Annotated in this window: 50 protein-coding genes and 2 tRNA genes (2 of these 52 only partly in view); 30 read left to right on the forward strand and 22 right to left on the reverse strand. The window is 72.2% G+C overall.

Going from position 1 to position 57482, the window contains the following annotated elements; all coding sequences use genetic code 11:
* Positions 1–171, reverse strand: the 5' end (the start) of a protein-coding gene (locus ACULK4_RS01105) for a DJ-1/PfpI family protein (RefSeq protein WP_445964082.1). The gene continues 423 nt to the left of window position 1, outside the view; 171 of the gene's 594 nt are visible here — the first part of the coding sequence; its start codon is at positions 169–171; its stop codon lies beyond the left edge, outside the window.
* A gap of 218 nt (positions 172–389) precedes the next feature.
* Here ACULK4_RS01105 and ACULK4_RS01110 point away from each other — a divergent pair, with 218 nt between their 5' ends.
* Positions 390–1166: an IclR family transcriptional regulator gene (locus ACULK4_RS01110; RefSeq protein ID WP_445964083.1), complete on the forward strand. Its 777-nt coding sequence runs from the start codon at positions 390–392 to the stop codon at positions 1164–1166.
* Between the two features lie 18 nt (positions 1167–1184).
* On the opposite strand, the gene ACULK4_RS01115 is transcribed toward ACULK4_RS01110, so the two are convergent.
* Positions 1185–2153, reverse strand: coding sequence for a serine hydrolase domain-containing protein (locus ACULK4_RS01115; RefSeq protein ID WP_445964084.1), 969 nt, complete (start codon positions 2151–2153; stop codon positions 1185–1187).
* A gap of 30 nt (positions 2154–2183) precedes the next feature.
* Positions 2184–3137: a 2-hydroxyacid dehydrogenase gene (locus ACULK4_RS01120; RefSeq protein ID WP_445964085.1), complete on the reverse strand. Its 954-nt coding sequence runs from the start codon at positions 3135–3137 to the stop codon at positions 2184–2186.
* Positions 3138–3196: 59 nt separating this feature from the next.
* Between ACULK4_RS01120 and ACULK4_RS01125 the strand changes: the two genes are divergently transcribed.
* Positions 3197–3832: a hypothetical protein gene (locus ACULK4_RS01125; protein WP_445964086.1), complete on the forward strand. Its 636-nt coding sequence runs from the start codon at positions 3197–3199 to the stop codon at positions 3830–3832.
* A gap of 69 nt (positions 3833–3901) precedes the next feature.
* Here ACULK4_RS01125 and ACULK4_RS01130 read toward each other — a convergent pair whose 3' ends face one another.
* The 7 genes from ACULK4_RS01130 to ACULK4_RS01160 form a co-directional block, all read right to left on the reverse strand.
* Complete coding sequence (locus tag ACULK4_RS01130; RefSeq protein ID WP_445964087.1) at positions 3902–5347, reverse strand: rhamnulokinase; 1446 nt, start codon at positions 5345–5347, stop codon at positions 3902–3904.
* Between the two features lie 49 nt (positions 5348–5396).
* Positions 5397–7439 (reverse strand): bifunctional aldolase/short-chain dehydrogenase, encoded by a 2043-nt coding sequence (locus ACULK4_RS01135; RefSeq protein ID WP_445964088.1) that lies wholly within the window; start codon positions 7437–7439, stop codon positions 5397–5399.
* On the reverse strand, positions 7436–8452 hold the full coding sequence (locus ACULK4_RS01140) for an alpha/beta hydrolase (RefSeq protein WP_445964089.1): 1017 nt from the start codon (positions 8450–8452) through the stop codon (positions 7436–7438). Before ACULK4_RS01140 ends, ACULK4_RS01135 begins: the two co-directional genes overlap by 4 nt.
* A gap of 5 nt (positions 8453–8457) precedes the next feature.
* Complete coding sequence (gene rhaI, locus ACULK4_RS01145) at positions 8458–9624, reverse strand: L-rhamnose isomerase (protein WP_445964090.1); 1167 nt, start codon at positions 9622–9624, stop codon at positions 8458–8460.
* Positions 9621–10067, reverse strand: coding sequence for an L-rhamnose mutarotase (locus ACULK4_RS01150; RefSeq protein WP_445964091.1), 447 nt, complete (start codon positions 10065–10067; stop codon positions 9621–9623). The genes rhaI and ACULK4_RS01150 overlap by 4 nt, the downstream gene beginning before the upstream one ends.
* Positions 10068–10151: 84 nt before the next feature.
* Positions 10152–12833 (reverse strand): family 78 glycoside hydrolase catalytic domain, encoded by a 2682-nt coding sequence (locus tag ACULK4_RS01155; RefSeq protein ID WP_445964092.1) that lies wholly within the window; start codon positions 12831–12833, stop codon positions 10152–10154.
* A 50-nt stretch (positions 12834–12883) separates the two neighbouring features.
* Positions 12884–13930: a LacI family DNA-binding transcriptional regulator gene (locus ACULK4_RS01160; RefSeq protein ID WP_445964093.1), complete on the reverse strand. Its 1047-nt coding sequence runs from the start codon at positions 13928–13930 to the stop codon at positions 12884–12886.
* A gap of 252 nt (positions 13931–14182) precedes the next feature.
* Between ACULK4_RS01160 and ACULK4_RS01165 the strand changes: the two genes are divergently transcribed.
* From ACULK4_RS01165 to ACULK4_RS01185, 5 genes are all read left to right on the forward strand, one after another.
* A complete protein-coding gene (locus ACULK4_RS01165) occupies positions 14183–15505 on the forward strand; it encodes an ABC transporter substrate-binding protein (protein WP_445964094.1) in 1323 nt (440 codons plus the stop codon).
* Positions 15506–15573: 68 nt separating this feature from the next.
* Positions 15574–16509 (forward strand): carbohydrate ABC transporter permease, encoded by a 936-nt coding sequence (locus ACULK4_RS01170; RefSeq protein ID WP_445964095.1) that lies wholly within the window; start codon positions 15574–15576, stop codon positions 16507–16509.
* Positions 16506–17336, forward strand: a complete 831-nt coding sequence (locus tag ACULK4_RS01175) for a carbohydrate ABC transporter permease (RefSeq protein ID WP_445964096.1) — start codon at positions 16506–16508, stop codon at positions 17334–17336. The genes ACULK4_RS01170 and ACULK4_RS01175 overlap by 4 nt, the downstream gene beginning before the upstream one ends.
* A gap of 3 nt (positions 17337–17339) precedes the next feature.
* On the forward strand, positions 17340–19433 hold the full coding sequence (locus tag ACULK4_RS01180) for an alpha-L-rhamnosidase-related protein (protein WP_445964097.1): 2094 nt from the start codon (positions 17340–17342) through the stop codon (positions 19431–19433).
* A 110-nt stretch (positions 19434–19543) separates the two neighbouring features.
* Positions 19544–20554, forward strand: coding sequence for a LacI family DNA-binding transcriptional regulator (locus ACULK4_RS01185; protein ID WP_445964098.1), 1011 nt, complete (start codon positions 19544–19546; stop codon positions 20552–20554).
* On the opposite strand, the gene ACULK4_RS01190 is transcribed toward ACULK4_RS01185, so the two are convergent.
* Together ACULK4_RS01190 and ACULK4_RS01195 are read right to left on the reverse strand one after the other, a co-directional pair.
* Positions 20493–21908, reverse strand: coding sequence for an MFS transporter (locus tag ACULK4_RS01190; protein ID WP_445964099.1), 1416 nt, complete (start codon positions 21906–21908; stop codon positions 20493–20495). The genes ACULK4_RS01185 and ACULK4_RS01190 overlap by 62 nt on opposite strands.
* 5 nt (positions 21909–21913) lie before the next feature.
* Positions 21914–22336 (reverse strand): MarR family winged helix-turn-helix transcriptional regulator, encoded by a 423-nt coding sequence (locus tag ACULK4_RS01195; protein ID WP_445964100.1) that lies wholly within the window; start codon positions 22334–22336, stop codon positions 21914–21916.
* Positions 22337–22440: 104 nt separating this feature from the next.
* On the opposite strand from ACULK4_RS01195, the gene ACULK4_RS01200 reads away from it, so the two are divergent.
* From ACULK4_RS01200 to ACULK4_RS01215, 4 genes are read left to right on the forward strand one after another with little or no spacing between them, the layout of a single operon-like run.
* Positions 22441–24240: a circularly permuted type 2 ATP-grasp protein gene (locus ACULK4_RS01200; RefSeq protein WP_445964101.1), complete on the forward strand. Its 1800-nt coding sequence runs from the start codon at positions 22441–22443 to the stop codon at positions 24238–24240.
* Complete coding sequence (locus tag ACULK4_RS01205) at positions 24240–25169, forward strand: alpha-E domain-containing protein (protein ID WP_445964102.1); 930 nt, start codon at positions 24240–24242, stop codon at positions 25167–25169. The genes ACULK4_RS01200 and ACULK4_RS01205 overlap by 1 nt, the downstream gene beginning before the upstream one ends.
* A complete protein-coding gene (locus tag ACULK4_RS01210; RefSeq protein WP_445964103.1) occupies positions 25166–26011 on the forward strand; it encodes a transglutaminase family protein in 846 nt (281 codons plus the stop codon). Before ACULK4_RS01205 ends, ACULK4_RS01210 begins: the two co-directional genes overlap by 4 nt.
* Before the next feature lie 28 nt (positions 26012–26039).
* Positions 26040–26888, forward strand: a complete 849-nt coding sequence (locus ACULK4_RS01215) for an alpha/beta fold hydrolase (protein ID WP_445964104.1) — start codon at positions 26040–26042, stop codon at positions 26886–26888.
* Between the two features lie 91 nt (positions 26889–26979).
* Here the strand turns inward: ACULK4_RS01215 and ACULK4_RS01220 are convergent, their stop codons facing one another.
* Positions 26980–27600 (reverse strand): histidine phosphatase family protein, encoded by a 621-nt coding sequence (locus ACULK4_RS01220; RefSeq protein ID WP_445964105.1) that lies wholly within the window; start codon positions 27598–27600, stop codon positions 26980–26982.
* 228 nt (positions 27601–27828) lie between these two features.
* On the opposite strand from ACULK4_RS01220, the gene lplAB reads away from it, so the two are divergent.
* A complete protein-coding gene (lplAB, locus tag ACULK4_RS01225; RefSeq protein WP_445964106.1) occupies positions 27829–28878 on the forward strand; it encodes a lipoate-protein ligase LplAB in 1050 nt (349 codons plus the stop codon).
* Between the two features lie 207 nt (positions 28879–29085).
* Entirely contained in the window at positions 29086–29406 is a 321-nt protein-coding gene (locus ACULK4_RS01230; RefSeq protein ID WP_445964107.1) for a hypothetical protein, read from the forward strand.
* Between the two features lie 22 nt (positions 29407–29428).
* Here the strand turns inward: ACULK4_RS01230 and ACULK4_RS01235 are convergent, their stop codons facing one another.
* Positions 29429–29932 (reverse strand): flavodoxin family protein, encoded by a 504-nt coding sequence (locus ACULK4_RS01235; protein WP_445964108.1) that lies wholly within the window; start codon positions 29930–29932, stop codon positions 29429–29431.
* Between the two features lie 112 nt (positions 29933–30044).
* Here ACULK4_RS01235 and ACULK4_RS01240 point away from each other — a divergent pair, with 112 nt between their 5' ends.
* Positions 30045–30917 carry a DNA-methyltransferase gene (locus tag ACULK4_RS01240; protein WP_445964109.1) on the forward strand — a complete coding sequence of 291 codons (873 nt, stop codon included), beginning with the start codon at positions 30045–30047 and terminating at the stop codon, positions 30915–30917.
* A 15-nt stretch (positions 30918–30932) separates the two neighbouring features.
* Here ACULK4_RS01240 and ACULK4_RS01245 read toward each other — a convergent pair whose 3' ends face one another.
* The 5 genes from ACULK4_RS01245 to ACULK4_RS01265 form a co-directional block, all read right to left on the reverse strand.
* Positions 30933–31958, reverse strand: a complete 1026-nt coding sequence (locus ACULK4_RS01245; protein WP_445964110.1) for a LacI family DNA-binding transcriptional regulator — start codon at positions 31956–31958, stop codon at positions 30933–30935.
* Positions 31959–32018: 60 nt separating this feature from the next.
* Entirely contained in the window at positions 32019–33548 is a 1530-nt protein-coding gene (locus tag ACULK4_RS01250) for a GH1 family beta-glucosidase (protein WP_445964111.1), read from the reverse strand.
* Positions 33545–34480 carry a carbohydrate ABC transporter permease gene (locus ACULK4_RS01255; protein ID WP_445964112.1) on the reverse strand — a complete coding sequence of 312 codons (936 nt, stop codon included), beginning with the start codon at positions 34478–34480 and terminating at the stop codon, positions 33545–33547. Before ACULK4_RS01255 ends, ACULK4_RS01250 begins: the two co-directional genes overlap by 4 nt.
* Entirely contained in the window at positions 34477–35589 is a 1113-nt protein-coding gene (locus ACULK4_RS01260; protein ID WP_445964113.1) for a carbohydrate ABC transporter permease, read from the reverse strand. Before ACULK4_RS01260 ends, ACULK4_RS01255 begins: the two co-directional genes overlap by 4 nt.
* Before the next feature lie 89 nt (positions 35590–35678).
* Positions 35679–36947, reverse strand: a complete 1269-nt coding sequence (locus tag ACULK4_RS01265) for an ABC transporter substrate-binding protein (protein WP_445964155.1) — start codon at positions 36945–36947, stop codon at positions 35679–35681.
* Positions 36948–37178: 231 nt separating this feature from the next.
* On the opposite strand from ACULK4_RS01265, the gene ACULK4_RS01270 reads away from it, so the two are divergent.
* The 6 genes from ACULK4_RS01270 to ACULK4_RS01295 all read left to right on the forward strand — a co-directional run bounded on the left by ACULK4_RS01270 (position 37179) and on the right by ACULK4_RS01295 (position 44313).
* Complete coding sequence (locus tag ACULK4_RS01270; protein ID WP_445964114.1) at positions 37179–38555, forward strand: MFS transporter; 1377 nt, start codon at positions 37179–37181, stop codon at positions 38553–38555.
* 90 nt (positions 38556–38645) lie between these two features.
* Entirely contained in the window at positions 38646–39314 is a 669-nt protein-coding gene (locus tag ACULK4_RS01275) for an amidase domain-containing protein (RefSeq protein WP_445964115.1), read from the forward strand.
* Positions 39314–40138 carry a M15 family metallopeptidase gene (locus ACULK4_RS01280; protein WP_445964116.1) on the forward strand — a complete coding sequence of 275 codons (825 nt, stop codon included), beginning with the start codon at positions 39314–39316 and terminating at the stop codon, positions 40136–40138. Before ACULK4_RS01275 ends, ACULK4_RS01280 begins: the two co-directional genes overlap by 1 nt.
* A 101-nt stretch (positions 40139–40239) precedes the next feature.
* Positions 40240–40656, forward strand: coding sequence for a hypothetical protein (locus ACULK4_RS01285; protein WP_445964117.1), 417 nt, complete (start codon positions 40240–40242; stop codon positions 40654–40656).
* Positions 40657–40837: 181 nt separating this feature from the next.
* Positions 40838–43003 (forward strand): glycosyltransferase, encoded by a 2166-nt coding sequence (locus tag ACULK4_RS01290; protein WP_445964118.1) that lies wholly within the window; start codon positions 40838–40840, stop codon positions 43001–43003.
* Positions 43000–44313 carry a nucleotide disphospho-sugar-binding domain-containing protein gene (locus ACULK4_RS01295; protein ID WP_445964119.1) on the forward strand — a complete coding sequence of 438 codons (1314 nt, stop codon included), beginning with the start codon at positions 43000–43002 and terminating at the stop codon, positions 44311–44313. Before ACULK4_RS01290 ends, ACULK4_RS01295 begins: the two co-directional genes overlap by 4 nt.
* Before the next feature lie 231 nt (positions 44314–44544).
* On the opposite strand, the gene pgm is transcribed toward ACULK4_RS01295, so the two are convergent.
* Both pgm and ACULK4_RS01305 read right to left on the reverse strand, forming a co-directional pair.
* On the reverse strand, positions 44545–46179 hold the full coding sequence (pgm, locus tag ACULK4_RS01300; protein ID WP_445964120.1) for a phosphoglucomutase (alpha-D-glucose-1,6-bisphosphate-dependent): 1635 nt from the start codon (positions 46177–46179) through the stop codon (positions 44545–44547).
* Positions 46180–46324: 145 nt separating this feature from the next.
* The gene (locus ACULK4_RS01305) at positions 46325–47614 is read right to left on the reverse strand and encodes a DUF445 domain-containing protein (RefSeq protein WP_445964121.1); all 1290 of its coding nucleotides are present in this window, start codon (positions 47612–47614) and stop codon (positions 46325–46327) included.
* 217 nt (positions 47615–47831) lie between these two features.
* On the opposite strand from ACULK4_RS01305, the gene pheA reads away from it, so the two are divergent.
* Complete coding sequence (gene pheA / locus ACULK4_RS01310; RefSeq protein ID WP_445964122.1) at positions 47832–48791, forward strand: prephenate dehydratase; 960 nt, start codon at positions 47832–47834, stop codon at positions 48789–48791.
* Positions 48792–48797: 6 nt separating this feature from the next.
* Here the strand turns inward: pheA and ACULK4_RS01315 are convergent, their stop codons facing one another.
* Positions 48798–49988, reverse strand: a complete 1191-nt coding sequence (locus ACULK4_RS01315; protein WP_445964123.1) for a diacylglycerol/lipid kinase family protein — start codon at positions 49986–49988, stop codon at positions 48798–48800.
* A gap of 99 nt (positions 49989–50087) precedes the next feature.
* On the opposite strand from ACULK4_RS01315, the gene serS reads away from it, so the two are divergent.
* The 9 genes from serS to ACULK4_RS01360 form a co-directional block, all read left to right on the forward strand.
* Positions 50088–51356: a serine--tRNA ligase gene (gene serS / locus ACULK4_RS01320; protein WP_445964124.1), complete on the forward strand. Its 1269-nt coding sequence runs from the start codon at positions 50088–50090 to the stop codon at positions 51354–51356.
* Positions 51353–52225: an HAD hydrolase family protein gene (locus ACULK4_RS01325; protein ID WP_501043348.1), complete on the forward strand. Its 873-nt coding sequence runs from the start codon at positions 51353–51355 to the stop codon at positions 52223–52225. Before serS ends, ACULK4_RS01325 begins: the two co-directional genes overlap by 4 nt.
* A 102-nt stretch (positions 52226–52327) precedes the next feature.
* Positions 52328–53683, forward strand: coding sequence for an LCP family protein (locus ACULK4_RS01330; RefSeq protein ID WP_445964126.1), 1356 nt, complete (start codon positions 52328–52330; stop codon positions 53681–53683).
* Between the two features lie 141 nt (positions 53684–53824).
* A tRNA-Ser gene (locus ACULK4_RS01335) sits at positions 53825–53909 on the forward strand.
* 55 nt (positions 53910–53964) lie between these two features.
* Positions 53965–55275 carry an LCP family protein gene (locus ACULK4_RS01340; protein ID WP_445964127.1) on the forward strand — a complete coding sequence of 437 codons (1311 nt, stop codon included), beginning with the start codon at positions 53965–53967 and terminating at the stop codon, positions 55273–55275.
* 91 nt (positions 55276–55366) lie between these two features.
* Positions 55367–55455, forward strand: a tRNA-Ser gene (locus tag ACULK4_RS01345).
* Between the two features lie 130 nt (positions 55456–55585).
* Positions 55586–55864 (forward strand): hypothetical protein, encoded by a 279-nt coding sequence (locus ACULK4_RS01350; protein ID WP_445964128.1) that lies wholly within the window; start codon positions 55586–55588, stop codon positions 55862–55864.
* Between the two features lie 35 nt (positions 55865–55899).
* Positions 55900–57096 (forward strand): adenylate/guanylate cyclase domain-containing protein, encoded by a 1197-nt coding sequence (locus tag ACULK4_RS01355; protein ID WP_445964129.1) that lies wholly within the window; start codon positions 55900–55902, stop codon positions 57094–57096.
* 114 nt (positions 57097–57210) lie between these two features.
* On the forward strand, positions 57211–57482 hold the 5' portion of the coding sequence (locus ACULK4_RS01360) for a prolipoprotein diacylglyceryl transferase (protein ID WP_445964130.1). Its footprint extends 166 nt past the window's final position; the window shows 272 of its 438 coding nt (coding positions 1–272); it begins with the start codon at positions 57211–57213; its stop codon lies off the right edge, out of view.

Here is a 57482-nt window from a genome sequence, read left to right on the forward strand (position 1 = left end):
CTCGGTGTAGGTGTCGAACCCGTCGACGAAGTCGTGCACGACGAACTGCAGCCTCCGCGCCTCGGGCGCGCCGAGGTGCACCTCGAAGCCCGCCTCCTGCAGGCGGTGGTAGGGGTAGAACACCTCGAGGGTCTCGGCTGCGTCGCCGGTGAGGATGAGGATCTTGGACATCGGTGCACCTCTCTGTGCGTCGGGCCTGCGCGCGTCTCGTGCCGGCAGGCGGTGGGGCGGGCGAGCGGATGCCGCGGTGCCCGCGGAACCCACGCTGCGCGCCTTCGGGGCGTCGCGTCATCCCCGTTTCGCACTATGTGCGAATCGCGGGCCGGAGTCGACGGCCCGCGTCGGCGCCGGCCGGGGACGCCGCCGGTCGCGCGGCGTAGCATCGGGGCATGAGCGCAGGGGAGCGCCGGGCCGGCGCAGGCATCCAGTCGGCCGAGCGCGCACTGCGCATCCTCGAACTCGTCGGCGCCGCACCCACCGGGCTCACCGCGGCCGAGATCGCCGAGCGGCTCGGGCTCGGTCAGTCGACCGCCTACCGGCTGCTCGCGACGTTGCAGCACGAGGACTACCTCGCCCGCCAGCCGGGCGAGCACCGCTACATCCTCGGGCGCTCGGTCGACGAGCTCGGCCGGGCGCTGCAGGTGCAGCTCGTCGCCACCGACCCGGTGCGGGCCGTGCTGCGCGCCCTGCACGACGCCGTGCATGCGCCCGCCTACCTCACGGTGTTCCGCGGCGACGACATCGCCGTCGCCCACATCGCGGACTCGCCGGAGCATCCGCGCATCGGGCAGCTGCACGTGGGGTTCGCCGAGGCGTCGCACACGACGGCGTTCGGCAAGCTCATGCTCGCGTCGCGCGACGACGCGGCGGTCGCCCGGTTCCTCGAACGGCGCGGCGCCGCCCGGCTCACGGCGTCGAGCGTGACGGATGCCGCGAAGCTCCGCGACCAACTCGACGAGGTGCGCGCCCAGCAGCTCGCCGTCGAGGTCGAGGAGTACCTGCCGAAGCTCGCGTGCATCGCGGCGCCCGTGCGCAGCCCCGCCGGACGCGTCGTCGGCGCGGTGTCGGTGTCGGTCTCGGCGAAGGACCTGCCGTCGCGGGCATGGGATCTCGAGCGCGCCGTGCGTCGCGGGGCGTGGCAGGTGTCGGCACGCGTCGCCGGCTGACCCGCACCGGCCTACGGGTCAGGCCGCGGCCGCCACCGCGTTGTGCAGCTCGTCGGCGTCGAGCCCGAGCCGGGTGATGCCGCCCCCGACGTTGGTGAGCAGCACGAAGCAGACGCCGAGCGAGGGCGTGATCCAGAACTCGGTGCCCGCCCATCCGCCGTGGCCGAACGTGTCGCGGGTGAGCAGCCCGGGCGCCGAGTGGCGGAGGTTCCAGGTGAAGCCCCAGTCCTGGCCGCGCGAGGCGGGGTAGGGCTCGAGCTTCGGCAGGCCCGCGGTGAGCGGGCGGAGCATCGCGTCGCGCGTCGTCGGCGAGACCAGGGACCCGTCGCTCCGCAGCAGCGCGCTGCCGACCGCGAGGAGGTCGGCCGCGCGCCCGAAGAGCCCGGCGCCCGGATGCCGCAGCGACGCCAGCCGCGGCCAGTCGAGGCCCTGCTCGGCCGCCTCCAGGGGCGCGTGCGGCGAGACGTCGTCGAACGTCAGGCCGGCGGCATCCGCTCGCTCGGCGACGGTCGCGACGGCCCGCTCCCACGGCGCGCCCGACGCATCCTCGATGAGCGCCGCGACGCCCTCGAACGCGATCGTGGAGTACCGCGAGACGCTGCCGGCGGCGAAGTCGCGGCCGCCCGCCAGTAGCGACGGGCGCAATCCGCGCGGAGTGTCGAGCGGCGGCTCGACGATGCCCGACGTATGGCTCACGAGGTGCCGCAGACGTACGACGTCGTCGCGTCCGGCGCCGAACGCGGGGATCGCGCGCGTCAGCGGCGTCTCGGGCGTGAGCCGCCCCTGCTCGACGAGCCGAAGCGCCGCGAGCCCGACGATCGGCTTCGTGATCGAGAACAGCGGGTAGTGGTCGTCGACGGATGCCGCGCCGAACGCGTCGAGCGCGACCGCGCCCTCCGCGGTCGCGACGCCGAGCACGGCGGTCGGCAGCCGGTCGTCGTCCACGTGGCGGCGGACCCAGTCGAAGGCGTGGTCGAACTGCGGCATGCGGTGGTGTCCTCTCGGTGGGGCGCATGGTCAGGTGCGGAGCACGACGTTGCGCGGCTCCTCGCCGCGCCGCATCCGCTCGATCTGGTCTCGGAGCAATCGCGCCATCCGCGGCATCATCGCGGTCGTCGCGCCGCCCACGTGGGGCGAGATCAGCACGTTCGGGAGCGCGAACAGCGGGTGGCCGTCGGGCAGCGGCTCGGGGTCGGTGACGTCGAGCGCGAAGCGCAGGCGTCCGGTCGCGGCCTCGGCGTGGACGGCGTCGGTGTCGGCGACCGGCCCGCGCGACACGTTGACCACGAGCGCGCCGTCGGGGAGCGCGGCGAGGAAGCCGGCGTCGACGAGGCGGGTCGTGGCATCCGTCAGCGGCACGACCACCACCACGATCTCGGCCTCCGGCAGCAGCGCCGGCAGCTCGTCGATGCCGTGAACGTGGCCGTGCTCGTCGTCGCGCGCGCGGCTCGCGACGCGGGTCAGCTCGACCTCGAACGGCGCCAGCCGCGCCTCGATCGCGCGACCCACCCCGCCGTAGCCGACGAGCAGCACGCGACGGTCGGCGAGGCTCGCGTGCCGCGCCGGCGCCCAGCGGCCCTCGGCGGCGGCGCGCACGAAGTCGGGGAGGCCCCGCTGCGCGGCGATCGCGAGTCCGACCGCGAGCTCGGCGGTCGAGGTCTCGTGCACGGATGCCGCGTTCGCGAACACGTGCCCGGCGGGCAGCGCGGCGGGAACGTCGTCGTACCCGATCGACTGCGACTGCACGAGCCCGACCTCCACGCCGTCGAGCACGCCGAACCGCGCCGATGCGCCCATGTACGGCGGCACCACGATGTCGATCCGGCGTCCCGATGCCGCGGCCGGAGGCGGCCCCGCAAGATCCCACTCCACCAGCTCGACGCCGTCGGGCACGCCGCCCGGCGTCTGCTCGAGCGCGCGACGCAGCGTCGCACCGGGCACGGTCACGAGGAGGGGCCGGGTTGCGGTCATGCGTCGATCCTCGCAGAGCGGATGTCGCATCGTCGGGCGGCGGTGCTACCGTGACGCCCATGGAGCAGGGGGCGGCCGGGGCTGCTGCGGACGGCGACGCGGCGGCGGGCCGGCCCGATGCGATCGACGTGCACGGCGCAGAGGTGGTCGGGCATCCGGCGCGCCACGGCCGGGCGCACCGCCGGCACCCCGAGCGGCCCCAGCGACCGCGTGAGGAGCTGACCGAGGCGCTCAGGGAGCGTGTCTACGCGAGCTTCACCGGGCTCGCTATCGTGCTCGTGCAGCTCGAGAACGTCGAGCACGTCGGTCCGGTCCGCGCCACGGTCACCCTGCTCATCGGCATCGTCGCCATCACCGCGGCGGGGTTCGTCGCCGGCGTGGTCGCCCACGTCGCCGTCCACAGCGCGTTCCCGGACCGCGCCGAGTTCGGGCGGATGCTCCGCGTCTCCGGGACGGCGATCGCGTCGGCCGCTGCTCCGCTCGTCATCCTGGCGCTCGCCGCGTTCGGCGTGCTCGAGCTCGAGCCCGCCCTGCGCATCGCGTCGATCCTCTACCTCGCGACCCTCGGGCTCATCGGGCTGGTCGCCGTGCGGCGCACGCATGCGCCCTGGTGGAAGCAGCTCGTCGCACTGGGTGCGCTCCTGGCGCTCGGCCTCGCCGTCGTCGTGCTCCAGCAGCTCGCGCACGGGCACTGACCCGCCCTCGCGGCTCGAGCAGCCCGCTCCGCGGCCGAATCGAGACCCCACCCGCCGACCCACGCCCGCTCAGCGCGCCGACGGCTCGTACCGCCTCGGCGCGAACGCCCTCGCGACGAGCGCCCGCAGCGCCTCGAGGTCGCCGCTCGCGAAGCCCTGCGCTCGCGCCTGCACGAGCACGTTGCCGATCGCGGTCGCCTCGACGGGACCGGCGAGCACGGCGAGCCCGGAGCGGTCCGCCGTGCGCTGGCAGAGCAGCCCGTTGAGCGCGCCGCCGCCCACCACGTGGATCGTCTCGACGTCGACGCCCGAGAGGATCGACGCGGTCCGCACGGCCTGTGCGAACGCCTCCGCGAGGCTCTCGACGATCGACCGCGCGAACTCCGCGCGCGACTGCGGAACGGGCTCGTCGTGCTCGCGGCACCACTCGGCGATCCGGCCGGGCAGGTCGCCGGGCGCGAGGAACCGCGGGTCGTTCGCGTCGAACACCGTGACGGCCCCGGTGACGGATGCCGCGGCCGCGAGCAGCTCGGGCAGGTCGATCGCCTCGCCGTCCCGCTCCCACCAGCGCACCGACTCGCTGAGCAGCCAGAGCCCCATCACGTTGTGCAGGAACCGGACCCGCCCATCGACGCCGCCTTCGTTCGTGAAGTTCGCGTCGCGCGCGGCATCCGTCGTCACCGGGTGCTCGACCTCGACGCCCACGAGACCCCAGGTGCCGCACGAGATGTACGCGGCGGACTCGGCGCGCATCGGCACGGCGACGACCGCCGACGCGGTGTCGTGCGAGCCGACCGCGACGACGTCCAGGCCGTCGGGTGCGCCGAGCTCGGACGCGAGGTCCGCACGCAGGCCGCCGAGCGAATCGCCGGGGTCCACGAGCGGTGCGAAGACGGATGCCGGATACCCGAGCGTTTCGATCAGCTCGTCGTCCCACTCGCCGCTCTCGACCGCGACGAGGCCCGTCGTCGACGCGTTGGTGCGTTCTGCGACCGTCGCTCCGGTGAGCTGGAACCCGATGAGGTCGGGGATCAGCAGCAGCGAGTCGGCGAGGTCGAGCCATCCGCTGCCCGCATCGCGTTCGGCGGTGAGCTGGTACACGGTGTTGAACGGCAGGAACTGCAGGCCGTTGTGGCGGTAGAGCTCGGCGAACGGCACGCGGGCATGCACGGACTCGACCGCGGCCTCGTTGCGGGCGTCCCGGTAGTGGAACGGCTCGCCCAGCAGGCGCCCGCCCCTCAGCAGGCCGTAGTCGACCGCCCACGAGTCGACGCCGACGGATGCCACGGCGGGCTCGCGACGGAACGCGTCGGCGAGTCCGTGCGTGAGGTCGCGGTAGAGGCCCGTGAAGTCCCAGTGCAGCCCGGAGGCCATGCGCACCGGGCCGTTCGGGAACCGGGCGACCTGGTCGAGCTCGAGCCGCCCGGCCGCCTGGTCGACGTGCCCGACGATCACGCGCCCGCTCGTCGCCCCGAGGTCGACTGCGGCGACCGCGCCGCCGCCACCCGCGTTCATCGCTCGCCGCCGTCTCGCGAGCAGGGCGGGGCCGTGTCGTCGCGCGCGCTCATCGCAGGAACGCGGCCGCGACGCCCGAGTCGACCGGGATGTGCAGGCCCGTGGTGCGGCTGAGCTCGGGACCGGTGAGCACGTACACCGCGTCGGCGACGTTCTCGGGGACGACCTCGCGCTTGAGGATCGTGCGGTTCGCGTAGAACTGCCCGAGCTCCTCCTCCTTCACGCCGTAGGTCGCGGCGCGGTTGGCGCCCCAGCCGGCGGCGAAGATGCCCGAGCCGCGCACGACGCCGTCGGGGTTGATGCCGTTGACGCGCACGCCGTGCTCGCCGAGCTCGACCGCGAGCAGGCGCACCTGGTGGGCCTGGTCGGCCTTGGTCGCCGAGTACGCGATGTTGTTCGGGCCCGCGAAGACCGAGTTCTTCGACGAGATGTAGATGACGTCGCCGCCCATCCTCTGCTCGACGAGCGCCTTCGCGGCGGCCTTCGCGACGAGGAACGAACCCTTCGCCATGACGTCGTGCTGCAGGTCCCAGTCCTTCTCGGTGGTCTCGAGCAGCGGCTTCGAGAGCGAGAGGCCGGCGTTGTTCACGACGAGGTCGATGCCGCCGAACGCGAGGACGGTCGCGTCGATCGCGGCCTGCACGCCCTCGGCGTCGGCGACGTTCGCGGCGACGCCGATCGCGACATCCGTGCCGCCCAGCTCGGCCGCTGCCGCCTGCGCCTTCTCGAGGTCGAGGTCGGCGACGACCACGCACGCGCCCTCGGCCGCGAGGCGGTTCGCGATGGCCTTGCCGATGCCGGATGCCGCGCCCGTCACGAACGCGATGCGGCCCTGGTGGGTCGCAGGCGCAGGCATCCGCTGGAGCTTCGCCTCCTCGAGGGCCCAGTACTCGATGCGGAACTTCTCGGCGTCGGAGATCGGGGTGTACGTCGAGAGCGACTCGGCGCCGCGCATGACGTTGATCGCGTTGACGTAGAACTCGCCGGCGACCCGCGCGGTCTGCTTGTTCGCGCCGTACGAGAACATGCCGACGCCCGGAACGAGCACGATGAGCGGGTCGGCGCCGCGGATCGCGGGCCACGTGCCGGTCGAGCCCGCGTGCGCGTCGTAGTACGACTGGTAGTCGGCGCGGTACGCCTCGTGCAGCTCCTGCAGGCGCGCCAGTTGCTCCTCGACGCTCGCCGTGGCAGGCAGGTCGAGGAGCATCGGCTTGACCTTGGTGCGCAGGAAGTGGTCGGGGCAACTCGTGCCGAGCTCGGCGAGGGCCGGCGCCTTCTCGGAGGCGAGGAAGTCGAGCACCACGTCGGAGTCGGTGTAGTGGCCGACCATCGGCTTGTCGGTCGAGGCGAGTCCGCGGATGGTCGGCGCGAGCGCCGCAGCCCGCGCGTGCCGCTCGGCCTCGGGCAGCGCCTCGAAGCCGGCGCGCACGCCGCCGAAGGGCTCGGCCCTGCCGTGCTCGGCGATGTACGCCGCCGCGGTGTCGATGATCCACAGCGAGTTGCGCTCGGACTCCTCGGACGTGTCGCCCCACGCCGTGATGCCGTGCCCGCCGAGGATGCAGCCGATCGCCTGCGGGTTCTTCGCCTTGATCTCGGCGATGTCGAGGCCGAGCTGGAAGCCGGGGCGGCGCCACGGCACCCACGCGACCTTGTCGCCGAAGATCTCGGCGGTCAGCTCCTCGCCGTCCGCCGCCGTCGCGATCGCGATGCCCGAATCGGGGTGCAGGTGGTCGACGTGCGCGGCGTCGACGAGGCCGTGCATGGCCGTGTCGATCGACGGCGCGGCCCCGCCCTTGCCGTGCAGGCAGTAGTCGAACGCGGCGACCATCTCGTCCTCGCGCTCGACGCCCGGGTAGACGTCGACGAGCGCGCGCATCCGGTCGAGGCGGAGCACCGCGAGGCCCGACTCCTTCAGCGTGCCGAGGTCGCCGCCCGAGCCCTTCACCCAGAGCAGCTCCACGGGCTCACCCGTGACCGGGTCGGTCTCGGCGCCCTTCGCGGACGTGTTGCCGCCCGCGTAGTTCGTGTTCTTCGGGTCGGCGCCGAGGCGGTTCGACCGCGCGATGAGGTCGGCAGCAGCCTGGTTCGTCATGGGGTGATTCCTTCGGTGGGAGTGGATCTATGGTCAGGTGTGGTGGTCGAGGAGGCCGCTCGCGGCCGTCTCGAGACCCCGGCCTCGAGACCCGCGATCCAGTCGACGACGCGGTCGACGGTGACGGATGCCGCGGGCTCGCCCGGCCGGTTGAGGTGCCCGTGCTCGGTTCCGGGCTCGGTGACGACCTCGACGGGAACGGATGCCGCGGCGAGCGTCGCCGCGAACACCTCGCCCGACACGCGGAGCTCGTCCGCCTCGTCGTTCACCATGAGCACGGGCGGGAAGCCGGCGACGTCGGCCGGCGTCGCGAGTCCGGGCACGGCGGCCAGCGGCGCGTCGTCCGCGGCGCCCCCGAGGTAGTGCTCGTACATGGCACGCACCACGTCGGGACCGAACCGGTCGGCGACGGGGTTCGCGTCGAGCATCGCCCGCAGTGCGGCATCCGGTTCCGGCTGGACGGCGAGGAGCGTCGGATAGGCGAGGAACACGCCCGCCGGCAGGCGCTCTGCAGGTTGCGGAGCCTGCGTCGGCTGTGCGGATCGAGGAGCCGACGGAGGAGGCGTCTCGAGATCCCCCCACGCGGTCTCGAGACGCGCCTCCGGCGCTCCTCGACCCGCAGCGGCGGCGTGCCCGAGCAGGCGCAGCACGGCGCCCGTGACCAGGTTGGCGCCCGCGCTCGCGCCGCCGATGAGGAGACGCGCCGGGTCGACGCCGAGCCGGTCGGCGTTCGCGACCGTCCAGCGCCAGGCGGCGAGCACGTCGTCGGACGGCGCCGGGTAGCGGCATCCGTCGCCCGCGAGCCGGTAGTCGATCGAGACGACCGTGACGCCGCGGGCCGCGAACGCGCGTGCGACCCAGTCGGCCTCGGGCATGTCGAGGTCGCCCCCGGCGAACCCGCCGCCGTGCGCCCAGGCGAGCGCGGCCGTGGGTCGCTCGGCAGCGGCATCCGCCGGGTACACCCGGACGAGGCCGCCCGCGGCCGCGTACGGCTCGGTCGTCTCGATCGACATGGATCCTACGCGCCCCAGCCGGCCTGCACGCCGCCGACGCGGTCGGCCGCGATCCGCTGCAGGTAGCCCGACTCGGCGAACGCCGCCATCGGGTCGGCCGCGAGCCCGCGCGACTCGCGCCACTCGGCGAGGGCGGGGCGCACGTCGGTGTAGAAGGCGTCCATGAAGATGCGGTTCGCCTCGAGCACGTCGCCCGACACCTGTGCGGCGCGCAGCGCGCTGGTGTCGACGAGCAGGGCGCGGGCGGTCATCTCCTGCACGTTGAGCACGGAGCGGATCTGGCCCGGGATCTTGTCCTCGACGTTGTGGCACTGGTCGAGCATGAACGCGACGTCCGGGTGGTTGAGGCCGCCGCCGCGCGCGACCTCGTAGACGATGCGGAACAGCTGGAACGGGTCGGCGGCGCCCACGATGAGGTCGTCGTCGGCGTAGAAGCGCGAGTTGAAGTCGAACGAGCCGAGCTTGCCGAGGCGGAGCAGCTGCATGACGATGAACTCGATGTTGGTGCCGGGCGCGTGGTGGCCGGTGTCGAGGCAGACCATGGCCCTGTCGCCGAGCGCGGCGACCTGGGCGTAGCTCGTACCCCAGTCCGGCACGTCGGTGTGGTAGAACGCGGGCTCGAAGAACTTGTACTCGAGCACGAGGCGCTGCTCGTCGCCGAGGCGCTCGTAGATCGTGGCGAGCGACTCGTGCAGGCGGTCCTGCCGGCCGCGCAGGTCGGCCTGGCCCGGGTAGTTCGAGCCCTCGGCGAGCCAGATCTTGAGGTCGCGGCTGCCGGTCGCGTGCATGATGTCGATGCACTCGAGGTGGTGGTCGATCGCCTTCTGCCGCACCGATGCGTCTTCATGCGTGAGGGCGCCGAACTTGTAGTCGTCGTCCTGGAAGGTGTTCGAGTTGATCGTGCCGAGCGAGACGCCGTGCTCCTCGGCGTGGCGGCGCAGGTCGTCGTACGAGTCGACCTTGTCCCACGGGATGTGCAGCGCCACGGTCGGCGCGAGCTTCGTGTACGCGTGCACCTGCGCGGCATCCGCGATCTTCTCGTACGGGTCGCGCGGCGTGCCGGGCGTGGCGAACACCTTGAAGCGGGTGCCCGAGTTGCCGAAGGCCCAGCTGGGCAGCTCGATGGACTGCAGCTCGAGCTGGTCGAGGACGGTCTGCGGAATGGTGCTCACGAGTCGCTGCTTTCTGTGGTGGTGGTGACGGATGCCGCGGAGCCGGCGTCGGCCGCGGTGGTGACGGATGCCGGGTGGGCGCGGTCGGCGTCGAGCGCCGCGAGCTGGTCTTCGAGGTGGAACACCTCGGGAAGCCGGGGGGCGCCCTGGTCGGGGCGGGCACCGTCGAGTGCGACGAAGAACGGCGCCATCGCGGCCTCCCACGCCGCGGTGCGCGGGTCGTTCGCGAGCGCCGCCTGCGCGGCCCGGTCGTCCTCGACCTCGTAGTAGCCGATGAGGAGGCCGTCGTCGCGGAGGAAGAGCGAGTAGTTGCGCCGGCCCGATTCCTCGATGGCCCGGAGCATCTCGGGCCGGACCGCGGCGTGGCGCTCGCGGTACTCGTCGAGGCGCGCGGGGTCGATCTGCAGCTGGAAGCAGACCCGCCGGGTGGTGCCTGTGCTCATCGTCGAGCTCTCCATTCTGTATGAATCGTTTCAAGCGTAGACGCCGGCGCGCATCCCCGCAAGTGGGAATGCGCTTACCGGCGTCTAGGCGGTCACGAGCGCCGCCGGATCGGCCACCCGCGCGGCCGAGACGACGATGCGATGGACTCCCGGGCCGAGGATCGGCGGAGCGGCGGCATCCGTCGTCGTGCCGTCGATCGCGACGGTGGAGGCGTCGGTCAACGGCAGGTCGAGCACCGCCTCGGCGCCGTACGGCACCCGCAGGTCGATCCCGAGATCGCCGTCGACGAGCCGCCAGTCGATCGACACGGGCCCGAGACGCGACTCGACGCTCGCCCGCGCCCACGGGATGCTCGCGGTCGGCCGAGGCGCGACGACCACGCGGCGGTAGCCCGGCTGCTCGACCGTCGGCGCGATGCCCGCGACGTGCCGGTAGATCCAGTCGACCACCGCGCCGTACGCGTAGTGGTTGAACGAGAGCATGCCCGAGCTGTCTCCGGTCGCCATCTCGCCCGAGTGGATGGTGCCGTCGGGGGCGAGCGCGTCCCAGCGCTCCCAGACCGTGGTGGCCCCCATCTCGACCTGATAGAGCCACGAGGGCGGAGCCTGGCGCAGCAGCATGAGGTACGCCTCGTCGACGTGGCCGCTGTGGACGAGCGCGAAGAGCACGAGCGGGGTGCCGAGGAACCCGGTCGCGATGCGGCCGTGTTCGGCGCGGACGTTGCGGGCCAGCGCCTCGCCGATCCGCTCGCGCTCGGCCGCGGGGGCGATGGCGAACTCGAGCGCGATCGCGGCGCCGGTCTGCGTCGCGACCGCGGCCTCGCCCCACTCGACCCATGTGTCGCGGGCGACCCGATCGGCGAGCGCGTCGGCTCGCTCGGCCCGTCCGGGATCGCCGACCAGTCGCTCGGCATCGGCGAGCAGGCGCGCGCTGCGCGCGAAGAACGCGTTCGCGACGAAGTCCGCCGAGACCTTCGCCTCCCACGGGCGATCACCGGGCGCGTCGGGGTCGAGCCAGTCGCCGAACTGGAACTCCGTCGGCAGCAGGCCGCGCTCGTCCGCGCGACGCTCGAGGCTCGCGACCCAGCGACGCATCGAGTCGAGCTGGCGCTCGAGCACCTCGGTGCTGCCGTACGACTCGTACACGGCCCACGGCACGATCGTCGCGGCGTCCGCCCAGCCGGCCCGGCCCATGATGCTGTGGGCGCCGCCGTCCGCGGGGAACTCGTCGCGAGTGAGGATGTTCGGCACCACCGCCGCAACCGCGCCGTCGGCGTCCTGCTCGAGTTCGACGTCGCGCAGCCAGCTCATCCAGAACGACTCGACGTCGAACAGCGTCGACGCGGTCGGCGCGAACGCCTGGGCGTCGCCGGTCCAGCCGAGCCGTTCGTCGCGCTGCGGGCAGTCGGTCGGCAGCGAGACGAAGTTGTCGCGCTGCGACCAGGCGACGTTGGAGTGCAGGCGCTCGAGGCGCGGGTCGGCGCACGCGAACGTCGAACGAAGCCGGTCGGCGCTCGAGATCGCGACGGCGGTCGCCCCGACGACCTCGGCTCCCTCGACGTCGGCGTACTGGAAGCCGTGGAACGTGAGCAGCGGCTCGAGCACGGTCTCGCCGTCGCGGGCGAGCAGGTACGTGTCGGTCGCGCGCGCCGTGCGGAGCGCCGCGGTGTGCAGCGATCCGTCGGGTTCGAGCACCTCGGCGTGGCGCACCACGACGCGGTCGCCCGCCCGGCCGCGGACGGTCAGGCGGAGCCAGCCGGCGATGTTCTGGCCGAGGTCGAGGAACGTGCGGCCGGCACGAGCCTCCGCGGTCACGTCCCACTCGCCGATGGTGCGCACTCCGCCGTCGATGCGCGGCTCGACCACGGCGGTGTCCACGGAGACCACGCGGGCGGCCGGCCATTCCGCGTCGAAGCCGGGGGAGTCCCACCCCTCGGGCTCGGCCGACAGGTCGACGTCGACCCCGTCGTAGAGACCGGCGAAGCGGATGCCGCCCGTCGAGGTGGTCCACTCCGGCGAGCTGGCGACCCGCACGTGGGTGCCGTCGGCGCACTCGACGTCGAGCTGGACGAGCGCGGCGAGCTCGGAACCGTAGTGCTCCAGCTCGTCCTCCCAGCCCAGCCGGCCGCGGTACCAGCCGTCGCCGAGCACGGCGCCGACCGCGTTCTCGCCGGCCTGCAGCAGGTCGGTGACGTCCCACGTCCCGAGGAGGATCCGCTCTGCGTACGGGGTCCAGCCGGGAGCGAGGTGCTCATCGGTGGCGCGCCGGCCGTTGATCCTCAGGTCGCCGACGCCCCAGAAGGTCGCGCGGAGTCGCGCCCGCACGGGGCGGGCGGGCAGCGTGAGGCTCGTGCGCAGCAGGGTGGCCGGGCCCTCGACCGGCTCCGACCCGCCGATCGGCACGGCCTCGAGCTCGTCGGCCTCCAGCGCGCCCTCGACGACGAGGTCCTCGCTCCACCCGGACCACCCCGCGGCCGTGGCGATGCGCACGGCGTACCGGCGACCCTCGCCCGGGCCGAGGTCGGGGCCCGGTGTCGCCACGCCGATGGACCGGTCGCCCTCGACCGGCTCGGCGACGACGGTTCCGGTCGCGCCGTCGTGCCAGCGCAGCTGGTAGCCGACCTGGGCAGAGGCGGCTTCGGCGCGCCAGGTGAGCCGGAGACCCGACCGCGGAACGCCGAGCAGGCCGTCCGGGTACTGGGATCGGAGCGAGACGACCCGCGCGGTGGCGTCGGTGGTCGTGGTGTCGGGCAGCTGCGTGGGCATCCGCGTCCTTCCGTGGGTGGCGCCCGACGTGGCGGGTGAGGCCGGGTGGATCAGTGGTCAATGGGGCGGCGGATCGGTTCCGCGGCCGCGGGGCCGGTCGACCCGCGGACCTCGAGCGAGGGCACGACGGTGAAGTTGACCGGTTCGGTGCGGCCCGCGATGCGTTCGAGGAGCAGCCGGATGGCGCGCTCGCCGAGTGCCTCGCCCGACTGGTGGACCGTCGTGAGCGAGATGGCCGGGTGGCTGGCGATGTCGACGTCGTCGTATCCGACGAGCGACACGTCCGCCGGCGTTAGCCCGCGCTCGCCGAGTGCGCGCTGCGCGCCGAAGGCGAGTTCGTCGTTTCCCGCGAAGATCGCGGTCGGCACGTCGTCGTCGAGCAGGGCGTGGGTGTCGAGGCGCGCCGATTCCTCCGTGAGTCCCGTGCGCACGACGCGGACGTGCTCGGCCAGCCCGGCCTCGGCCATGAGCGCGAGGTACTGCTCGAGTCGGACGGCGTGCGGCGTACCGGAGCCGGGCACGGTGACCTCCTCGTCGCGTGTGAGATGCACGATGCGACGGTGCCCGAGGTCGAAGAGGTGCTGCATGGCCAGCCGCGTGCCGAGCACGTCGTCGTCGGTGACCGTGTCGTAGACGGCGGGCCGGTCGTGCCGTCCGATCATCACGACGGGCACGCGCGCCGCGAGTCGCTCGAGCCACTCGGGACGGACCTTCGGCGAGATCGCGATGATGCCGTCGACCTGCCGGTCGGCGAGGGCGCCGAGTGCCCGGACGCCCTCCTCGCCGTCCATGTCGGCGGGGGCGATGATGAGCTGGTACGGCGTGCCCTGCAGTGCGCCGGTCGCCCCGGCGATGATCTTCGTGAAGAAGGGGTTGCCGATGCTGGGCAGCTCGATGCCGAGCGTGAAGCTCGAGCCGCGCATCGCGCGGGCGGCGACCCGCGGACGGTAGTCGAGCGCCTCGATGGCGGCGTTCACGCGTTCGCGCATCGCGGGGCTCACGCCGTAGGCGTTGCGGATCACCTTCGAGACCGCGGCGCGCGAGACGCCGGCCTCGCGCGCGACGTCCTCGATGGTCGCGGCTCGCGCTGCGCTCATGCTCGTTCCCCTTTCGCCGTCGATGTCGGGATGCACGATCCCGGTGTCACCATACACACCGGGACGCCTCAGCATAGAACGATCTACGCGACGACGGTATCGCATCGCGGGATGCGTCGTAAATCGTTTCAAACATTTTGTGTAGATCGGTTGACAACATCGTGCGGACGCTCGTAACGTGGGCCGCGCCACAGCACCGAGTCCCTTCGGCGCACCCCGACAGCGCAGTTGCTTTACATGGAGGTAAAGAAGATGGTTCCCCGTTCCCCGCGACGCTCCGTCGTCGCCCTGGGCGCAGGCGGTCTCGCCCTGTCGCTCGCCCTGGCCGGCTGCAGCGCCGGCGACTCCGGCTCCGCCGACGGCGAGGTCGAGCTCACCTTCCTCGTCGACAACGGCGAGTCGACGGTCGCCACCGCAGAGGCACTCGCCGAGGCGTTCACGGCCGAGAACCCCGACATCACCATCGAGGTCGAGACGCGCCCGCAGGGCGCCGACGGCGACAACGTCGTGAAGACCCGTCTCTCCACGGGCGAGATGGCCGACCTCTTCCAGTACAACTCGGGCTCGCTCCTGCAGGCCCTGAACCCCGACCAGACCCTCGTCAACCTCGCCGACCAGGAGTACGTCGACAAGCTCGACGAGAACTTCGTCGAGAGCGTCTCGACCGAGAACGGCGTCTACGGCGTCCCGATGGGCCAGTCGATGGCGGGCGCGGTGCTCTACAACAAGGACATCTACGCCGAGCTCGGCCTCGAGATCCCCACCACGTGGGACGAGTTCATCGCCAACAGCGAGGCGATCAAGGAGGCCGGCGTCGCCGCCCCGATCGTGCAGACCTACGGCGACACCTGGACCTCGCAGCTGTTCGTGCTCGGCGACTTCAACAACGTGCTCGCCGAGGACCCGGACTGGGCCGAGAAGTACACGAACAACGAGGCGAAGTACGTCGACGAGCCGGCGTTCGCCGGGTTCGAGCACCTGCAGGAGGCGTTCGAGAAGGACCTCTTCAACGAGGACTTCGCTTCCGCGCTCTACGCCGACGGCGTCTCGATGGTCGCGACCGGCGAGGGCGCGCACTACCCGATGCTGACGTTCGCCGCCTCGCAGCTCACGACCACGAACCCCGAGGCCGCCGACGTGGTGGGCACCTTCCCGCTGCCGGGCGACGACCCCGAGACGAATGGGCTCACGGTCTGGATGCCGACCTACACGGTGTACGTCCCCCAGTCCACCGAGGGCGAGAAGCTCGAGGCGACCCAGCAGTTCCTCGAGTTCCTCACGACGCCCGAGGCCTGCGACATCCAGTCGGAGACGAACGCGCCGCAGGGACCGTTCGTGGTCGAGGGCTGCGAGCTCCCCGAGGACGTGCCGGCCATGGTCTCCGACCTCCAGCCGTACTTCGACGAGGGCAGGACCAACCTCGCGCTCGAGTTCCTCTCGCCCATCAAGGGACCGGCCCTCGAGCAGATCACGGTCGCCGTCGGCTCCGGGATCACCTCGGCTGCAGAAGGCGCCGCCCAGTACGACGATGATGTCGAGAAGCAGGCCCAGCAGCTCGGCATCGAGGGCTGGTAGGCCGCATCACCTCACCTCGCGGGGCCGGGCCGCCGGCCCGGCCCCGCGATCACATCCGGGAGACCACCATGACCACCGCGACGGCCGCCGGCCGCACCGCCACGGGTCCCGAGGCGACGGCGCCTCCGGCACCCGCGAAGCGGAAGCCCATGAAGAGCCCGTATCCCACCTGGTTCTTCATCCCCGCAGGCGTCTTCTACGTCGTCCTCTTCCTCGTCCCGACCGTCGCGTCGTTCTACTTCGCGCTCACCCGCTGGACCCTGTTCGACGTCGAGTTCATCGGACTCGACAACTTCATCCGGTTCTTCCAGGAACCGCAGCTGGTCACCGGGTTCGTCAACACGTTCATCTACGCGTTCCTGACCTCGGGCGCGAAGGTCGTCCTCGGCCTGCTGCTCGGTGTCTTCCTGAGCTCGCAGATCATCGCGCGGGGCTTCCTGCGCGCGACCATCTTCTTCCCGGTGCTGGTCAGCACGATCGGCGTCGGCATCCTGTTCAAGGTGCTGATGGACCCGTTCGGCGGGCCGATCAACGAGTCGCTCGCGGTGATCGGCATCGAGGGGCCGGCGTGGCTCACCGACCCGTCGCTCGCGCTCATCTCCGTCGCCCTCGTCGACATCTGGAAGGGCGTCGGCCTCGCCACGCTCATCTACATCGCCGGCATGGTCGCCATCCCGCAGGAGTACTACGAGGCCGCGAAGGTCGACGGCGCCGGCGCCTGGCACAACTTCCGGCACATCACGCTGCCGCTGCTGCGTCCGGCGACGGTCACGGTCGTCCTGCTCTCGCTCATCGGCGGGCTTCGCTCGTTCGACCTGATCTGGGCGATGACCGGCGGCGGACCGGGCTTCACGAGCGACGTGCTCGCCTCGGTCATCTACAAGCAGTACCAGGCCGGGTTCTTCGGCCTCTCCACCGCGGGCAACGTCGTGCTCTTCGTCGTCGTCGCCGCGATCGTCTTCCCGCTCTCGTGGTGGCTCAACCGGAAGGAGGACGACCGATGACCAGTCGGCTCTGGCGCATCGGCGGCGGCGTCGCCGCGATCCTCGTCGCCCTCGTGATCTTCATCGTCCCGTTCCTGTTCATCGTCTTCACGGCGGGCAAGACGCAGGCAGAATCCTCGTTCCTCGAGTACAGCTGGCCTACCGAGTGGGTGCTGTTCGAGAACATCGCCACCGTGCTCCAGAACCGCGACTTCCTGCTCGTCCGCGCGTTCGTGAACAGCACCGTCCTCACGCTCGCCGCGGTCACGATCATGGTCGTGCTCGGCGCGATGGTCGGGTACGTGCTGCAGCGGCGCAAGTCGCGCTGGAATCCCGTCGTCAACTCGCTCGTCCTGGCCGGGCTCATCATCCCGCCCGCCGTGGTGCCGACGATCTGGGTGCTGCAGGGCCTCGAGCTCTTCAAGTCGATCCCCGGGCTCATCGCGGTGCACGTCGCCTTCGGCCTGTCGTTCTGCATCCTGCTCTTCCGGGCGTTCGTCGCGACGATCCCGCGCGAGCTCGACGAGGCGGCGATCATCGACGGCGCGGGTCCGGTCAAGCTCTTCTTCCGCGTGATCTTCCCGCTGCTGCGCTCGGTGATCGTGACGGTCATCGTCGTGCAGGCCGTGTCCGTCTTCAACGACTTCACGTTCGCGCTGTACTTCGCGCCGGGCGACGACAACGCGACGGTGCAGCTGACGACGTTCAACTACATCTCGCAGTCGGTCAGCTCGTTCAACCTCCTGTTCGCGAACGTGCTGCTCATCACCATCCCGCCGTTGATCATGTACATCTTCTTCCAGCGCCAGATCGTCGCCGGCATGACGTCCGGCGCCGTGAAGGGCTGACGGATGCCGCAGGAGCCGCCGCGCTCGGCCGACGAGCTGCGGCGGTGGGTGCGGGCGCGCTCGCCTCAGCCGTTCGACGACGCCGCAGTCGTCCCGCGCACGGCCGACCTCGAGTGGCGGTACGGCCCGGGCCAGTACCCCCTCGCCCTGCTGGCGCGCATCGTCGAGGACGGGTTCGCCGCCAACCGGCACGTGCACTACCCGCGGAACCACGGGCGGGTCGCCGAGCGCGTCGCCTTCCGGGCGGTCGCGACCGCCGCCGGCAGCGTGCCGGTGCGGGTGTCGGGGCGAGCGGATGTCGCGGTGCGCGACGGCGTCCGAGTGCGGGCGGTCGACGGCGGCCTCGAGCTCACGCTCACCGGCGCCGGCGCGATCGTCGAGTTCACGGTCACGGGCGGTTCCGGCGCGGTGCCCGCGGTCGGCGTCCCGGTGGGGGCCGCACTCGGCGACTGGGCGGCGGCCATCGACGGCGACCCCTGGATGCCGGTACGGCTGAGGCCCGGCGGCGACCGGCCGCCGCACCTCGATCCGCCCGGCACGGTCGACGTGGTTGCACGTCCTGGGCCGGCCGGCGTGCTCGATGTCGGTGCACCGGTGCTCGGCCGCCCCATCCTCCCGCCCGGGCCCGAGCCCGTCCTGACCAGCGGCGAGAGCGTCGCCGAGGCGCTCGCCGACGAGTCCGCGCTCGAGACCCGGCACGACGTGGTCCGGCTGCCCGACGGCGGGTGGACCACGCGGCATCCGCTCGGGTTCAGGTACCTGCGGGTGCGAACGGATGCCGCGCCGCACCCGGTCACGGTGCGCGCCGAGGTCGCTCCGGCCGCGCGCCCGGGAGCCTTCGCGTGCTCGGACGACCGGCTCACCCGCATCTGGACGGCGGCGCAGTACACGCTGCGGCTCTGCGCGCAGGGGCTCATGCTCGACGGCATCAAGCGCGATCGGATGCCGTGGGCCGGCGACCAGGCGCTGAGCACGCTCGCGAACGCGTTCGCGCTCGGCGATGCGCAGGTCGTGTCCGACGGCCTGGTCGCGCTCGGCCGCCCCGAGCACGGCTACGTCAACGGCATCGCCGACTACTCGGTCTGGTGGCTCGTCAACGCCGACCGGTACGTGCGGTACTTCGGTGACGCTGCGTTCGCCGAGCGCGAGGCGGAGCACGTGCACGCGTTCGTCGCCGAACTCGCGCGGCACGCCGGCGACGACGGGGTCTTCCGGCCGGCCCCGCAACCCGGCGGCTTCGTCGACTCCGGTCCCGGGTCGGTGTTCCTCGACTGGGGTCTCGCGCTCGAGCAGGGGCGCGACCCGGCCGCGCTGCAGATGCTGTGGTGCTGGGCCCTGCGCAGTGCGGAGCGGCTGCTCGACCGCGCGGGCCACCCGGGGGCGACCCGGTGGGCCGCGCTCGCGGACGAGGTCGAGTCGACCCTGCGCATGCGCGCCTGGCTGCCGGGAGCCGGTCGCTGGGCCGACTACCTCGACGCGGATGCCGCCACGGCATCGCCCGCGCCGTACGCCAACTTCCTCGCGGTGCTCGCAGGCCTCCACCCCGACGGCGTGCCGGCGGGCGTCGCCGGGTCGATGCGCACCGGCACGGCGGGGACCCCGTTCATGACCGCGTTCCGCCTGCGGGCGCTGCTCGACGCGGGCGCGCACGACGCGGTGCTCGACGAGGTGCGCCGCATCTGGGGCGCGATGCTCGACGCCGGTCCGGGCACGTTCTGGGAGGAGTCCGCGAGCGGCGGCGACGACCTCACGATGTACGGCCGGCCGTTCGGACGCAGCCTCTGCCACGCGTGGGCCGCGGGTCCGGCCGCGATCCTGCCCGAGGCGGTGCTCGGCGTGTGTCCGCTCGCCGACGGCTGGTCGCGCTTCGAGGTCGAGCCGCGGCTCGGCGACCTGGACTGGGCGGCCGTGGTGGTCCCGGTGCCGTCCGGCGACCTCGTCGTGTGCGCCGAGGGAGCCGGCGTGACCGTGCACGTGCCCGCCGGGACCGCGCTCGTCCGGGCCGGTCGCGTGGACCACGGCCCGGCGGTGGTCGAGTGGTCGACGACCGCCGGACCGGCAGCCGTCGTCGGTGGAGGCGTGCACGGAGCACCATGAGTGCGCAGGCGCGCTCGCCCCCGGTGCTGACGGTGCGGCTCCGGTCTCCGCCGGGTTCGCCTGCGATCATGGAGCATCCCGGTACGGCCCCCGAGGCGAGGAGGAATCGCATGGCAGTCAGCGTGCGCGAGGTCGCGGCCGCGGCATCCGTCTCGGTGGGCACGGTGTCGAACGTGCTGAACCGGCCGGACAAGGTGTCGCCCGAGACCGTCGCCCGGGTGCTCGCGGCGATCGACGCGCTCGGGTTCGTGCGCAACGACGCCGCCCGCCAGCTGCGAGCCGGTCGCAGCCGTTCGATCGGCCTCGTCGTGCTCGACGTGCGCAACCCGTTCTTCACGGATGTCGCCCGCGGGGCGGAGGACCGCGCCGCGGAGGACGGCATGACGATCCTCCTCGGCAACAGCGACGACAACCCCGACCGCGAGCGCTCCTACCTCGACCTGTTCGAGGAGCAGCGCGTGCACGGCGTCCTGATCACGCCGCTCGCCGACGACCTGCCGCGGCTCGAGCGGATGCGTCGACGCGGGGTGCCCGTCGTGCTGGTCGACCGGGAGTCCGAGGACCGCAGCTTCTCGTCCGTGGCGGTCGACGACGTCGTGGGCGGCGCACTCGCCGTGCGCCACCTGGTCGAGTCCGGGCGTCGGCGCATCGCGTTCGTCGGCGGTCCGACGACGATCCGGCAGGTCGCCGACCGACTCGAGGGCGCGCGGCGTGCCGCCGCGGAGACGCCGGGCGTCACGCTCGAGGTCGTCGAGACCGAGTCGACCACCGTGCTCGAGGGTCGCGCAGCGGGGGAGCGGATCCGGGACCGCGCGCCCGAGGACCGCCCCGACGCGATCTTCGCCGCGAACGACCTGCTCGCCGTGGGCGTGCTCCAGGCGCTCGTCATGCTCGGCGGCGACGTCCGCGTGCCGGAGGACATCGCCCTCATCGGCTACGACGACATCGACTTCGCCCAGGCCGCGGTCGTGCCGCTCTCATCCATCCGGCAGCCCGCGTGGCTCATCGGCTACACGGCCGTCGACCTGCTGCTGCGCGAGGCGCGCGAGGGCGCGGACTTCACGCCCGACCAGGTGCAGTACCAGCCCGAGCTGGTGGTGCGGGAGTCGACGCCACGGTGAGCGGCCCCGTGCGCCGGGCCGCGACGTGCGCGCCCGGGGTCGACTCGGGCCGTGCCACCGCGACCGGCCGCGTGATCGGCACCGCGATCGCCGCCGTGGGCGGCTCGGCGTAGTCGAGCCCGAAGCGGGGCATCCACCCGCCGACCGGATGCCGCACCACGCGCAGGCCGCGGGCGACGATGAGCCAGGCCAGGCCGATGAGCGCCGCGAGCCCGGCGGCGACGGCGGCCACGCCGAGCGCCCAACGGGGACCCCACGCGTTCGCGACCGCGCCGACGATGGGTGCGCCGATCGGGGTGCCGCCCGAGAGGATCGCCATGTAGAGCGCCATGACGCGCCCGCGCAGCAGCGGGTCGGTCGTGGTCTGCACGTATCCGTTCGCCGTGGTGAGCATGGTGACGACGGTGAAGCCGATGAAGACGGTCGAGGCCGCGAACAGCCAGTACGTCGGCATGACCGCGGCGACGGTGGCCGCGACGCCGAAGAACGCGACGGCGAGGATGATCACGCGCAGTCGTGCCCGCTCGCGCTTCGCCGCCAGGAGCGCGCCCGTGAGCGAGCCGATCGCGAGGATCGACGACAGCAGTCCGTACTCGCCCGCGCCGCGCTCGAACTCGACCGCCATGGTCGAGGCGAAGATCGGGAAGTTCATGCCGAACGCGCCCACGAGGAAGACGATGACGAACACGACGACGAGGTCGGGCCGGCCGGCGACGTAGCGGAATCCGGCGACGAACTGACCGCGCTCCCGGGAGGCCCGCGGCATCCGTCGCCGTGCCGAGCCCCGCAGCTTCGCGAGTGCCACGAGCACCGCGACGAACGAGATCGCGTTGATCACGAACACCCAGCCGGAGCCGACGAGCACGATGAGCAGGCCCGCGAGCGCGGGGCCGATCATGCGCGCGGCGTTGAACGACGCCGAGTTGAGTGCGACCGCATTCGACATGTTCGACGACGACACGAGGTCGGCGACGAACGTCTGACGGGCGGGCATGTCGACGGCGTTGACGATGCCGAGCAGGCCCGCGAAGACGTAGAGGTGCCACAGCTCGGCGCGCCCGAGGATCAGCAGTGCGCCGAGCGCGAAGCCGAGCGCCATGAGCGCCGACTGCGTGAACATGAGCACCTTGCGCCGCTCGAACCGGTCGGCGATGAGCCCCGTGACGGGCACGAGCAGCAGCTGCGGCGCGAACTGCAGCGCCATCGTGATGCCGACCGCGAACGCGTCGTTGTCGGTGAGCTCGGTGAGCACGACCCAGCTCTGGGCCGTGGCCTGCATCCAGGCGCCGATGTTGGAGATGAGCGCGCCGACGAACCAGATGCGGTAGTCGACCGACGCGAGGGAGCGGAACATGGCTTTCACGTGGTGGCGAGGTCTCCCATCAGTTCGGCGGCTCGGGCGAGGGTGGCGCGGTCCTCCTTCGAGAGGTCCCGAAGGCGCGTGGTGAGCCACGCGTCGCGCTGCTTGAGGGTCGTGGCGACGATGTCGCGGCCGGCATCGGTGAGGCGGATGTTGCTGCGCCGCCGGTCCGCCTCGTCGGCCTCCCGCACGAGGTAGCCCACCTCTTCGAGGCAGTTGACCGTGCGGTTCATCGAGGGGGACGACACGCGCTCGTGCTCGGCGAGCTGGGTGAGGGTCAGCGGGCCGCGCTTGTCGAGCCAGCCCAGGACCGCGAACTGCCCGTCGGACAGGCTCGGGTCGACCCGCTCGGCGCGGAGCCGACGGGCCAGCCGCAGCGTCGACATGCGCAGCGCGGTGCTCTGCTCGGCGATCGTTCCCATGGATTGATTAGCATAACAAATTAGCAATGCTAAGTAAAATGGATGGCACGGGCCGGACCCACGCCGGAAACACCCCCGAAACCCCCGACTGCGACCCTCTGGACATGGGCAGCATCTTCGACGGGTACGCGGCCACGCGGCCGCGCGCGCGAGCCCGGGCCAGGCCGTGGGACGAGATGTTCCCCGCCGACGCGGTGAGCGTCCGCGAGCCCTACCGGGAGCTGTACCCCGCGCTCGCCCGCATGTCGCAGGACGAGCTGCGCGGGCGCACCGAGGCGCTCGCGAGCTCCTACCTCGCCCAGGGCGTCACCTTCGACTTCGCCGGCGAGGAGCGACCGTTCCCCCTCGACGCGGTTCCGCGGGTGATCTCGTCGACCGAGTGGAGCGTCGTCGAGGCCGGCGTCGCACAGCGGGTCCGCGCGCTCGAGCGCTTCCTGAACGACGTGTACGGCCCGCAGGAGGCGGTGCGCGACGGCGTCATCCCGGCGGCGCTCATCAGCTCGTCGACCCACTACCACCGGCAGGCCGCCGGGATCGAGAGCGCCAACGGCGTGCGGATCCACGTCGCGGGGATCGACGTCATCCGCGACGAGGTCGGCGACTGGCGCGTGCTCGAGGACAACGTGCGCGTGCCGAGCGGCGTCTCCTACGTGATCTCGAACCGCCGCGTCATGGCGCAGACCCTGCCGGAGCTGTTCACCTCGATGCGGGTGCGACCGGTGGGCGACTACCCGAACCGCCTGCTGCAGGCGCTGCGCGCGAGCGCGCCCGAGGGCGTCGACGACCCGACCGTCGTCGTGCTCACGCCAGGGGTCCACAACTCCGCGTACTACGAGCACACCCTCCTCGCCCGGCTCATGGGCGTCGAGCTCGTCGAGGGGCGCGACCTGTTCTGCTCGGGCGGCCGGGTCTGGATGCGCACCACGGCCGGGCCGACCCGCGTGGACGTGATCTACCGCCGCGTCGACGACGAGTTCCTCGACCCGCAGCACTTCCGCCCCGACTCCGTGCTCGGCGCGCCCGGCCTGATGCTCGCGGCCCGGCTCGGGCACGTGACCATCGCGAACGCGGTCGGCAACGGCGTCGCCGACGACAAGCTCGTCTACACGTACGTGCCCGACCTCATCCGCTACTACCTCGGCGAGGAGCCCGTCCTCCCGAACGTGCAGACGTGGCGACTGGAGGAACCCGAAGCGCTCGCCGAAGTGCTCGACCGGCTCGGCGAGCTCGTCGTGAAGCCGGTCGACGGCTCGGGCGGCAAGGGCCTCGTCGTGGGGCCGGATGCCTCGAAGTCGACCCTCGCCGAACTCCGGGGACACCTGCGCAAGGACCCGCGCGGCTGGATCGCGCAGCCCGTCGTGCAGCTGTCCACGATCCCGACCCTCGTCGAGGACGGCATGCGCCCCCGGCACGCCGACCTCCGCCCGTTCGCGGTCAACGACGGCGACGACGTGTGGGTGCTGCCCGGGGGGCTCACGCGTGTGGCCCTTCCCGAGGGGCAGCTGATCGTGAACTCGAGCCAGGGCGGGGGTTCGAAGGACACCTGGGTGCTCGACGACGCCTCCACGACCGGGCCGATCACGGGGCTCGTCCCCGGCCCGCGCACGGCCGGCGCCGGCGTCGGCCCGCTCGTCGCCGACCAGGCGGCACCGGCGACCGCGTCCATCCCGGTCGTCGGCACGACCGCGGCATCGAGCCCGCACCACCCGCACCGTCCCGAGTCGTCGCCGCAGGACGAGGACGCGCCCGTCCGTCAGCAGCAGCAACAGCAGCAGCAGCAGCAGGGCTCGTGGGGGTCGAGGAGGTCGCGCCGCGGCCGCGGCGAGACCCGGCCGTTCGATGGATCTCGGGACGCCGACTCCGTCGGCGCCTCGACCCGCACGATCGACAGGGGGGTCAGCTGATGCTCTCCCGCATCGCCGAGTCGCTCTTCTGGATCGGGCGCTACATCGAGCGCAGCGACGGCACCGCGCGCATCCTCGACGTGCACCTGCAACTCCTCCTCGAGGACCCCTGGATCGAGGAGGACTCCGCCTGCCGCGCGCTGCTGTCGGTCATGGGCAGTGAGCCGGACGGCGATGTCGCCTTCGCGCGCCACGACGTCATCGCGCTCCTCGCGGTCGACCCGCTCAATCCGGCCTCGATCGCCCACTCGATCACCGCCGCTCGCGAGAACGCCCGCCGCGCGCGCGAGATCGTCTCGACCGAACTGTGGGAGGCGCTCAACCAGACGAACTCGCGGATGCCGCGGCAGGTGGCATCCGACAAGACGCATGAGTTCTTCAGGTGGGTCCGCGACCGCGCCGCGCTCGCCGTCGGCGTCGTCGACTCGGCCGCGAGCCGCGACGAGGCCTGGCACTTCCTCCACCTCGGACGTTCGATCGAGCGCGCCGACATGACCGCGCGCCTGCTCGCCACCCGGTCCCTCACCGAGGCGAGCGGACCCAGCTGGACGACGATCCTCCGCAGCTGCGGCGGCTACGAGGCCTACCTGCGCAGCTACCGCGGGGTGCCGTCATCGCAGTCGGCGGCCGAGTTCCTGCTCCTCGACCGGTTGTTCCCGCGGTCGATCATCGCCAGCGTCATCCGCGCCGAGGAATCGCTGCGCGAGATCGACCCGCGCGCCGGACGCGTCGGCGTGACCGACCAGGGTCAGCGGCTGCTCGGGCAGATCCGCTCCGAACTCGAGTACCGTCCCATCGCCGACCTCCTCGCCGACCTCGCCGGGTCCATGGAGCACGTGCAGGAGGCCGTCTCATCCGCGAGCGAGGCGATCCGCCAGCGCTACTTCCCGGCGAGCGTCGTGCCCGTCTGGATCGGGGAGGTCTCGTGAGCCGGCTCCGCATCGTCCACCGAACGGGGTTCGACTACGCCGAACCCGCGACCGCGTCGTACAACGAGGCGCGCATGCTGCCCCACTCGGGCGGCGAGCAGTTCGTGCTGCAGGCGTCGCTCGACATCCGCCCCGGCGCCACGCAGCATGCGTACCTCGACTACTGGGGCACGCGAGTGTCGACGTTCGAGGTGCTCACGCCGCACCGCGAGCTGTCGGTGACCGCGACGAGCATCGTCGAGGTGCGGCCGCTGCCGCGGCGCGGCCCCGAGCCGACGTGGGAGGAGCTCGCCGCCATCCGTGCCTCGAGCGTGCCGTTCGTCGAGTTCACCCAGCAGACGGATGCCACGCAGCCGCCCCAGGAGGTGGCGGCCCTCGCCGCCTCGATCGCCGCCGAGGGCATGCCCGTCGGCGAGACGGCGCTCGAGATCGCGCGCGCCGTCGGCGACGCCGTCGAGTACGTGATGGGCGTGACCGGCGTGAACTCGACCGCGCGCGAGGCGTGGGCCGAGCGCAAGGGCGTCTGCCAGGACATCGCGCACCTCGCCGTCGGCGCGCTGCGCTCGGTCGGCATCCCCGCACGGTACGTGTCCGGCTACCTGCACCCCGACCCGTCGGCGCCGATCGGCGTGACGGTCACCGGCGAGTCGCACGCCTGGGTCGAGTGGTACGCCGGGTCGTGGCGCGGGTACGACCCGACGAACCTCGCCGAGGCGGGCGAGTCCCACGTGCTCGTCGGCCGTGGCCGCGACTACGACGACGTGACCCCGCTGCGAGGCGTCTACGCGGGACCGTCGTCGTCCGAGCTCTTCGTCTCGGTCGAGGTCACGCGCGAGTCGTGATCTCCCGGACGGATGGCAGGATGAGCGCATGCCGACCTTCACCGACGCCCACGGCGTGCGCATCCACTACCAGTCGTGGCGGGTCCCCGAGCCGGTCGCGGTCATCCAGCTCGTGCACGGCATCGGCGAGCACATCGGCCGGTACGGCGAACTCGTCGAGGCGCTGAACGCCGCCGGGTACTCGGTGTGGGCCGACGACCACCGCGGCCACGGGCAGACCGGGTTCGAGCAGCACGGCGGCGACCTCGACCGCATGGGCCGGCCCGGCCCGGGCGGCATGGCCGCGGCGATCGCCGGCGTCGAGCGGTTCGGCGAGATCATCCGCGAGACCGAGGGCGACGACGTGCCGTTCGTGATCCTCGGCCACTCGTGGGGGTCGTTCATGACGCAGCACGTCGTCAACCGGCATCCGGAGCGCTACGACGGCGTCGTGCTCACCGGCACCGCCTGGCTGCAACTCGGCTACACGAACATCGGCGACCTCAACAAGCGCTTCGCCCGACCCGGCGGCACCGAGGTGGAGTGGCTGAGCCGCGACCCCGCCGTCGCCGTGGCCTGGGAGGCCGACCCGTACACCACGAACCGCACGCTGCAGCAGCTGTTCGGCTGGCCGCAGTCCTTCACGCTCATGACCCGACCCTCGAAGCGGATCCCGAGCGAGTTGCCGCTGCTCATCATGGTCGGCTCCGACGACCCGGTCGCCGGCGAGCGCAGCGCGAAGGCGCTCCTGAAGGACTACGTGCGTCGTGCGGGCCTCGTCGACGCGACGCTCGTCGTGTACGACGAGGCGCGCCACGAGGTCTTCAACGAGATCAACCGCGAGGAGGTCCGCGCCGACCTCGTCCGCTGGCTCGACGAGCGCTACGCCGTCGACTGACCTGCGGGATCGAGTAGCGCCGCCGAAGGCGACGCGTATCGAGATCGCCCCGTCGTGAGACGCCCGCCGCGCCCGGGAGACGGATGCCGCGTCAGGCGCGGGGCGGGATGTTGAAGCCCAGCAGGCGGGCGCGGCGCCCGCCGCCGAGTTCCTCGAAGCGGAGGATCGTCGGCGCGCAGTTCTCCACGACCGGGAACAGCTCGCGGTACCGGTCCGGGTCGATGCCGAGCAGCTCGCACAGCACGAGCCGCATGAGCGTCGCGTGCGTCACGACGAGCACGCGCCCGTGCGGGAACTCGTCCGCGAGCTCGAGCAGGGCCGGCAGGGCCCGTGCGATGCCCTCGACGCCCGACTCGCCCGCGGGCATGGGCTGGCGGGCCGGATGCCGCTCGAAGGCCGCCCACTCCGCCGGCATGCGATCGTCGAGCTCGGCCGGGGTCAGCCCTTCGCCGGAACCGAAGTCGATCTCGACGAGACGAGGGTCCAGGCGGATCTCGATGCCCGTGGCGTCCGCCGCCGGCTTCGCCGTGACCCGCGCCCGCAGCATCGGCGACGCGACGATCGCCGACAGCCGCGCGCGCGTGGCCCACTCGCCGAGCTCATCGGCCTGCACGCGCCCGTGGTCGGTGAGCTCCACGTCGGACGAGCCGGCGTAGCGGTGCTCGGCGTGCCAGACGGTCTCACCGTGGCGGGCCAGGAAGAGCGTGGTCATCGCGGCATCCGTTCGTCGTCTCGATGTCGTCGTTCGGGCGGGAGCGCCTGCGCCGAGCCTACGCCCGCGCCTCCGCCACCGCCCGCCTCCGCCACCGCCCGCCCCTCGCAACGCCGGTTCACAGGAACAGCGGCGATTCACCGGTCAGATCCGGCACCGACGTGCCGCAGATCGCCGAATCTCCTGTGAACGGCGGGTGGTGCAGGCGGCATCCGTAGGCTGGAGCCCATGCACGGTGAGTACAAGGTGCCCGGCGGCAAGCTCGTCGTGGTCGACTTCGACGTCGTCGACGGCGCGATCCGCAACCCGCGCGTCGCGGGCGACTTCTTCCTCGAGCCCGACGATGCGCTCGGCGACCTGAACGCGGCGCTCGAGGGGCTGCCCGCGGCATCCGACGCCAAGCAGATCGCCGCGGCGATCGCCAAGGGCCTGCGTCCCGACGCGGTCATGCTCGGCTTCTCGCCCGAGGCGGTGGCCGTCGCGGTGCGGCGTGCGATGACGGATGCCGCGACCTGGACCGACTACGAGTGGGAGATCGTGCACGACCCGGCAGTGCCGCCGCGCCTGCACCTCGCGCTCGACGAGGTGCTCGCCACCCGCGTCGGCGAGGGGCGGCGGAAGCCCACGCTGCGGTTCTGGGAGTGGGAGGAGTCGGCGGTCGTGATCGGCTCGTTCCAGTCGGTCCGGAACGAGGTCGATCCGGATGGCGCGGCCCGCTACGGCTTCGACGTCGTGCGCCGCATCTCGGGCGGCGGCGCGATGATGATGGAGAAGGGCAACGTCGTCACCTACTCGCTGTACGTGCCCGCCGAGCTCGTGCAGGGCATGAGCTTCGCCGACTCGTACGCGTTCCTCGACGACTGGGTGCTGCAGGGGCTCCGCTCGCTCGGCATCGAGGCGACCTACCAGCCCCTCAACGACATCGCGAGCCCCGCCGGCAAGATCGGCGGTGCCGCGCAGAAGCGCCTCGGCTCGGGCGGCGTGCTGCATCATGTGACGATGGCGTACGACCTCGACAACGCCAGGATGCTCGAGGTGCTCCGCATCGGGCGCGAGAAGATCAGCGACAAGGGCATCGCCTCGGCCGCCAAGCGCGTCGACCCGCTCCGCTCGCAGACGGGCCTGCCGCGTGCCGAGGTCATCGAGCGGCTCAAGGCGACGTTCGCCGACCTGTACGGCGCGACGCCCGGCGCGGTCACGGCCGACGAGCTCGCCGAGGCCGAGTCGCTCGTCGCGTCGAAGTTCGCGACGGAGGAGTGGCTGCAGCGCGTGCCGTGACCGTGAGCCGGTCTGCGGAATTCAGGAACGGGCAGGGCTCACGGTGCGTCACCGCCGGGGAATCCCGCCCGAACCGGGGTGGCGGCGGCCTGGGTTCCTGAATTCTGCTCGACGGATGCCGCGGCATCCGTCGCCCGTGGTGCAACTCGGCGGACGGGCTGGGGAACAGCTGAACGTGAGCAGTCGTCAGCCCGCTACAATCGCCGGGTGGACTGGTGGATGGGACTGCTCATTACCGGCGCGGTGCTCGCGTTCGGCGCGATCGCGGTGCGCCTGCGCTGGATCGACCTGTCCGACAAGACCAGGCGGGGCAAGCCCAGCGGCTCGGCCGTCATGATGATCGGCGACGAGGTGTTCGCGCCGCGCAAGTACGAGGCGCAGGTCGAGGTCGACCGTCAGGCCCGCCTGCCCGTGCCCGCGCCCGTGCCCGGCGACGGTGACAAGGGCATCTCGTACGCGGCCGCCGACGCCGACGACGACGATCCGGAACGGTTCCGCGGGCGCATCCGCCTCGACGTCGGGCGCTGACGCCGCGGCATCCGTCACGGCGCTACGCGTCGATCAGCGTCGCGCCCCACTCGTGCGCCCGCGTGAGCTCGCCGTCGGCGACCGGGCCCGAGTAGCCGTGCACACCGAACGTGACGGCATGGTCCACCGGGCGGAATCCCTTCGACACCAGCACCTTCAGCGCCTTCTTCGCCGCCGACCCCGGCAGGCGCGGCTTCACGGTGCGCGTGTCGAACGTCGCGACGGCCACCGGCGACGACGGCGCGGCCAGCGCATCGAGCCATTCGCGGATGCCGCGGGCCGGGATGACCGTCGCACCCTGCTGCCTGGCGGATTCGCGCGTCTTCGCCGTGGTCATCGAGAAGGCGTGCGTCGGCCCGCCCACCACGACGAGGTCCACCTCGGGGTCGATGGCGCCCGGCGCGGATGCGGCCTCGACCACGTCGACGGTGTCGACCCCCTCGCTCGACCGCAGCCCGTCGGCGATCGCCCGGGCCAGTTCGCCCGTGTTTCCCCAGATCGTCTCGTACACCACCAGCGCGCGCATCGTGTTCCCTCGTTCCTGCTCGTTCGGGTCCAGACGCGTCAGGTTACGACGACGGATGCCGCGCCGGGAGGGACCTTCGGCCGGTGGGCCCCGCCGCTGGCAGACTTGAGCGGTGCCCGCCGACGAGCCCGACCGCGTCATCCACGCCGACAACCTCGACGTGCTGCCGAGCCTCCCCGACGGGCGCTTCACGCTCGTCTACCTCGATCCGCCCTTCAACACGGGGCGGCCGCAGTCGCGCCGGTCGACCCGGCACGTGCGGCAGGGCGTGGCGGATGACGCGGGAACCGCGCCATCCGGAACCGTCACGGGCTTCTCGGGCAGGCGGTACGAGCGGATCCGCGGCGACCTGATGCGCTACGACGACCGCTTCGACGACTACTGGGGGTTCCTCGAACCGCGCCTCGCGGAGGCGTGGCGCCTGCTCGCCGACGACGGCACGCTCTACCTGCACCTCGACTACCGCGAGGCGCACTACGCGAAGGTGCTGCTCGACGCGCTGTTCGGGCGCGAGTGCTTCCTCAACGAGCTCATCTGGGCATATGACTACGGCGGCAAGTCGAAGCGGCGCTGGCCGACGAAGCACGACACGATCCTCGTGTACGTGAAGGATCCGGAGCGGTACTTCTTCGACTCGGCCGCGGTGGACCGCGAGCCGTACATGGCGCCGGGGCTGGTCACGCCGGAGAAGGCGGCGGCGGGCAAGCTGCCGACCGACGTGTGGTGGCACACGATCGTGTCGCCGACGGGCCGCGAGAAGACCGGGTACCCGACGCAGAAGCCCGAGGGCGTGCTGCGTCGCATCGTGCAGGCGTCGAGCCGACCCGGCGACTGGGTGCTCGACGCGTTCGCGGGCTCGGGCACGACGGGCGCGGTCGCCAGGTCGCTGGGCCGCCGTTTCGTGCTGGTCGACGAGCACGCCGAGGCGATCGAGGTCATCCGGCGCCGGTTCGCGGATGCCGCCGGCATCCGCTTCGAGGCCTGACGACCCGCAGACGCCCTACGCCGAGGCCCGCCGCACCAGGTGCGTCGGCATGATGTTGCGGTGCGGCACGTCCTCGCCGGCGATGAGGCGCAGGAGGAGGTCGGCCATGAGGTAGCCCATCTCCTCCGACGGCTGGTGCACGGTCGTGAGCGGGATCGCCGAGGAGGTCGCGGCGGGGCTGTCGTCGTACCCGACGACGGCGATGTCGCCGGGCACCTGGCGGCCGCGCTCGCGGAGCACCGCGAGCGTGCCCGTGGCCATGAGGTCGCTCGCGACGAAGACCCCGTCGAGGTCGGGCACCCGGTCGAGCAGGCGGCGGGTCGCGTCGACCGCACCCGAGACCGAGAAGTCGGCGGTCTCGACGGCGTCGTCGGGCAGGCCGGCCGTCGCCATCGCGCGACGGAAACCGGCGAGCCGGTCGACGGCCGCGGGCATGTCGAGCGGGCCGGTGATGGTGCCGATGCGGCGACGGCCGATCGCGAGCAGGCGTTCGGTCGCCGTCATGCCGCCCTCGGCGTTGTCGACGTCGACGAAGATGTCGTCGTCGGCGATGTTGGGCGGCCGGCCGCCGAAGACCATCGGCATCTCGTGCGCGGCGTCGCGCAGCGAGTGGTCGCCCTCGTGGTGCGACACGACGAGCGCCCCGTCGACGACGCCCGACCGCAGGTACCGCAGGGTCTTGCGGGTGGGATCGCTGGTCGACAGCAGCAGGTTGAGCAGGTACTCGCTCACGTCGAGGCGACGCGTGATGCCCTGCACGATCGCGGCGAAGTACGGGTCGCCGAAGAAGCGGGTCGTGTCCTCGGGAACGACGAGCGCGATCGCGCCCGACGTGCGGCTCGCGAGCGAGCGCGCGGCGCGGTTGGGCACGTAGTTGAGCTTCGCGATGGCCTCGTTGACGACGCGCACGACCTCGGGGGAGACCTTGGGCGAGCCGTTCACGACACGGCTCACGGTCGCGCGCGAGACGTTCGCCTCGCGGGCGACCATCTCGAGCGTCGGCGCCGACGGACGCGCCCCGGACCCGATGACCCCCTGCATGCCTGTCAGTCTATTTCCGGGTGGCATCGGGTCGTCGGGTCCGGGGGTCCGTCGGGTCGCTCAGCGAGCGGATGCCGCGGGCAGGGCGCGGTCGCGGATGACACGCTGGTACGCCAGGCCGCTGTCCTTGACGGTGCGCTCCTGGGTGTCGTAGTCGACGCGGACGATGCCGAACCGCTTGTCGTAGCCCCACGCCCACTCGTAGTTGTCGAGGATCGACCAGTAGAAGTAGCCGTCCACCGGCGTGCCCTCGTCGATCGCGTCGAGGATCGACGAGAGGTGCGACAGCAGGAACTCCGTGCGCTCGACGTCGTGCACGGCGCCGTCGGCCGCGACCTCGTCGTCGTACGCGGCGCCGTTCTCGGTGACGATGAGCCGTACGCCGGCGGGGCCGGTGTACTCGCGGTGCACGCGCCCGAGCAGTTCGCGCAGCCCGTCGGGCTGCACCTCCCAGCCCATGCCGGTGCGGGGCAGGCCCTGCGAGTGGAAGTGCACGCCGTCGGCGGCGGGGAACGGTGAGCGGGTCGGCCGGTCGGTGGGCGCCTCGCCCTCGATCGGGTCGGCGGCCGGGCGGTCGCTGACGTACTCGCCGTGGTAGTAGTTCACGCCGAGCGCGTCGATGGGCGTCGAGATGATCTCGAGGTCGCCCGGCTGCACCACGTCGCGGAGGCCCAGGTGGCCGACATCCGCCATCAGGTCGCCTGCGTAGTGGCCGCGGAAGATCGGGTCGAGGAACACCCGGTTGAACTGCCCGTCGATGCGGCGGGCGGCGTCGAGGTCGCCCGGGCTCTCCGGGTCGACCGGCTTGGCGACCGTGAGGTTCAGCGTGATGCCGAGCTCGAGCGAGGCGTCGCGATCACGCAGCGCCTGCACGGCGAGGCCGTGGCCGAGCATGAGGTGGTGGGCCGCGGCGAGCCCCGCCGCGACGTCCTGCCGCCCGGGCGCGTGCGCGCCGGCGGTGTAGCTCAGGAACGACGAGCACCACGGCTCGTTGAGCGTCGTCCAGATGTCGACGCGGTCGCCGAGCGCGTCGTGCACGCTGAGGGCGTAGTCGCGGAACCGGAATGCGGTGTCGCGGTTCGCCCAGCCGCCCTGCTCCTCGAGGGCCTGCGGGAGGTCCCAGTGGTAGAGCGTGAGCCACGGGGTGATGTCCGCCTCGAGCAGCTCGTCGACGAGGCGCGAGTAGAAGTCGACGCCCTTCGGGTTGACCGGACCGCCGTCGGGACGCACGCGCGCCCACGACGTCGAGAACCGGTACGCGTTGAGGCCGAGCTCGCGCATGAGCGCCACGTCGTCGCGGTAGCGGTGGTAGTGGTCGCAGGCGACGTCGCCGTTGTCGGCGTTGACGACCGCGCCGGGCACCCGGCTGAACGCGTCCCAGATGGAGTCGGTGCGCCCGTCCTCGTGGGCGGCACCCTCGATCTGATAGGCCGCCGCGGCGGCGCCCAGCAGGAACCCGTCGGGGAAGCGGCGGACGGCGGCGGGCTCGGCGGAGACCGAGGGTGCGGCATCCGCCGTCACGGGTGCGGACGGCTGGACGGTGGTCTGGTCGTGCATGGAGCGCGTGCCCTCTCGGAGTTCGGTCGTCATCCCTTCACGGCTCCCGCCATGATGCCGCTCACGAGCTGCTTGCCCGCGAACACGAACAGGATGAGGAGGGGGATCGTCGACAGCAGGACGCCTGCGAGGACGATCGAGTAGTCGACGAAGTAGTTGGACTGCAGGAGCGACAGCGCCACCGGCAGGGTCGGGTCGTTGCGGTCGAGCACGATGAACGGCCAGAAGAAGTTGTTCCAGGCCGTCACGAACGTGAACAGGCCGAGCATCGCCGCCGCGGGACGTGCGGCCGGGAGTCCCACGGTGAGGAAGGTGCGGAACGAGCTGGCCCCGTCGACGCGGGCGGCCTCGATCAGCTCGTCGGGCACCGCCTGCTGCAGGTACTGCGTCATCCAGAACACGCCGAACGCGCTGGTGAGCGCCGGGATGATGATCGCGCCGATGTTGCCCGTCCAGCCGAGGTCGGAGAACAGGATGTACAGCGGCACGACGCCGAGCTGCATGGGCACGGCCATCGTCGCGACGACGAACACGAGCAGCCATCTGGACCCGCGGAAGCGGAGCTTGGCGAACGCCCAGCCCGCCAGCGTCGAGAAGAAGACGACGGATGCCGCGATGAGCGCCGAGCTGTAGATCGAGTTCCACAGCGCCCGCCAGAAGTTCACCGCCGGATCGTTCACGACCGCGAGCGCGTTGGCGAGGAAGTTGCCGCCCGGGATCCAGGACATGTCCGGGTCGCGGATGGTCGAGGAGTCGCCGGATCCGATGAGGAACGACCAGTAGAACGGGAAGGCGGCCGCGGCGAGGACGACGCCGAGCGAGGCGTACACGAACCAGCCGGGACGCGAGCCCCGGATGGGGCGTGGGCGCCGGCCGCGTCGGTCGGGCGCCGCGGTGATGGCCGACGTGACCGAGGGGTGCTCGTCGGGAGCGGGCGTGACGTGGGTCGGGGTCGGGGTGCTCATCGGAGTGCCTCCGTGGTCGTGTCGGCGGCGGTGCCGCTCGCCTCGCGATCGGCGCTGATCCGCTTGCGCGCGGCTCGGGCCGCTGCTCGACGCTCACGGCCCGAGAGGTCCGATCGCGTGCCTTCGTCGCGGACGAGCCGGCGGGTCACCAGGAGGTTGACCACGCCGATCGCGAGGATGATGAGGAACAGGATCCAGGCGAGCGCGGCGGCGCGACCGAAGTTCCACTGTCCCCAGCCGATGTCGTACAGGTAGAGGGTGATGGTGAGCCACTGCGAGTTGGCGCCGCCGACGCCGAACTGGTCGTACATGCGCGGCTCGTCGAAGATCTGCAGGCCGCCGATCGTCGACGTGATGATGACGAAGATGAGCGTGGGACGCAGGCTGGGCAGCGTGATCGACGCGAACTGGCGGAACCGGCCCGCGCCGTCGATCGAGGCCGCCTCGTAGTAGTCGCGGGGGATGGCCTGCATCGCGGCGAGCAGGATCAGCGTGTTGTAACCGGTCCAGCGGAAGTTCACCATGGTGGCGATCGCGATGTGGCTCGCGAAGGCGTCGCTGTGCCACGGCACGGGGGGCACGCCGAGGTCGGCGAGGATGCTGTTCACGAGGCCGTACTGGTCGCCGAACATGTTGCTGAAGATGAGCGCGACGGCGACGGGGGCCATGACGTAGGGCAGGAGCACGCCCATCCGCCAGAAGGTCTTCGCGCGGATGTTCTGGTCGAGCATGGCGGCGATGAAGATCGCCAGGAGCAGCTGCGGGACGCTCGAGAGCAGGAAGATGCTGAACGTGTTGCGCAGCGCGATCCAGAACTTCGGCTGGCCGAGCACGTAGGCGTACTGGTCGAAGCCGATGAATTCGCCCGAGTTGCGCACGAGGTCCCAGTCCATGAACGAGATCACCGCGGTGAAGGCGATCGGGAACAGGCCGGTGACGGCGAAGAGGATGAAGAAGGGGGAGATGTAGAGGTACGGCGAGAGCTTGAGGTCCCACCGGCTGAGGCGATGCCCGAAGGCGATGCGTCGCGGCTCGCGGGGCGGGCGTGCCGTGGATTCCGCGGGCGCGGAGTCCGCGGGAGTCGGCGGGGCCGTTGCGGTCGAGGTCACGGTGGTTCCTTACGTTCCTTGAGCTGCGGGGTGGTGCCCGGCGGGTCGGGTGGGACCCGACCCGCCGAGCGGTGCGCTCAGCTGCGGGGTCAGCCGATCGCGGTCACCTCGGCGACCCACTGGTCCCACGAGGTCTGCTTGTCCTGCGTGCCGTCCTCGACGCGGGTCAGCGCCTGCTGCATCGCGTCGTTGATCTGGAAGTAGTACTCGCCCTTGAACGGGGCGACGGTGACGGCGTTGGCGCGGTCCGTGAGGATCTGGCCGACGGGCGCGTCGTTGAAGTACTCGTTGGTGAACTCCGTCAGCGCCGTGTCGGAGTAGGCCTCGGTCTGGCTCGGGAAGGTGCCGGCGTTCTCGAACGCCTTGATCTGCTGCTCGGGAGCGGTCAGCCAGTCGGCCAGCTTCTGGGCCTCTTCGACGTTCTCGCCGTTGGCGGGGACGGTCAGGTACGAGCCGCCCCAGTTGCCGCCGCCGTTCGGGAACACGTTGGCGATGTCCCAGCCCTCGACGTCGGGCGCGTTGCCCGAGATCACGCCGAGCATCCAGCCCGGGCAGAGCATCGTGGCGTAGGCGCCGTTGGAGAGGCCGGCGAACCAGTCGTCGCTCCACTGGCCGAGGTGGGCCGACTGCGTCGCGCTGGCGTCGAGCACCTGGTTGTAGAGGTCCTCGACCTCGCCGTTCTCTGCAGCGATGATCTCACCCGACTCGGGGTCCTCGTAGGCCGCCTCGACCTGGTTGATCATGCCCTGGTAGGTGCCGCCGGCCGAGTCGAACCAGGCCTTGCCGGTCGCCTCGGTGTACTGCGCGCCGACCTCGAAGTACTTGTCCCAGTCGCCCTCGAGCAGCGCGGCGACCTCCTCGCGGTCGGTGGGCAGGCCGGCCTCGGCGAACAGGTCGGACCGGTAGCAGACGCCCTCGGGGCCGATGTCGGTGCCGTAGCCGATGAGGCGGCCGTCGGCGTCGGTCGCGGCGTCGACCTTCCAGTCGAGCCAGCGGTCGGTCACGTCGACCTCGGCGAGCAGGTCGGAGTACTGCATGACCTCGGGGAGCCAGTCGACCTCGATCGCCTCGACGTCGGCCAGGCCGGTCTTGCCGAGCTTCTGGAAGTAGTTGGCGCGCGCGTCGTTGGAGGTCGCGGCCTTGTTGTGGACGATCGTGACGTTCGGGTTCTCGTCCATGTACTCCTGGAGGAGTTCATCGGTGTAGCCGAAGTCGTTGAACGTGGAGATGGTCAGCTCGACCTCGCCGCCGTCTCCGGCTGAGGCGGTGTCGTCGCCCGCGGCGCAGCCGGTGGCGATGAGGGCGAACGAAGCGGCGCCGGCGACGGCCGCGAACGCCTTGGTGCGTCGTGAAAGCATCACGGTCACTCCCTTGTGTGCGTGGTTGGTGGGGGCTCGTGGGTCGCGCCTCGCCGAAATGGTGAGAGCGCTCTCACGATGCGATTCACGATGTTAGGGACATCGAATGCGGGTTGTCAAGAGAGCGCTCTCACCGATTCCGTTCGTTATCGAGACGTGACCGGCCGAGCGGGCCGGGACCCCGGGCCTCGTCCGCGACGCTCCCGCCCGCACGCGAGTACAGTTGGCCGCATGCGCCGGCAGGCGAGTGAACGGATGTCGCGACGCGGGCTGTCGCTCGCCGTGCTCATCGTCAACCAGCTCCTCGCCGGCGTCGGCGTCGCATCCGGACTCGCACTCGCCGCGATCCTCGTCGCCGACCTCACCGACGTGACCGCGTTGGGCGGCCTCGCAATGTCGTCGAGCGTGCTCGGCGCGGCCATCGCCGCCGTGCCGCTCGCGCGTCTCGCGGTACGCGCCGGGCGGCACGTCGCGCTCGCGACCGGCTACGCGTGCGCCTTCCTCGGCGCCGTGCTCGTGATCGCCGCGGCGACGGGCGGATGGCCGGTGCTCGTCTTCATCGGACTCGCCGCGTTCGGTGCCGGGGCGGCCGCCGGACTCCAGGCGCGGTTCGCGGCGACGGAGATCGCCGCACCGGGCTTCGCGGCTCGCTCGATGTCCCTCGTGCTGTGGGCGACGACGATCGGGTCCGTGGCCGGCCCACTGCTCTCACAGGTGGGCGACGATCTCGGCCGCTCACTCGGCCTGCCTCCCCTCGTGGGGCCGTTCGTCTTCTCGGGTGTGGCGTTCGCCCTCTCCTCGATCCTCGTCGCCACCCTGCTGCGCACCCCGAAGGCCGGTTACCTCGCCACGGACGGCTCGGGACCCGAACCGGAGGGCGCCGCCGAGCCCGCGGGGGGCCCCGATGCCGGCCCGACCGCCGACGCCGACGCCGCGGCGGGCGGTCTCGCGCCCGAGCGCGTTGCGACCGCCACCGGCGCGGTTCCGGTGGCGCCCCCGGTCGCCGAGCGCATCGGCGCGTGGCGGGCGTTCAGCGCCGCCGTCCGCAACCCCACCGCCCTCGTCGCGATCCTCGCGATCGTCTGCTCGCACACGGTCATGGTCGTCGTCATGGTCATGACGCCGGTGCACATCGTCGGGCAGGGGTTGTCGCTCTCGGTCGTGGGCATCGTGATCAGCATCCACATCCTCGGCATGTACGGGGCGAGCCCGATCATGGGATGGCTCGCCGACCGCATCGGCTCGGAGCGGGTCATCGCGATCGGTGCGGCCCTCTTCGTCGCGGCGACGACCATCGGCATCCTGGCGCCGAACGACGTGCTGCTCGTTCCGCTCGCCCTCGGCCTGCTCGGCCTCGGCTGGTCGGCCGGCCTCATCGGCGGTTCGACCCTGCTCACGACCGCGGTCGATGAGCGGCTGCGTGTGCCGCTGCAAGGGGCGACGGATGCCGCGATGAACGTCGCGGCCGCGACATCCGCTGCGTTCTCGGGGCTCGTGCTCGGTCTCGGCGGATTCGCAGCCGTCAACGCCGTGGCGATCATCCTGCTGGTTCCCCTCGCGATCGCTGGGCTCCGGCTCGTCTTCCTGCGACGCAACGCCGCCGTCTGACGCGGGCATCCCCCTTCACCCGCCGAGCACTCAGGCTCAGCGGATGCTGCTCCCGGCGTCCTCGGAGCCGGCGCGGTTAGCGTGGCCCGCGTGATCCGATCCCTCCTCGTCGCCGGGCTCGCCGCCGGGCTCGCCCTCTGCGCCACCGGCTGCGCGGGCATCCCGCCGCTGCCGCCGCAGGCGACCTCGCCGGACGCCGCGGCATCGGTGCCGCGCACCGCCGACGTCGCCGAGACGGAGGCACCGGAGGAGCCCGCCTACGTCACCGACGAGGCCACGGATCCCGCCGTGTTGGCGCAACTCGACTACGTCCTCGCATACTGGTCGGACTACAACGACGAGGAGTGGGGCGTGCTCGAGGGCAACGACTGCGTGAACTTCACCAGCCAGGCGCTCGCCGTGCGCGGCTGGGAGCAGAACGACGACTGGTACCACGGCGGAGACCCGTACGCGTCGAGCCCCACGTGGCGCAGCTCCACGGCGATGCGCGACTGGCTCATGACCCGGCCGGACCTCGCGACGCCGCTCGACGACAGCCGGAGGGACGAGGTGCAGCTCGGCGACATCGTCCAGTTCGACTGGGACGTCTCGGGCGACCGCGACCACACCGGCATCGTCACGCGCATCGAGCGCGGCGACGACGGGGTGAAGGTCTACTTCGCGGGTCACACGCTCGACAGCGACTACCGCGATGTCGACGTCGCGATCACCGAGGAGCACCCCGGGGCCGCGGTGTACTACTGGCGCCTGGCCGACTGATGGCCGAACGGAACGAACCGAGCCCGGAGGTCCAGCGTCGACGGCTCGTCGTCGCATCGGTCCTGAGCGTCATCCTCATCGCGGGGTCCTTCATCGCGCTCTTCGCGACGGGAGCCGGCTCGGGAGGCGCCGAGGCGACCGGCGACGGCGCGCCCGTGGCATCCGTCGCCGCCACGCCCGAGCCGACCGCGCATCGCCCCTCGCCCGAGGTCACGCCGACGCCCGAGCCCGTCGTGCCCGCGTTCGACATGGCCGCGCGCTCCATCGACGACCCCGCGAGCATCTGGGTGGTCGTCGACAAGCTGCGCCCGCTGCAGCCGGCCGAGTACGAGCCCGCCGACCTCGTGCCGGTTCCCGTCGCCCACACCTGGGAGCCGCTGCTGCGGCAGGAGGCCGCCGACGCCGTCGTCGCGATGTTCGGGGCCGCGTCGCAGGAGGCCGGACTCGCGCTCGCGTCGAACAGCGCCTACCGGTCGTTCGGCGCCCAGCAGAACATCTACGTCGGCGACGACGAGCTCACCGCGCGACCGGGGTTCAGCGAGCACCAGACGGGCCTGGCCATCGACATCGGGCCTGAGTCCGGTGTGTGCGCGCTCGACGTCTGCCTCGCGGACACGCCCGAGGGGCAGTGGCTGCGCGACAACGCCCATCGCTTCGGCTTCATCATGCGGTATCCGCCCGACAAGCAGGCGGTCACGGGCTACCAGTTCGAGCCGTGGCACTTCCGGTACGTGGGCACCGAGCTCGCGGCGGAGATGCGCACTCGGGGCATCACGACGCTCGAGGAGTTCTTCGGCCTGCCGGCCGCGCCCGTCTACCCCTGAGCGTTCATCGAGTTCCCAGCGCCCGCGAGGCATCCTCACACGCCCGCATGATGTGATTCCCGTGTCCCCCTTTATGCCGACACGGAAACCCCCCGACCATCGTGCCCCGTAAGCCCCTCCTCCCCGCGTTCCGCCGTTCCACCTTCCGCGCGCCCGATCCCGATGCGGCCGCCCGCTTCGACCTCGCGCTCCCCGGCGCCAACACGGAGGCGGAGCGACGGCCCGCCGCCGAGCTCGCCGAGCAGGCGGGCCTCCGCTCGGAGTCGCTCGAGACCGCGCTCGTGGAGCACCGCCTGCTCGTCGAGGAGCGCCTGCTCGCGGAGGTCGCCGCCGATCGCGACGCCACGTCGCACCGCAGCGCGCCCGACGCGACGGCGGCACGCGGCCCCGAGGTCGCCCGCGCATCGTTCGTCGTCCGGGCCTCCGACGAGCACTCCCGGCACCCCCGGCACCGCGCCGACCGCATCGGCAACCGCCGCCCCACGAGCGGCCCGCGCCGCCCGCTGCTCGCCGGCTGAGCGCCTACGCAGGTGCGGTGACCCGAACGAGCGGACGCCGCGATCCCCACCGGATTCCCAGCAAGCCGGGGCGAACGTCAACCTCTCGACAATATGATCCGGCGGGGGCGACACTGGCGCCCAGGACGGACGACACGTCCGCGGCGCCCGGCGCCGCACGTGCCGAACGAGGGGAGGCACCGTGGGGGTACAGACCGCGCTCGACGCCGTGACGGGCGCGCCGACGATCGTCGACGCGATGCGCCTCGCCGACGACCTCGCCTTCGAGGCGGGTCGCGATCCGGGGCTGCGCACCGTCCGCGTCCTGGCGCAGGCCTTCCAGGGCGACGACGAGCTCACCGCGATCGCCGCGACGCACGCGCTCGCAGGGGTGTTCGACCCCGAGGCGGCCCGTCTCCTGGTCCGGTTGCTCTCCGACGACCGGGCCTTCCTCCGCGAGCACGCGGCGTGGGCGCTCGCGTCCGGCCTGCCGCGTCCGGACGCGATGGGCGCCCTGCTCCGCGCCGTGGTCGACGGCGGGTTCACGGGCATGCTCGCGCAGCGCACGCTCGAGCAGTGGTCCGACGCGAACGCCGACGCCCTCGTGGTGGGCGTCGAGGGCGCGCTGCTCGGCGTCGACGAGCCTGAGGCGCGAGCGCGACTCGTCGAGACGCTCGGCCTCGTGCGCGACCCGCTCGCTGCGCCCGCGCTCGTCCGGGTGGCGACGGATGCCGCGGAGCCCGATCCGGTCCGCGTCGCCGCGGTCTCGGCGCTCGGCGACCGTCGCGCCGACGACGACCTGCTCGCCGTGCTCGACCGCCTGACGGCGGAGGACGGGATGCTCGGCGACGTCGCCCGCCTCGCGCTCGTGGACCTCGACGCGGTCGCCGCCGGGCCGAAGGAGGTCCGGGAGGGCCTCACGGTCGCGCAGCTGTTCCTGCATGCCGACATCGACCCGGGGCTGAGCGCGGCCGGCTCGGGCGACAACGGCGGCATCGCGACCCTGCTCGTGCGGCTCGGCGACGCGCTCGTCGCCGATCCCGGCTCCGGCGTCCGTCGCGTGCTCACGCTCTCGCGCGGTTCGGTCCGGCAGGCGATGGCCGACCTCGAGTCCCTCCGCACCTCGGGCGCCGGCCACGTCTACGGGCGCATCCCGCTGCTCCGAGGCCCGATGCCGTCCGCGGCGGCCTGGCCGCTGCGGGTGGTCGCGCGCCGCGCCATCCGCCGCGTGCTGCGCGCCGCTGGCGGCGTCGACGTGCTGCACCTGCGCATGGCAGACGTCGGCAGCCTCGCCGCGTCCGACGTCGCGCGCGAGCTCGGCATCCCCGCAGTGTTCTCGCTCGCACCCGACCCGCACGCCGTGATCGAGTCGCTCGACCGCTCCGGTCGCCTCACCCGCGAGGGCTTCGGGCGGGCCGACCTCGTCGAGCACTTCTGGTTCCGTGCCCGACTGGTGCAGCGACTCGCGGCGAACGCCGCGCACACCGTCGTCTTCCCGCGACCGCGACTCGAGGAGGACCTGCGGCGTCTCGTCGGCGTCGATCTCGCAGCGCACGCCGAGCGGCACACGATCGTGCCCGAGGGCGTCGACCTCGCCACGATCGACGCCGCCGTCGACGAGGCGTCCGCGCACGCGCACGGATCCGGGCCCGCCCCCGCGATCGCCGACCTCCGCGAGCTCGTCGGCGCGCTCGCGTCCGAGCGGCGGGGACTCCCGCTCATCGTGACCGCCGGCAGACTGCACCGCGTCAAGGGCATGGCCGCCCTCGTCGAGGCGTGGGCCGCGGGACCGCTCGCCGAGCGGGCGAACCTGCTCGTGGTCGGCGGCGACCTGCGCCACCCGTCGATCGACGAGCGCGAGCAGCTCGACCGCATCGACGCCGTCGTGCCCGAGACCGCCCGCGCCCGAGCCGGCCTGCTCCTCGCCGGCCACCGCCCGAACGGAGTCACGGCCCGCTGGATGGCCGCCGCGAGGCTCGGACTGCCCGGCCTCGCCGCTCCCGGCGGCGTGTATGCCTGCGCGAGCATGAAGGAGGAGTTCGGCCTCGCGATTCTCGAGGCGATGGCCACCGGGCTCTTCGTCGTCGCTCCCGACGGCGGCGGCCCGGCCACGTACATCGATGACGGCGTCACCGGCATCCTCACGGCGACGTGGGACCGAGCGCGCCTCGAGTCCGCGCTCGGAACGGCGCTCGATGTCGCAGCGAGCGAGGCCGCGGCGGGCGACGAGGCGCGCGCCGACCGGTCGCGCGCGATGGTCCACGACCACTTCACGATCGGGCGGATGTCGCACGCCCTCGCCGGCGTCTACGACGGTGTCGCGCGCGCCGAGGCAGAGCTCCTCCAGCGCGCGGAGGCGGTCGCATGACGCTGCTCGTGATCAGCCCCGACTACGCGTCGCACCTGCTCCCGCTCGCCACGCTCGCCACAGCGTGGCGCGACCGCGGCGAGCGGGTCGTCGTCGCGACGGGACCGGCGACCGCGGGCATCGTCGAGGAGTTCGGCCTCGAGCGGGTCGACCTGCGGCTCGGCCGCGGCAGCAATCCGGGTGTCATCGCCGCCGACCGGCAGCCCGTCGACGAGGGGGAGTCGCTGCGCGGGTTCTTCGCCGCCACGCGCGAGGGCGCGGTCCCCACGCTCGCGTACCAGGCCGCCGAGCGGCTCACCGACCTCATGTGGCGCCCGGTCGAGGCGGCTCGGGCGACGCAGCGCATCGTCGACGACGTCGCACCCGAGCAGGTCGTCGTCGACCACCTGGCCTTCAGCGCACGCCTCGGACTGCAGACCGCCGGCATCCCCCACGGCGACGTGGTGCTCGGCCATCCGACGGCGCTGCCCGTCGGCGACGAGGTGTACGGGTTCCCGCCCATGTGGCCGTCGGCGTTCCGGCCCGACCCGACGGCGCTGGCCGGCCTGCGCGAGCTGTGCGAGCGCGTGTCGACGCGCTTCACCGCCGAGTGGAACCGCGCCGCGCGCGAGCTCGCCCCGTCGCATCCGCCCACGGCCGACGCGTTCGCCGAGCACGGGCCGCTCGTGCTCTACAACTTCCCGGCTGAGCTCGCCGACGGCGACCGCCGGGCGCTGCTGCCGCCCCACCGCTTCCTCGGCTCGGCGCGCCGGGTCGAGCGCGTCGACGACGACATCGAGCGCTGGTCGGCGGGTGCAGGGCGGTTCGTCTACCTCAGCTTCGGCAGCTTCCTCTCGGTGCGAGGCGACGTGCTGCGCCGCGTCGTCGACGCGCTGCGCGTCCGCGGCCTGCGCGCCGCGGTCGCCACCGGCTCGACGGATGCCGCGGAGCTCGGCGACCTCCCCGGCGACTGGCTCGTGCGCCCGTACCTCCCGCAGGTGCGGCTGCTCGACGCCGCGGCGGCCGCGGTGACGCACGGCGGGAACAACTCGGTCACCGAGGCGATCGGCGCGGGCGTGCCGCTCGTGGTGCTGCCGTTCTCGACCGACCAGTTCGCCGGCGCCGCGTCGATCGAGCGCGCCGGGTTCGGGGTCGCGCTCGACCCGAACGCGGCGACCGTCGACGAGCTGGCTGCCGCCCTCGACCGCGTGCTCGACCTCGACGCCGGCGCGCGGGCCCGGCTCGATGCGGCCGCGTCGCTGCAGGCCGCGCGCCCGGGTCCCGAGATCGCGTACGCGTCGCTCGTCGAGAGCGCCGAGTCGGCCGCCTGACCCGCGCCGCCCTGCCCGCGGCCCGCTGTCCGCTGCCCGCGGCCGCCGCCCGCCGCCCGCGGCCCGCGGCCGCCGCCCGCGGCCCGCGGCCGCCGCCCGCCGCCCGCCGCTGCCCGCCGCACCCCTCGTGCGGGCCCTCGCGTGATACAGGTCGCGCCGAGGGATACCGCTCCAACGGCATCACTCGGCGCGACCTGCATCACTCGGCGAGGGACGGGCGCCGGCCTGCGGTCAGCCGGCGGACTGCAGCGCCGCGTCGACGATCCGCTTCGCCTCCGCCTGCACCTCCGCGAGATGCTCCGGCCCCTTGAACGACTCCGCGTAGATCTTGTAGACGTCCTCCGTGCCGCTCGGCCGGGCCGCGAACCACGCGTGCTCCGTGGCGACCTTGACGCCGCCGACCGCCGCGCCGTTGCCCGGCGCGGACGAGAGCTTCGCGACGATGGGCTCGCCTGCGAGGTCCGTGGCCGTGATGGCGTCGCCGTCGAGCCTGCCGAGGGCCGACTTCTGGGCAGCGGATGCCGCGGCATCCGTTCGCTCGTACGCCGGGTCGCCGAAGCGCTCGACGAGCTCGGCGTACAGCTGCGACGGGCTCTTCCCGGTGACCGCGCGGATCTCGGACGCGAGCAGGCACAGCAGGATGCCGTCCTTGTCGGTGGTCCACACCGTGCCGTCCTTGCGGAGGAACGATGCGCCGGCGCTCTCCTCGCCGCCGAACCCGACCGACCCGTCGATGAGGCCCGGCACGAACCACTTGAACCCGACCGGCACCTCAACGAGCCGCCGACCGAGCGATTCCGCGACGCGGTCGATCATCGAGCTCGAGACGAGGGTCTTGCCGATCGCGGCATCCGCGGGCCAGTCGGGACGGTGGGTGTAGAGGTACTCGATCGCGACGGCGAGGTAGTGGTTGGGGTTCATCAACCCGCCGTCGGGCGTGACGATGCCGTGGCGGTCGGCGTCGGCGTCGTTGCCGGTCAGGATGTCGAAGCCCTCGCGGTTCGCGAGCACCGACGCCATCGCGTTGGGGCTCGACGGGTCCATGCGGATCTTGCCGTCCCAGTCGAGCGTCATGAACGACCAGCGCGTGTCGACCTTCTCGTTGACGACGGTGAGGTCGATGCCGTAGCGGTCGCGGATGGCGCCCCAGTACCCGACCGACGCGCCGCCGAGCGGGTCGGCGCCGATCCGGATGCCGCTCGACCTGATGGCGTCGAAGTCGATGATGTCCTGCAGGTCCTCCACGTACTCCCCGCGGAAGTCGTAGGTCTCGACCGCGGAGGGCTCGGCCTGGTTGACCTCGTGCAGTCCACCGGCGATGAGCTCGTTCGCGCGGTTCGCGATCCAGCTCGTCGCGTCTGAGTCCGCCGGGCCGCCGTGCGGCGGGTTGTACTTGATGCCGCCGTCCTGCGGCGGGTTGTGGCTCGGGGTGATGACGATGCCGTCGGCCTCGCCCTCGGCGCGCTTCGCGGGGTCGTTGTTCCACTTCAGGATAGCGTGGCTGAGCGCCGGCGTCGGCACGTAGTCGTCGTACTGGTCGGCCAGCACGCGCACGCCGTTCGCGACGAGGACGTCGAGCGCGGTCGTCTGCGCGGGACCGCTGAGGGCGTGCGTGTCGGCGCCGATGAACAGCGGGCCGGTGATGCCCTGGCTGTTGCGGTAGTCAACGACGGCCTGCGTGATGGCGAGGATGTGGTCCTCGTTGAACGCCGTGTTCAGGCTCGACCCGCGGTGGCCCGAGGTGCCGAACACCACGCGCTGCTCGGGTCTCGAGACATCCGGATGCAGGTCGTAGTACGCCCTGAGCAGGGCCTCCACGTCGATCAGGTCGGATTCGGTCGCCGGAGTTCCTGCTCGCTCGTGCATGCCCCCATCCTGCCCCTCGCGCGCTCCCGCATCCAGAGCTTGCGCAATTCAGGAACGTCAAGCGGGCGCGCGCCGATCAGGCCGGCGATTCGCGCGCGCGGAGGCGTCGCGGGCGCGCTCGCTCCTGAATTCTGCTCATCACCCCTCAGGCGAGGGACTGGATCGTCGTCGCGATCGCGTGGATCGTCAGGCCCGCGAGGGCCCCGACGACCGTGCCGTTGATGCGGATCACCTGCAGGTCGCGGCCCACCTGCAGCTCGAGCTTCTCGGTGGTCTCGGTCGGGTCCCATCGCTCGACGGTCTCGGTGATGAGCCCCGCGATCTCGTGCCGGCTGCGCCCCACGACGTAGGTCGCGGCATCCGTCACCCACGCGTCGACCTTCGCCGCGAGCTGCGCGTCGGTCGCGAGCCGCCCGCCGAGCTCGGTGAGCGCCCGCCGCGCGCGCTGCCGCAGGTCGCTGCCGGGGTCGTCGAGCGCGGCCGTCAGGGTCTCCTTGATCGACGCCCACGCCTCGCCGGCGAACTCGGCCAGGCGCGGGCTGTCGGCGAGGTCGTGCTTCAGCCGCTCGACGCGCGCGATCATGTCCGGGTCGTGCTGCAGGTCGTCGGCGAGCTCGGCGAGCCAGCGGTCGATGGCGAGGCAAAGCGGATGCCGCGGGTCCTCCCGCACGGCGGCCACGAACGCGACGACCTCGCGGTGGGCGCGGTCGTCGACCACGCGGCCCACGAACCCGGGCAGCCAGCGCGGCAGCCGCTCGGACACCATCGACCCGAACGCCTCCGGATGCTCGGCGAGCCACGACTCGGCCCGCTCGAAGACGGCGTCGACCGCCGCGCGCTGCTGGTCGGCCTCGACGAGCCGCGCGCCGACCCGCCCGATGGCGGGGCCCCACTCGGGCTCGAGCAGGTGCCGGCGGGCGAGCTGCTCGATCACGTCGGCGACGTCGTCGTCCTCGAGCAGCGTGAGCACGCCGCGTCCGGCGACGGATGCCTCGGCGACGACCCGTTCGGCGTTCCCGGTCTCCCGGAGCCACTCGCCCGCGCGCCGCGCGAGGCCCATGCGTCGCAGCTTGTCGCGAACGACCTCGTCGCGCAGGAACTCGTCCTGCACGAACGCGCCGAGCGCCGCACCGATCTCGTCCTTGCGGTTGGGGATGATCGCGGTGTGCGGGATCCGCAGCCCGAGCGGGTGGCGGAAGATCGCGGTGACCGCGAACCAGTCCGCGAGCGCCCCGACCATCGCGCCCTCGGCGGCCGCTCGCACGAAGCCCATCCACGGCACCGACTCCTGCAGGGCGAACGCGACCGCGAACACGACCGCGGCGACGAGCAGCAGCGAGGTCGCGAGCCGTTTCATGCGCACGAGCGCGGCGAGGCGCTCGGCGTCGGTCGGCACCGTGCGGCGCCGGGCCGCGGCATCCGTCATCGCACTCATCGCCACCCCCGACCCGCCGAACAGAATTCAGGAAGTACAGGTGCAGAATTCAGGAGCGGTCGCGCCCGCCCGGCCGGTCGGGACGGCGATTCGCCCGCCACGCGGCGATCGCGCGTCGCGACCTCCCTGAATTCTGCACACGCACTTCCTGAATTCTGCACCTGTCCGCCGGGATCTGCGGGCCGGCGGGCCGCGGGCCGCGCTCTAGGCTGGGCGCATGACGGATGCCGCAGCGCCACGACCCGACGAGACGTACTCGTACCTCGGGCCCGCCGGCACGTTCACCGAGGCGGCGCTGAAGCAGGTGCCCGAGGCCGCCGGCCGGCACTGGCGGAGCGTCAACAACGTGGGGGAGGCGCTCGCCGACGTGGTCGACGGTCGCTCGACGGCGGCGATGATCGCGATCGAGAACTCGGTCGACGGCGGCGTGTCCGCCACGCAGGACGCGCTCGCGACCGTGCCGGGCCTGCGGATCGTGGGCGAGTACCTCGTTCCGGTGAACTTCGTGCTCGTCGCGCGTCCGGGCACCGGGCTCGGCGACGTCCGCGTCGTCAACGCCCACCCCGTGGCCTACGCGCAGTCGCGCGGCTGGCTCGAGCGCAACCTGCCCGAGCACGGCCACATCCCTGCGACGAGCAACGTGCAGGCCGCGGCATCCCTGTTCGAGAACGGCCTGGCGGATGCCGCGGTCGCCCCGCCCGGCATCGTCGACCACCTCGACGTCGACGTGCTCGCCGAGTCGATCGGCGACAACCCCAACGCGATGACGCGCTTCGTGCTCGTGAGCCGCTCAAGGCGCGTCCCGGAGCGCACGGGCGCCGACAAGACGAGCCTCATCGTCGAACTGCCCGATGACGAGCCCGGCTCGCTGCTGGCGATGCTCGAGCAGTTCTCGACACGCGGCGTGAACCTGTCGCTGCTGCAGTCGCGCCCGATCGGCGACGAGATGGGTCGCTACCGGTTCGTCGTCGACCTCGAGGGCCACGTGGAGGACGAGCGCGTCGCCGACGCACTGCTCGGCCTGCGGCGGTTCAGCCCGAAGGTCATCTTCCTCGGGTCGTACCCGCGCGCCGACCGACGCGAGGCGCAGTACCACTCGAAATACGAGGACGACATCTTCATCGAGGCGCGCGACTGGCTGCGCGGCATCCTGAGCGGCGAGCCCGAGGAGGACTGAGCGGCCCTACTTGTCGGCCTGCTCGCTCTGCTCGGTCGCCTCGGCCTCCTCGGCCTCCTCGAGCTCCTGGATCTCCGCGGGCGGCTCGATCTCCTCGGTCTCCCCGACGTCGTCGCCCTCGTCGTCGCCCTCTTCGACCGTCTCCTTCGGCTCGCCCGCAACGGGCTCGTCGGCGATCTTCGGCTTGGGCGGCTCGGCGACGCGGACCACGAGCGCCTCCGGGTCGATCGTGAAGCGCGCAGCAGTGATCTGGCCGCGTTCCTCGCCGTCGATCTCGAACTCCTGCGGGCCGCCGTCGATCACGATGTCGATGACCCGCCCGCTGGCGTAGACCACCTCGCGCCGCTTGTTGCCGCCCGTGAGGTCGATGAGCTGGCGGCCGAGCGCGCTCTTGCGCAGCACGCGGTTCTCCCACGCGACCTTGCGCCACACCATCAGCCAGCCCCAGAAGTTGCGGGGCTGCAGGCGCACGACGTCGAGCCGGCCGTCGTCGATGGACGCCTCGGGGATGAGCTCGATGTTGCCGGGGAGATAGCCGAGGTTCGCGATCAGCACGCTCGCGACGCGCGAGCGGTGGGTGCGGCCGCTGTCCATGCGGTGAGCGATCCGGAACGGCGCCGAGTTCGGGATGGCGCGGATGCCGGCGTCGACGTACGCGAGCCAGCCGACGCGCTTCTTGAGGTCGGGGTCGGTGTTGGCGATCATGGCGGCGTCGAACCCGATGCCGCTCATGACGAGCGAGACCTCGTTCTCGGTGGCGCCGTCGGGGCGGCGCACGCGCGCCCGCAGCACGTCGACCGGTCGGTCGACCCCGGTGAACGCGAGCGCGGCCGCGGCGGGGATGTCGTTGACGGGGATCTCGAGGTTGCGGGCGAACAGGTTGCCCGTTCCCAGGGGGATCAGGCCCACGGGGACCTCGGTGTTCTCGAGTCCCTCGGCGACCGCGCGCACCGTGCCGTCGCCGCCCGCGGCGATGATGAGGTCGACCTGCGCCTCCACGGCCTCCCGCGCCTGGCCGGTGCCCGGGTCGTCCTCGGTGGTCTCGATCCACAGCGTCGGGCCGAAGCCGTGCTCACGCTCGATCCCGGTCACCACCGTGCGCAGCTCCTCGACGCCCTCCTTGATCGGGTTGAAGATCACCGCGGCGCGCCTGCTGCCGCCCGCGGCATCCGTCACCTGTTCGTCCCCACCGCTCATGGCTCGAATCTAGGGCATCGCGGCTGCGCGACGGCCGTGGGCGCGAGGGGCTTGACGGCCGAGGGGGCGACGACGGATGCCGCGACTACACTTGCACGGGTGATCGACCCCGTGCTGCTCCGCGAGAGCCCCGACCTGGTCAAGCGCTCGCAGGAGGCGCGTGGCGAGTCCACCGCCTTCGTCGACGAGGCCGTGGCGGCGGATGCCGCGCGCCGCGCCGCGATCGCGTCGTACGAGGCCCTCCGCGCCGAGCAGAACGCGTTCGGCAGGCAGGTCGCGAAGGCGCCCAAGGAGGAGAAGGCCGCGCTCGTCGCGCAGGCGCAGGAGCTCGCCGCGAAGGTGAAGCGGGCCGGCGCCGACGCCACGGCCGCCGAGGAGGCGTTCACCGCCGCCGTGCAGCGCCTCGGCAACGTCGTGATCGAGGGCGTGCCCGCGGGCGGCGAGGAGGACTTCGACGTCCTCCGCGAGGTCGGCGAGATCCCCGCGTTCGGCTTCGAGCCGCGCGACCACCTCGAGCTCGGCGAGCTGCTCGACGCGATCGACATGCCGCGCGGCGCGAAGGTGTCGGGAGCCCGCTTCCACTTCCTCAAGGGCGTCGGCGCCCGCCTGCAGCTCGCCCTGATGAACATGGGCCTCGACAAGGCGATCGCGAACGGCTTCACTCCGCTGATCACGCCCACGCTCGTGCGCCCCGAGGTCATGCAGGGCACGGGCTTCCTCGGCGCGCACGCCGAGGAGGTGTACCACCTGCCGGCCGACGACCTCTACCTCACGGGCACGAGCGAGGTCGCGCTCGCCGGATACCACGCCGACGAGATCCTCGACGTCTCCGGCGGCCCCATCCGCTACGCCGGCTGGTCGACCTGCTATCGGCGCGAAGCCGGCAGCCACGGCAAGGACACACGCGGCATCATCCGCGTGCACCAGTTCGACAAGCTCGAGATGTTCTCGTACATCGACCCGGCCGACGCCGAGATCGAGCACGAGCGACTGCTCGCCTGGCAGGAGGAGATGCTGCAGGCGCTCGGCCTCGCCTATCGCGTGATCGACGTCGCGGCGGGCGACCTCGGCTCCAGCGCGGCCCGCAAGTTCGACGTCGAGGCGTGGGTGCCCACGCAGCAGGCGTATCGCGAGCTCACGTCCACGTCGAACTGCACCACGTTCCAGGCGCGTCGCCTCGACATCCGCTACCGCACCGACGGCGGCAAGACGGCGCCGGTCGCGACTCTGAACGGCACGCTCGCGACCACACGCTGGATCGTCGCCATCCTCGAGACGCACCAGCAGGAGGACGGCTCGGTCGTCGTGCCCGAGGGTCTCCGCGGCTACCTCGGCGGTCTCGAGGTCCTCCGCCCCGTCGAGCGATGAGCGAGCGGATGCCGCGGAGCGCGGGCGACGCCGCTCCCCGTGCCGTCTCGAGGCTCGACGCCGTGCCCGGCGCCGACCGCTGGTTCGTCGCGCTCGACGTCGACGGCACGGTCATGCACGAGGACGAGACCATCGACCCGGCGGTGGCCGACGCCGTGGCATCCGCCGTCGGGCGCGGCCACCTCGTCACGCTGGCCACCGGGCGGTCGTGGTCGACCACGAGGCCCGTGCTCGAGCACCTCGAGCTCGACCCCGAGTACGTCGTGTGCGCGAACGGCGCGATGACGATGCGGCGCGACCCCGCGTCGCCCGACGGATGGGTGCAGGCGCACGTCGAGACGTTCGACGCCACGCCGGTGCTGCAGCAGATCCGCGACGAACTGCCGAGCGGCCGCTTCCTCGTCGAGCTCGCCGACGGGTACCGCCTGTTCACCGAGGGCATGACCGACTGGAACCTCGATCGCGCGCGCCAGGTCGAGTTCGACGACCTGCTCGGCCAGCCCGCGATCCGCGTCGTGGCGACGTCCGTCGATCACGACCTCGACGAGTTCTTCGCGATCGTCGAGCGCATGGGCCTGCACCACGTGAGCTACGCGATCGGCTGGACCGCCTGGCTCGACATCGCCCCGGACGGCGTGAACAAGGCCACCGCACTCGAGCGCGTCCGCGGCTGGATGGGCGTGCCGCTGCGCCGGGTGATCGCCGTCGGCGACGGCCGGAACGACATCGAGATGTTCCACTGGGCGAAGGCCGCGGGTCGCGCGGTCGCCATGGGGCAGGCGCCGCCCGAGGTCGCCGCGGCCGCGGGCGAGCGCACCGGCACCATCGAGGAGGCCGGACTCGCCGCGGTGCTCCATTCCCTGCCCTGACGCCCCGGCGCGTGCCTCGCGAGTAGGATCGATCCCGGGGGAGACACGCGAATGGGCGATCCGGGTTCGGGTCCGCGCGACGACGCGGATCGTGAGGATGCGGTGCCGGAGACGGCCGGCCACGCCGAGTCCGACGCGCCCGACGAGTCCGACGGCCCCGAGCTCCCGCTGCCGCCTCCTCCGGCCGAACGGCGCGCCGACGTCCCGGTGCTCACCGAGGCGAACATCCCGCCCGCGCGCCACGGCCGGCTCACCAGGCGGTCGACGGCGAGGACCGTCGCGAAGGTGGTCGGGGCGACCGTCGCCGTCGTCGCGGTGAGCGCGACCGCGGTCGGCGCCTACGCGGTGGGCAACCTCGTCCGCGAGGTGCAACCGGGCGTCGTGTTCGAGAGCGAGGAGATCCTCGCCGACGTGCCCGACATCGGCGCGATGGAGGGCGGCCTCAACTTCCTCCTCGTCGGCAGCGACAAGCGCCCCGCGGACGGATCGTTCGGCGACCCCGAGATCGACTCGGCCGAGCTCAACGACGTCACCATGCTGCTGCACATCTCGCAGGACCACTCGCACGTCGAGGTGGTGAGCTTCCCTCGCGACATGCTCGTCGACGTGCCCGAGTGCCCCGACCCCGAGGACGCGTCGAGCACGCTCCCGGCCGGCTACGGCGTGAAGCTCAACCAGGTGCTGTCGTGGGGCGGCCTGAACTGCGTGGCCCGCACGATCGAGGAGCTGACGGGCATCGCCATCCCGGTCGGCGGCATCGTGCAGTTCAAGGGCGTCGCCGCGCTGTCCGAGGCCGTCGGCGGCGTCGAGGTGTGCCTCGTCGACCCGGTCGACGATCCGCGTTCGGGGCTCAAGCTCGACGCCGGCACGCACTCGATCTCCGGCTACACGGCGCTCGCGTTCCTCCGCACGAGGCACGCCGTCGGCGACGGGAGCGACCTCGGGCGCATCGCGTCGCAGCAGGCGTTCCTCGCTTCGCTCGCTCGCACGCTGCAGTCGAGCGGCACGCTGGGCGACCCCGTGAAGCTCTACGGCATCGCGAAGGCGGTGTTGCAGAACATGACGCTGTCGACCTCGCTGCAGGACCCGACGCGGCTCATCACCATCGCGCGCACCCTGCAGGACGTCGACCTCGACAAGATCGCCTTCATCCAGTACCCGACGGCGTACACGTGGGACTCGTCCGCGGTCGAGCCGACCGCCTCGGCCGATGTCGTGAACCGTGCACTGCAACAGGACGAGCCCGTGGTCTTCGACCCGGATGCCACGAGCGACGCGTCCTACGGCACGGTGAGGCCGGATGAGGCGACGGAGCCGCCGCAGGCACCGGCCTCCGACCCGGCGTCCACGCCCGTGCCGACCGTGCCCGCCACGATCCCGGCCGAGGAGCAGCTGCCGCCCGACGTGACCGGGCTGACCGCCGCCGAGGAGCGCTGCGCGACCGCGAATCCCGGCTGACCGGGGGTCGGGCGACCCGCCGCGGCATCCGGTTCAGCGCTCGCACAGGCGCTGTATGGGAGCCTTGCCCGAGAGCGTGTCGGCTAGAATCGGGGCCTGTCCGCCACCCGGACCCGCCCAGCGGGCGCCGAGGCGCGACGAGGAGGGCTGTCCGAGCGGCCGATGGAGCCGGTCTTGAAAACCGGTGGGCAGCAATGCCTCGTGGGTTCGAATCCCACGCCCTCCGCGCAGCAGACCACCTGTCATCCCGAACCTCGACGAGCCGAGAGGAGCTCCCCGGAGTGAGCCGCCAGCCCCGCGCGACACGTCGAACCGACGACACCCCGGCGATCGCCCGTCACGGCCGCCTGCGTCGCCACGGCGTCTGGTCGACCCTCGCGAGGGCCACTGCGTCGGTGCTCGCGGTCGTGCTCGCCTCGGGAACCGCGGTGGCCGCATACGCCGCGTTCGACCTCGCCGGCACCGCCAAGCCCAGCATCTCGCTCGGCAACGAGTCGGCGCTCGACGGCGTGCCCGACGTGGGCGCGATCGAGGGCGGCGTCAACATGCTCATCATCGGCAGCGACAGCCGCGAGGGCCAGGGCGACGGCTTCGGCGACCCCGACCTCGAGACGAGCGTGCTCAACGACGTGAACCTGCTCCTCCACATCTCGGAGGACCACACGCACGCCTCGGTCGTGAGCTTCCCGCGCGACATGCTCGTCGACGTGCCCACCGGCTGCACCGACCCCGACACGGGCGAGGAGCTGTGGGAGCAGTACGGCGTGAAGATCAACTCGGTCCTCGACTACGGCGGCATGCCGTGCGTCGTGAAGACGGTCGAGGAGCTCACGGGCGTCACGATCCCGTTCGCGGGCATCGTCCAGTTCATGGGCGCCGCCGCGATCTCGGAGGCCGTCGGCGGCGTCGAGGTGTGCGTGGCCGAGCCCATCGAGGACGTGCACACCGACCTGTACCTCGAGGCCGGCACGCACGAGCTCGCGGGCCTCGAGGCGCTCCAGTTCCTCCGCACCCGCTACGGCGTGGGCGACGGCTCCGACCTCGGCCGCATCTCGAACCAGCAGGTCTTCATGTCGGCGCTCGCTCGCGAACTGCAGTCGAGCGGCACGCTCACCGATCCGGTGAAGCTGTACTCCATCGCGAAGGCGGCGCTGAGCAACATGCAGCTCTCGTCGACGCTCACCGACCCCGCGAAGATGGTGTCGATCGCGAAGGCGGCGAAGGACATCGAGCTCGCCAAGATCAACTTCGTGGCGTACCCGACGGGCTACCTCGACTCCGCGTCGCTGGTGCCGACCGACTCGGCCGAGCTCGTCAACGAAGCCCTCCAGCAGGACATCCCCATCGTGCTCGACCCGACGGCGCTCGTCGACAACTCGTACGCCTCGGTTGGCGACCCGAACGCGCCGGTCACCACTGGCGAGCCGACGGATGCCGCGGCCGAGGCCCCCGCCGAGACCCCGGCCGACGGCGAGGCCACCGACGGCACGGCGACCCCGGCGCCGACCGAGCAGGCCCTGCCGTCCGACGTGACCGGGCAGAGCGCCGCCGAGACGCGTTGCTCGGCCGGCCGTACCCTCGACGACCAGTAGTCGCGGGCCCGCGGCATCCGCTCGCGCCGAATCGTCTTTCGAACGGATGCCGGTTATGATGGCAGTCGCGTTCGCCTTCGGGTGTCCGCGAGGAGACGTCGCATAGTCCGGTCGAGTGCACCACCCTGCTAAGGTGGAGTCCCCGTAAGGGGACCGCGGGTTCAAATCCCGCCGTCTCCGCTCGATGACAGGCCGCCCCGCAGGGCGGCCTTCGTCGTCTCCGCCGGCGGCACGGCCCGTTCGACCCAAGATCCCTCGTGGGCGAGGCCTGGGCTCCGGGTGACCACATGACACCAGGGGAGCGGCACGCATGCGACGATTCACCAAGACCGCCGCGATCACCTTCGCGGGAGCGCTCGCACTGACCGGCTGCTCGGGGCAGACCGGCGACGAGCTCCTCGCGGGCGTCGAGAGCCAGGAACTCGCCGACGCCGTCGAGGACTTCGCCGAAGAGGTGCGGGATTCGGCGGAGTACACCGCCGGCCTGTCCGACCCGGGTGCGGCGAACGAGGACGAACTGGCCGAACGCCGAGAGGAACTGCAGGACGCGGTGGCGGAGATCGAGGAGGCCTGCACGCCCGACGAGTAGGCGGACGTCGGGCGGCGCACCGTTACGCTGGACTCGTGACGTGGTGCTCACGCGAGGACGCGGCCGCGCGCTCCGGAGTGGAGCCGCAGTACGTCGATCGCCTGGTGGAACTCGGCATCGTCGCCCCCGCCGAGCCGGGCCGGTTCTCGGCGGGCGACGTGCGCCGGATCCTCATGGCGAAGTCGCTCGAGGAGGCGGAGATCTCCCTCGACGACGTGCTGGCGGCGCTCCGGGCGGGCGCCCTCTCGTTCGACTTCCTGGATGCCGCCGCGTACGAGCGCTTCGCCACCCTCGCCGACGAGACGTTCCGTCAGGTCAGCGCCCGCACCGGCGTCCCGCTCGAACTGCTGACCGCCATCCGCGAGGCCATCGGGTCACCCGAGCCGTCGCCCGACGACCGGCTGCGGAAGGACGAGATGGCCGTGGTGCCGTTCCTCGCGCTGCAGGTGGACGCGGGCTTCCGGCAGAACGGGATCGAGCAGCTCCTTCGGGCGTACGGCGACAGCACCCGCCGGATCGCCGAGGCGGAGGGCACGTGGTGGAACGCCCAGGTGATGGAGCCGGCCATCGCGGCGGGCGGGGATCCGGACGACGTGGCCGCGGCCGAGTTCGCCGATCGGAGCACGCCGCTCGCGGAACAGGCCGTCCTCGGGCTGTACCACGCGCAGCAGGCGCGGGCGTGGACCGCGAACTTCATCGAGGCCTTCGAGATGATGATGGCGGACGCGGGGATCCACAGCCGACTCGAGCGACCACCGGCGATCTGCTTCCTCGACGTCACGGGCTACACCCGGCTGACCCAGGAACGGGGCGACGACGCGGCCGCCGACCTCGCGACGACGCTTGCCCGCTTGGTGCAGCGCGGGTCCGTGCCCCACGGGGGCAGGCCCATCAAGTGGCTGGGCGACGGGGTGATGTTCTACTTCCGCGATCCCGGACCGGGCGTGCGCGCGGCGCTCGAGATGGTCGGGGAGATGGCCGGCGCCGGGCTGCCGCCCGCGCATGTCGGACTCCACGCCGGACCGGTGCTCTCGCAGCAGGGCGACTACTTCGGCCAGACCGTGAACCTCAGCGCGCGGATCGCCGACTACGCCCGGCCCGGGGAGGTGCTCGTCAGCGAGGCTGTCGCCGACGCGTCGCACGAGCAGGGGATCACGTTCCGGGACATCGGACCCGCCGAGCTCAAGGGCGTGGCCGGGTCGGTGCGGCTGCTGCGCGCCGAGTTCGGCTGAGCACCCGGTACAGGCGGCGGACGGAATGGCAGGAACCCCACGCCCACCGGCGGTTCCGTGTCGGTCCGGCGGCGTAGACTCCCTCTGTTCACAAGACAAAGGGGAGTTGCACACATGCGACGTTTCACCATGCCCGCGGCGCTGTTCTTCGCCGGCGCGTTGGCGCTCACCGGCTGCACCGCGCAGGACGGCGACAATGCCGGCGCCGCCGCCGAATCGGTCTGCGAAACGGTTGCCTCCGGCATCCGCGACATCTCGAACGGCATCCAGAACACGCTCGCCTCGGCGTCGGCCGAGAACCGCGACGAGGTCGAGGCCTACCTGACCGAGGCAGGCGAGCGTGTCGAGGCGTTCGCAGCCGACGCCGAGGACTCGGAGTTCGCCGC

The sequence above is a fragment of the Agromyces selenitireducens genome (assembly GCF_052748465.2).

Coding starts and splice junctions, on each gene's coding strand:
- ACULK4_RS01110 (WP_445964083.1), top strand. CDS start 390: ATGAGCGCAGGGGAGCGCCGGGCCGGCGCAGGCATCCAGTCGGCCGAG.
- ACULK4_RS01115 (WP_445964084.1), bottom strand. CDS start 2,153: ATGCCGCAGTTCGACCACGCCTTCGACTGGGTCCGCCGCCACGTGGAC.
- ACULK4_RS01120 (WP_445964085.1), bottom strand. CDS start 3,137: ATGACCGCAACCCGGCCCCTCCTCGTGACCGTGCCCGGTGCGACGCTG.
- ACULK4_RS01125 (WP_445964086.1), top strand. CDS start 3,197: ATGGAGCAGGGGGCGGCCGGGGCTGCTGCGGACGGCGACGCGGCGGCG.
- ACULK4_RS01130 (WP_445964087.1), bottom strand. CDS start 5,347: ATGAACGCGGGTGGCGGCGGCGCGGTCGCCGCAGTCGACCTCGGGGCG.
- ACULK4_RS01135 (WP_445964088.1), bottom strand. CDS start 7,439: ATGACGAACCAGGCTGCTGCCGACCTCATCGCGCGGTCGAACCGCCTC.
- ACULK4_RS01140 (WP_445964089.1), bottom strand. CDS start 8,452: ATGTCGATCGAGACGACCGAGCCGTACGCGGCCGCGGGCGGCCTCGTC.
- ACULK4_RS01150 (WP_445964091.1), bottom strand. CDS start 10,067: ATGAGCACAGGCACCACCCGGCGGGTCTGCTTCCAGCTGCAGATCGAC.
- ACULK4_RS01155 (WP_445964092.1), bottom strand. CDS start 12,833: ATGCCCACGCAGCTGCCCGACACCACGACCACCGACGCCACCGCGCGG.
- ACULK4_RS01160 (WP_445964093.1), bottom strand. CDS start 13,930: ATGAGCGCAGCGCGAGCCGCGACCATCGAGGACGTCGCGCGCGAGGCC.
- ACULK4_RS01165 (WP_445964094.1), top strand. CDS start 14,183: ATGGTTCCCCGTTCCCCGCGACGCTCCGTCGTCGCCCTGGGCGCAGGC.
- ACULK4_RS01170 (WP_445964095.1), top strand. CDS start 15,574: ATGACCACCGCGACGGCCGCCGGCCGCACCGCCACGGGTCCCGAGGCG.
- ACULK4_RS01175 (WP_445964096.1), top strand. CDS start 16,506: ATGACCAGTCGGCTCTGGCGCATCGGCGGCGGCGTCGCCGCGATCCTC.
- ACULK4_RS01180 (WP_445964097.1), top strand. CDS start 17,340: ATGCCGCAGGAGCCGCCGCGCTCGGCCGACGAGCTGCGGCGGTGGGTG.
- ACULK4_RS01185 (WP_445964098.1), top strand. CDS start 19,544: ATGGCAGTCAGCGTGCGCGAGGTCGCGGCCGCGGCATCCGTCTCGGTG.
- ACULK4_RS01190 (WP_445964099.1), bottom strand. CDS start 21,908: ATGTTCCGCTCCCTCGCGTCGGTCGACTACCGCATCTGGTTCGTCGGC.
- ACULK4_RS01195 (WP_445964100.1), bottom strand. CDS start 22,336: ATGGGAACGATCGCCGAGCAGAGCACCGCGCTGCGCATGTCGACGCTG.
- ACULK4_RS01200 (WP_445964101.1), top strand. CDS start 22,441: ATGGGCAGCATCTTCGACGGGTACGCGGCCACGCGGCCGCGCGCGCGA.
- ACULK4_RS01205 (WP_445964102.1), top strand. CDS start 24,240: ATGCTCTCCCGCATCGCCGAGTCGCTCTTCTGGATCGGGCGCTACATC.
- ACULK4_RS01215 (WP_445964104.1), top strand. CDS start 26,040: ATGCCGACCTTCACCGACGCCCACGGCGTGCGCATCCACTACCAGTCG.
- ACULK4_RS01220 (WP_445964105.1), bottom strand. CDS start 27,600: ATGACCACGCTCTTCCTGGCCCGCCACGGTGAGACCGTCTGGCACGCC.
- lplAB (WP_445964106.1), top strand. CDS start 27,829: ATGCACGGTGAGTACAAGGTGCCCGGCGGCAAGCTCGTCGTGGTCGAC.
- ACULK4_RS01235 (WP_445964108.1), bottom strand. CDS start 29,932: ATGCGCGCGCTGGTGGTGTACGAGACGATCTGGGGAAACACGGGCGAA.
- ACULK4_RS01245 (WP_445964110.1), bottom strand. CDS start 31,958: ATGCAGGGGGTCATCGGGTCCGGGGCGCGTCCGTCGGCGCCGACGCTC.
- ACULK4_RS01250 (WP_445964111.1), bottom strand. CDS start 33,548: ATGACGACCGAACTCCGAGAGGGCACGCGCTCCATGCACGACCAGACC.
- ACULK4_RS01255 (WP_445964112.1), bottom strand. CDS start 34,480: ATGAGCACCCCGACCCCGACCCACGTCACGCCCGCTCCCGACGAGCAC.
- ACULK4_RS01265 (WP_445964155.1), bottom strand. CDS start 36,947: ATGCTTTCACGACGCACCAAGGCGTTCGCGGCCGTCGCCGGCGCCGCT.
- ACULK4_RS01270 (WP_445964114.1), top strand. CDS start 37,179: ATGCGCCGGCAGGCGAGTGAACGGATGTCGCGACGCGGGCTGTCGCTC.
- ACULK4_RS01280 (WP_445964116.1), top strand. CDS start 39,314: ATGGCCGAACGGAACGAACCGAGCCCGGAGGTCCAGCGTCGACGGCTC.
- ACULK4_RS01295 (WP_445964119.1), top strand. CDS start 43,000: ATGACGCTGCTCGTGATCAGCCCCGACTACGCGTCGCACCTGCTCCCG.
- pgm (WP_445964120.1), bottom strand. CDS start 46,179: ATGCACGAGCGAGCAGGAACTCCGGCGACCGAATCCGACCTGATCGAC.
- ACULK4_RS01305 (WP_445964121.1), bottom strand. CDS start 47,614: ATGAGTGCGATGACGGATGCCGCGGCCCGGCGCCGCACGGTGCCGACC.
- pheA (WP_445964122.1), top strand. CDS start 47,832: ATGACGGATGCCGCAGCGCCACGACCCGACGAGACGTACTCGTACCTC.
- ACULK4_RS01315 (WP_445964123.1), bottom strand. CDS start 49,988: ATGAGCGGTGGGGACGAACAGGTGACGGATGCCGCGGGCGGCAGCAGG.
- ACULK4_RS01325 (WP_501043348.1), top strand. CDS start 51,353: ATGAGCGAGCGGATGCCGCGGAGCGCGGGCGACGCCGCTCCCCGTGCC.
- ACULK4_RS01350 (WP_445964128.1), top strand. CDS start 55,586: ATGCGACGATTCACCAAGACCGCCGCGATCACCTTCGCGGGAGCGCTC.